47 protein-coding genes and 1 other annotated feature are annotated in these 52,821 nt (G+C 37.5%); of the genes, 13 read left to right on the top strand and 34 right to left on the bottom strand.

What is annotated here, in order from left to right; translation table 11 throughout:
* Positions 1–568: 568 nt before the first annotated feature.
* The 3 genes from tyrS to FC81_RS00480 all read right to left on the bottom strand — a co-directional run bounded on the left by tyrS (position 569) and on the right by FC81_RS00480 (position 4,175).
* Positions 569–1,822 (bottom strand): tyrosine--tRNA ligase, encoded by a 1,254-nt coding sequence (gene tyrS / locus FC81_RS00490; protein ID WP_157054660.1) that lies wholly within the window; start codon positions 1,820–1,822, stop codon positions 569–571.
* A gap of 53 nt (positions 1,823–1,875) precedes the next feature.
* Positions 1,876–2,066: a binding site (T-box leader), on the bottom strand.
* A gap of 32 nt (positions 2,067–2,098) precedes the next feature.
* Positions 2,099–2,557, bottom strand: a complete 459-nt coding sequence (locus tag FC81_RS00485) for a Fur family transcriptional regulator (RefSeq protein WP_057741870.1) — start codon at positions 2,555–2,557, stop codon at positions 2,099–2,101.
* Between the two features lie 439 nt (positions 2,558–2,996).
* Positions 2,997–4,175 (bottom strand): acetate/propionate family kinase, encoded by a 1,179-nt coding sequence (locus FC81_RS00480; protein WP_057741888.1) that lies wholly within the window; start codon positions 4,173–4,175, stop codon positions 2,997–2,999.
* Between the two features lie 597 nt (positions 4,176–4,772).
* Here FC81_RS00480 and apf point away from each other — a divergent pair.
* The gene (apf, locus tag FC81_RS00470; RefSeq protein ID WP_057741865.1) at positions 4,773–5,531 is read left to right on the top strand and encodes an aggregation-promoting factor; all 759 of its coding nucleotides are present in this window, start codon (positions 4,773–4,775) and stop codon (positions 5,529–5,531) included.
* Between the two features lie 84 nt (positions 5,532–5,615).
* Here apf and FC81_RS00465 read toward each other — a convergent pair whose 3' ends face one another.
* The 4 genes from FC81_RS00465 to FC81_RS00450 all read right to left on the bottom strand — a co-directional run bounded on the left by FC81_RS00465 (position 5,616) and on the right by FC81_RS00450 (position 11,654).
* Complete coding sequence (locus FC81_RS00465; RefSeq protein WP_235804603.1) at positions 5,616–6,392, bottom strand: C39 family peptidase; 777 nt, start codon at positions 6,390–6,392, stop codon at positions 5,616–5,618.
* A 238-nt stretch (positions 6,393–6,630) separates the two neighbouring features.
* The gene (locus tag FC81_RS00460; RefSeq protein WP_057741862.1) at positions 6,631–7,905 is read right to left on the bottom strand and encodes a dicarboxylate/amino acid:cation symporter; all 1,275 of its coding nucleotides are present in this window, start codon (positions 7,903–7,905) and stop codon (positions 6,631–6,633) included.
* A 242-nt stretch (positions 7,906–8,147) separates the two neighbouring features.
* Positions 8,148–9,929 (bottom strand): ABC transporter ATP-binding protein, encoded by a 1,782-nt coding sequence (locus FC81_RS00455; protein WP_057741860.1) that lies wholly within the window; start codon positions 9,927–9,929, stop codon positions 8,148–8,150.
* 3 nt (positions 9,930–9,932) lie between these two features.
* Positions 9,933–11,654 carry an ABC transporter ATP-binding protein gene (locus FC81_RS00450; RefSeq protein WP_057741857.1) on the bottom strand — a complete coding sequence of 574 codons (1,722 nt, stop codon included), beginning with the start codon at positions 11,652–11,654 and terminating at the stop codon, positions 9,933–9,935.
* Positions 11,655–12,112: 458 nt separating this feature from the next.
* Between FC81_RS00450 and FC81_RS00445 the strand changes: the two genes are divergently transcribed.
* Both FC81_RS00445 and FC81_RS00440 read left to right on the top strand, forming a co-directional pair.
* Positions 12,113–13,420, top strand: coding sequence for a GntP family permease (locus tag FC81_RS00445; RefSeq protein ID WP_057741854.1), 1,308 nt, complete (start codon positions 12,113–12,115; stop codon positions 13,418–13,420).
* A 22-nt stretch (positions 13,421–13,442) separates the two neighbouring features.
* Complete coding sequence (locus tag FC81_RS00440) at positions 13,443–14,585, top strand: glycerate kinase family protein (RefSeq protein WP_057741852.1); 1,143 nt, start codon at positions 13,443–13,445, stop codon at positions 14,583–14,585.
* Between the two features lie 96 nt (positions 14,586–14,681).
* Here FC81_RS00440 and FC81_RS00435 read toward each other — a convergent pair whose 3' ends face one another.
* Positions 14,682–14,981, bottom strand: a complete 300-nt coding sequence (locus FC81_RS00435) for a thiamine-binding protein (RefSeq protein ID WP_057741848.1) — start codon at positions 14,979–14,981, stop codon at positions 14,682–14,684.
* A gap of 86 nt (positions 14,982–15,067) precedes the next feature.
* Positions 15,068–16,345, bottom strand: a complete 1,278-nt coding sequence (locus FC81_RS00430; protein WP_057741845.1) for an O-acetylhomoserine aminocarboxypropyltransferase/cysteine synthase family protein — start codon at positions 16,343–16,345, stop codon at positions 15,068–15,070.
* Between the two features lie 651 nt (positions 16,346–16,996).
* Between FC81_RS00430 and FC81_RS00425 the strand changes: the two genes are divergently transcribed.
* A complete protein-coding gene (locus tag FC81_RS00425) occupies positions 16,997–17,836 on the top strand; it encodes a YitT family protein (protein WP_057741841.1) in 840 nt (279 codons plus the stop codon).
* 18 nt (positions 17,837–17,854) lie between these two features.
* Here the strand turns inward: FC81_RS00425 and FC81_RS00420 are convergent, their stop codons facing one another.
* From FC81_RS00420 to larA, 16 genes are all read right to left on the bottom strand, one after another.
* The gene (locus FC81_RS00420) at positions 17,855–18,679 is read right to left on the bottom strand and encodes a Cof-type HAD-IIB family hydrolase (protein WP_057741838.1); all 825 of its coding nucleotides are present in this window, start codon (positions 18,677–18,679) and stop codon (positions 17,855–17,857) included.
* 105 nt (positions 18,680–18,784) lie between these two features.
* A complete protein-coding gene (locus tag FC81_RS00415) occupies positions 18,785–19,615 on the bottom strand; it encodes a PTS system mannose/fructose/sorbose family transporter subunit IID (protein WP_187327396.1) in 831 nt (276 codons plus the stop codon).
* 12 nt (positions 19,616–19,627) lie between these two features.
* Complete coding sequence (locus FC81_RS00410) at positions 19,628–20,458, bottom strand: PTS mannose/fructose/sorbose transporter subunit IIC (RefSeq protein ID WP_476703290.1); 831 nt, start codon at positions 20,456–20,458, stop codon at positions 19,628–19,630.
* Between the two features lie 15 nt (positions 20,459–20,473).
* A complete protein-coding gene (locus FC81_RS00405; RefSeq protein WP_057741833.1) occupies positions 20,474–20,959 on the bottom strand; it encodes a PTS sugar transporter subunit IIB in 486 nt (161 codons plus the stop codon).
* Positions 20,956–21,396, bottom strand: coding sequence for a PTS sugar transporter subunit IIA (locus FC81_RS00400; protein ID WP_057741830.1), 441 nt, complete (start codon positions 21,394–21,396; stop codon positions 20,956–20,958). Before FC81_RS00400 ends, FC81_RS00405 begins: the two co-directional genes overlap by 4 nt.
* Before the next feature lie 185 nt (positions 21,397–21,581).
* Entirely contained in the window at positions 21,582–24,398 is a 2,817-nt protein-coding gene (locus FC81_RS00395; RefSeq protein WP_057741828.1) for a sigma-54-dependent transcriptional regulator, read from the bottom strand.
* A 23-nt stretch (positions 24,399–24,421) separates the two neighbouring features.
* On the bottom strand, positions 24,422–24,820 hold the full coding sequence (locus FC81_RS00390) for a hypothetical protein (protein WP_057741825.1): 399 nt from the start codon (positions 24,818–24,820) through the stop codon (positions 24,422–24,424).
* A 248-nt stretch (positions 24,821–25,068) separates the two neighbouring features.
* The gene (locus FC81_RS10830) at positions 25,069–25,182 is read right to left on the bottom strand and encodes a putative metal homeostasis protein (protein WP_157054653.1); all 114 of its coding nucleotides are present in this window, start codon (positions 25,180–25,182) and stop codon (positions 25,069–25,071) included.
* A gap of 14 nt (positions 25,183–25,196) precedes the next feature.
* On the bottom strand, positions 25,197–25,466 hold the full coding sequence (gene rpsN, locus FC81_RS00385) for a 30S ribosomal protein S14 (protein ID WP_057741824.1): 270 nt from the start codon (positions 25,464–25,466) through the stop codon (positions 25,197–25,199).
* The gene (gene rpmG, locus FC81_RS00380; protein ID WP_057741821.1) at positions 25,466–25,615 is read right to left on the bottom strand and encodes a 50S ribosomal protein L33; all 150 of its coding nucleotides are present in this window, start codon (positions 25,613–25,615) and stop codon (positions 25,466–25,468) included. The genes rpsN and rpmG overlap by 1 nt, the downstream gene beginning before the upstream one ends.
* 13 nt (positions 25,616–25,628) lie before the next feature.
* A complete protein-coding gene (rpmF, locus tag FC81_RS00375; RefSeq protein ID WP_057741819.1) occupies positions 25,629–25,793 on the bottom strand; it encodes a 50S ribosomal protein L32 in 165 nt (54 codons plus the stop codon).
* 207 nt (positions 25,794–26,000) lie between these two features.
* Positions 26,001–26,720, bottom strand: a complete 720-nt coding sequence (locus tag FC81_RS00370; RefSeq protein WP_057741817.1) for an MIP/aquaporin family protein — start codon at positions 26,718–26,720, stop codon at positions 26,001–26,003.
* A 6-nt stretch (positions 26,721–26,726) separates the two neighbouring features.
* Entirely contained in the window at positions 26,727–27,563 is an 837-nt protein-coding gene (gene larE, locus FC81_RS00365) for an ATP-dependent sacrificial sulfur transferase LarE (RefSeq protein WP_057741814.1), read from the bottom strand.
* A gap of 4 nt (positions 27,564–27,567) precedes the next feature.
* Positions 27,568–28,875, bottom strand: a complete 1,308-nt coding sequence (gene larC / locus FC81_RS00360) for a nickel pincer cofactor biosynthesis protein LarC (protein ID WP_057741812.1) — start codon at positions 28,873–28,875, stop codon at positions 27,568–27,570.
* Positions 28,872–29,633 carry a nickel pincer cofactor biosynthesis protein LarB gene (gene larB, locus FC81_RS00355; RefSeq protein WP_057741809.1) on the bottom strand — a complete coding sequence of 254 codons (762 nt, stop codon included), beginning with the start codon at positions 29,631–29,633 and terminating at the stop codon, positions 28,872–28,874. Before larB ends, larC begins: the two co-directional genes overlap by 4 nt.
* 1 nt (position 29,634) lies before the next feature.
* Positions 29,635–30,915: a nickel-dependent lactate racemase gene (gene larA, locus FC81_RS00350; RefSeq protein ID WP_057741806.1), complete on the bottom strand. Its 1,281-nt coding sequence runs from the start codon at positions 30,913–30,915 to the stop codon at positions 29,635–29,637.
* 250 nt (positions 30,916–31,165) lie between these two features.
* On the opposite strand from larA, the gene FC81_RS00345 reads away from it, so the two are divergent.
* Complete coding sequence (locus FC81_RS00345) at positions 31,166–31,816, top strand: Crp/Fnr family transcriptional regulator (protein ID WP_057741880.1); 651 nt, start codon at positions 31,166–31,168, stop codon at positions 31,814–31,816.
* Between the two features lie 94 nt (positions 31,817–31,910).
* On the opposite strand, the gene FC81_RS00340 is transcribed toward FC81_RS00345, so the two are convergent.
* Together FC81_RS00340 and FC81_RS00335 are read right to left on the bottom strand one after the other, a co-directional pair.
* Positions 31,911–32,639, bottom strand: a complete 729-nt coding sequence (locus tag FC81_RS00340) for a DUF4811 domain-containing protein (RefSeq protein WP_057741804.1) — start codon at positions 32,637–32,639, stop codon at positions 31,911–31,913.
* Entirely contained in the window at positions 32,639–34,120 is a 1,482-nt protein-coding gene (locus FC81_RS00335; RefSeq protein WP_057741801.1) for an MDR family MFS transporter, read from the bottom strand. Before FC81_RS00335 ends, FC81_RS00340 begins: the two co-directional genes overlap by 1 nt.
* A 144-nt stretch (positions 34,121–34,264) precedes the next feature.
* Between FC81_RS00335 and FC81_RS00330 the strand changes: the two genes are divergently transcribed.
* Positions 34,265–34,714 (top strand): MerR family transcriptional regulator, encoded by a 450-nt coding sequence (locus tag FC81_RS00330; RefSeq protein ID WP_057741798.1) that lies wholly within the window; start codon positions 34,265–34,267, stop codon positions 34,712–34,714.
* Between the two features lie 346 nt (positions 34,715–35,060).
* Here the strand turns inward: FC81_RS00330 and FC81_RS00325 are convergent, their stop codons facing one another.
* From FC81_RS00325 to queF, 4 genes are all read right to left on the bottom strand, one after another.
* Positions 35,061–36,533, bottom strand: coding sequence for an amidase (locus FC81_RS00325; protein ID WP_057741794.1), 1,473 nt, complete (start codon positions 36,531–36,533; stop codon positions 35,061–35,063).
* Positions 36,534–36,790: 257 nt separating this feature from the next.
* A complete protein-coding gene (locus FC81_RS00320; RefSeq protein ID WP_057741791.1) occupies positions 36,791–37,282 on the bottom strand; it encodes a QueT transporter family protein in 492 nt (163 codons plus the stop codon).
* 3 nt (positions 37,283–37,285) lie between these two features.
* Entirely contained in the window at positions 37,286–38,011 is a 726-nt protein-coding gene (queC, locus tag FC81_RS00315) for a 7-cyano-7-deazaguanine synthase QueC (RefSeq protein ID WP_057741788.1), read from the bottom strand.
* Between the two features lie 11 nt (positions 38,012–38,022).
* Positions 38,023–38,547, bottom strand: coding sequence for a preQ(1) synthase (gene queF, locus FC81_RS00310; protein ID WP_057741785.1), 525 nt, complete (start codon positions 38,545–38,547; stop codon positions 38,023–38,025).
* 282 nt (positions 38,548–38,829) lie between these two features.
* Here queF and FC81_RS00305 point away from each other — a divergent pair, with 282 nt between their 5' ends.
* Complete coding sequence (locus FC81_RS00305; protein ID WP_057741782.1) at positions 38,830–41,436, top strand: cation-translocating P-type ATPase; 2,607 nt, start codon at positions 38,830–38,832, stop codon at positions 41,434–41,436.
* Between the two features lie 126 nt (positions 41,437–41,562).
* On the opposite strand, the gene FC81_RS00300 is transcribed toward FC81_RS00305, so the two are convergent.
* On the bottom strand, positions 41,563–42,441 hold the full coding sequence (locus FC81_RS00300; RefSeq protein WP_057741779.1) for a LysR family transcriptional regulator: 879 nt from the start codon (positions 42,439–42,441) through the stop codon (positions 41,563–41,565).
* A gap of 111 nt (positions 42,442–42,552) precedes the next feature.
* On the opposite strand from FC81_RS00300, the gene FC81_RS00295 reads away from it, so the two are divergent.
* The 4 genes from FC81_RS00295 to dhaM all read left to right on the top strand — a co-directional run bounded on the left by FC81_RS00295 (position 42,553) and on the right by dhaM (position 45,825).
* Positions 42,553–43,581 (top strand): YeiH family protein, encoded by a 1,029-nt coding sequence (locus tag FC81_RS00295; RefSeq protein WP_420806337.1) that lies wholly within the window; start codon positions 42,553–42,555, stop codon positions 43,579–43,581.
* Between the two features lie 290 nt (positions 43,582–43,871).
* Positions 43,872–44,867 carry a dihydroxyacetone kinase subunit DhaK gene (dhaK, locus tag FC81_RS00290; protein ID WP_057741875.1) on the top strand — a complete coding sequence of 332 codons (996 nt, stop codon included), beginning with the start codon at positions 43,872–43,874 and terminating at the stop codon, positions 44,865–44,867.
* 14 nt (positions 44,868–44,881) lie between these two features.
* Positions 44,882–45,457, top strand: a complete 576-nt coding sequence (gene dhaL, locus FC81_RS00285) for a dihydroxyacetone kinase subunit DhaL (protein WP_057741776.1) — start codon at positions 44,882–44,884, stop codon at positions 45,455–45,457.
* The gene (gene dhaM / locus FC81_RS00280) at positions 45,454–45,825 is read left to right on the top strand and encodes a dihydroxyacetone kinase phosphoryl donor subunit DhaM (RefSeq protein ID WP_057741774.1); all 372 of its coding nucleotides are present in this window, start codon (positions 45,454–45,456) and stop codon (positions 45,823–45,825) included. Before dhaL ends, dhaM begins: the two co-directional genes overlap by 4 nt.
* A 279-nt stretch (positions 45,826–46,104) precedes the next feature.
* Here the strand turns inward: dhaM and FC81_RS00275 are convergent, their stop codons facing one another.
* Positions 46,105–50,586, bottom strand: a complete 4,482-nt coding sequence (locus FC81_RS00275; protein ID WP_057741771.1) for a glycoside hydrolase family 70 protein — start codon at positions 50,584–50,586, stop codon at positions 46,105–46,107.
* Between the two features lie 253 nt (positions 50,587–50,839).
* Between FC81_RS00275 and FC81_RS00270 the strand changes: the two genes are divergently transcribed.
* Together FC81_RS00270 and FC81_RS00265 are read left to right on the top strand one after the other, a co-directional pair.
* Positions 50,840–51,286 (top strand): DUF3290 domain-containing protein, encoded by a 447-nt coding sequence (locus FC81_RS00270; RefSeq protein ID WP_057741768.1) that lies wholly within the window; start codon positions 50,840–50,842, stop codon positions 51,284–51,286.
* An 8-nt stretch (positions 51,287–51,294) separates the two neighbouring features.
* Positions 51,295–51,933, top strand: a complete 639-nt coding sequence (locus tag FC81_RS00265) for a DUF421 domain-containing protein (RefSeq protein WP_057741765.1) — start codon at positions 51,295–51,297, stop codon at positions 51,931–51,933.
* Between the two features lie 13 nt (positions 51,934–51,946).
* Here the strand turns inward: FC81_RS00265 and FC81_RS00260 are convergent, their stop codons facing one another.
* Positions 51,947–52,717 carry a homoserine O-acetyltransferase/O-succinyltransferase family protein gene (locus FC81_RS00260; protein ID WP_057741762.1) on the bottom strand — a complete coding sequence of 257 codons (771 nt, stop codon included), beginning with the start codon at positions 52,715–52,717 and terminating at the stop codon, positions 51,947–51,949.
* Between the last annotated feature and the right edge of the window lie 104 nt (positions 52,718–52,821).

Here is a 52,821-nt window from a genome sequence, read left to right as displayed (position 1 = left end):
CCTACACATTTGATTTGTCGAAACTTTGTTCAGTTTTCAAAGATCTACTTGAATATTTCTTACACCATTTATGATATGGCTTTATTAGTGTAACACCAATCTCAAATGCTGTCAATACGTTTTTTTGCTTGTTGTTTAAGCAAATCAACAACATAAGTTACTATACGCCCGTCTTTAGTAAACGTCAAGCCTAGTTTGGGTATAAGATTAGGTTACTTTAGTTCAAATTATTCTATCCGCCTTAAAAAGTCGGACGATTACATTACGTTCAAAAGCAAAAATCTGTTTTTTTATAACTATTACGTGAATAGCAACTTTAAATATAATTTTTGTTCGGAAAACTAGTTTAAAAAATGTTTTCAAAAAAGATTTAAAAAATAAGAAAAGATACATTTTTTACCAAAGTACTGCTAATCATAGTAAACATTTCTTAGCCAATCGGCTAACTCCACTATACACCTTCATCACTGTCTAAATAGTTAAAAAAATGCTAGAGCAAATTTCTTTGCTCCAGCATTCCTAATTAATCAGATATTCTTATCTCATAATACTCGTAACATTTAAAAAGTTAGTAAGTAACTTTAGCCAAAAAGTAACGCTTTTTCCCTCTACGGATAATTACAAACTTCCCATCAAACGCTTTTGTTGGGTCAATTTCAAATTTCAAATCACGAATGCGCTCACCATTAATGTAAATAGCACCATTTGTGACATCTTCACGTGCCTGACGTTTAGACTTTTCAATTTCTGTATTAACTAACAATTCAATAATATTCACCGGAGCTGCTGTCACTTCAACCGTTGGCATGTCTTTGAAACCTTGTTCAATTTCCAAAGTACTAAGATCTTTAACTTCACCAGAAAAGAGTGCTTTTGAGATACGTTCAGCTTGTATAACTGCTTCTTTACCATGCACAAAAGTGGTTACTTCTTCCGCTAAACGACGTTGTGCCTCTCTTTTTTCCGGCTGTGTTTTAAGTTTTTCGGCTAGTTCTTCAATTTCGTTACGCTTTAAAAATGTAAAGTACTTCAAATATTTGACAACATCACGATCGTCCTGATTTAACCAGAATTGATAGAATTCATATGGTGTCGTTTTCTCAGGATCAAGCCATACTGCTCCACCTTCTGTTTTCCCGAACTTAGTTCCATCAGCCTTGAGCATCAAGGGAATTGTCAGTGCAAAAACTTTAGCATCATTTCCTTCGATCTTATGAATCATATCGATTCCGGCTGTGATGTTTCCCCATTGGTCACCACCACCAACCTGTAGTTGCACATCATTGTGTTTATATAAATGATAAAAATCAATTGATTGCAATATTTGGTAGGTAAACTCGGTAAATGAAATTCCGACTTCAAGTCGACTAGCAACCACTTCTTTATTGAGCATTGTATTCATATTAAATAACTTACCGTAGTTTCGTAGAAAACTTAATAAATCGATTTTTGACAACCAATCATAGTTATTTACAATCGTAATATTATCCTTACCAAATAAATGCTTCATCTGTTCTGTCAGACGTTGTTCATTATGATGGACACGCTCCATTGATTGTAAAACTCGTTCTGCCTTCTTACCAGATGGATCCCCAATTGAACCAGTGCCTCCTCCAATAAGGATATGAGCGCGATGACCTGCCATTTGAAATCTCTTAAGCATAACAAAAGGAATTAAATGACCAATGTGCATACTATCTCCAGTAGGATCAACCCCACAGTAAAGTCCAATCGATTTTTCTTCTGTTAATTTCTTTAATCCTTTTTCATCAGACGTCTGGTTAATTGCACCACGCCATTTTAACTCATCAATAATATTCATTATCATATACCTCCTATTTTTATCCATTAAAAAAGTCCCTAATACTTGAAAGTATTAGGGACGAATAATTAATTCCGCGTTACCACCCATATTGCCATAAAATAGCCAGCTCATTCATCGATATTGTGATGACCCAATTTCAGCTCCCCAGTGTAATTCGTTAATTAATATGCCTTGGTTCGCAGCCCCACCAAGTCTCTTAAGTATTGATTAATTAACTACTCTTCTGCTTCATTGCTGTTAATGCTAGCAGTTTAACTTATTCCTCCTTAAAAGTCAATAGGACTTATTATCTGCCAACTTCTTTTGACATTCAGGACATAAGCCATAAACTTCATATTGGCTATTAAAAACTTGAAATCCCGTTTCAAGCTGTGCATCTTCTTCATTCTTTTTATACTTATCATTATAAACATCTACAATCTTGTTACAGTTGACACAGATCACATGGTAGTGAGGTGTTTCAAAGTAATCATAGCGCATATGTCCACCACTGTCTGCAGCAATTTCAATGATTAAATTATTATCAATCAATAATTGTAATGTATTATAGACCGTTGCTAGACTAACACTAAAACCGTTACCTCGCACATAATTAAAAATCATCTCAATTGACGGATGGTCATGTGACGTCATTAGATATGATAGTATCACTTGTCTTTGAGGTGTATTTTTTATTTTATATTCCTTTAGTTTATCTGTAGCAGCTAATAATGTTTTCTGCTCTTGTGCCATCACTTGCAATCCCTCCATACATCTCATGCGTAATTGATAACTATTCTCGAAAAGTATTATACTCTAAAAAAATCGAAACTGTCTATAATAAAATCTCAATTTCATTTAAATGTAATAAATTCCAAAAAATATCATATAATAATTTTTAAAATCTACATGATCTGAGAAATTACTAGTGTCTTATTCTCTGTCTATTATCTAAGTTGGCTTAATAACATCGCCTTCAATATATTACTTTTCAAAAATAGCTACTATATCATATCTCACCTTGAAGTAGTTTCTACTATAATATATACCCGATCCTTAAAACGTTCTAACCACGCTCCTGATACTGTACCTTAATTTAACCATTGATAACTTTAGCTGCTAGTTTTATTTCTAGTATTCTATAAAAAAAGTATCAGTGGCAAAATTTGCCCTGATACTTATATAGCTTCGCTTATTCCAAAATTTCTTTGATTTGTCTAACCATTGCTAACTCCTCATTGGTTGGAATTAACATAATTTCAGTTTTTGAACTTTGGCTTGAAATAACTCCTTCGTTGCCTTCTTGGTTTAGCTTGGGATCTATTTCAAAACCCAGCACTTTTAATCTGGCAATTATCTCGGCTCGTAACTTAACGTTATTCTCACCAATTCCCCCAGCAAAGACTAAGGCATCTAAGCCACCAAGTTCTGCGAAATAGCTACCGACATACTTCACTATCCTATTAATAAAAATATCAACAGTTAATTTTATTCGAGGATCGTCTTTGTGTTCAGCGTAATCACGCATATCAGGTGAGATACCAGAAAGTCCCAGTAACCCTGATTCTGTATTAAGCATCTTTAATATTTGTTCGAGACTTAAATCAAGTTTCTTCATTAAATAGGGAATAATTGATGGATCAACATCGCCAGCCCTTGTTCCCATCGTCAAACCTGTTAATGGTGTAAAACCCATTGATGTATCAAAGGCCTTACCATCTTTTTCAGCAGCTACTGAGGCCCCACTACCCAAATGCAAGGTAATCATTTTAAGTGAAGATAATGGCCGTTCCAAGAGTACAGCAGCACGCTTGGAAAGAAAATCATGGCTTATCCCATGCTCACCATATCGTCTAACACCAAATTTTTTCGTATATTCATATGGAATACTGTAGATAGCATTCATTTCAGGTAGGGCTGTAAAAAATTGGCTGTCAAAAACAGCATACTGCGGTATTGTTGGCAACACCTTCTGCATGATCTCAATGTATTCAATCTCCGTTGGATTATGCAGCGGAGCAAAATCATTCAGCCCTTTTAACTCCTTCATTTTATCCTCAGTAAGCTTTACCGCATGCTTGAAGACTTGTCCACCTGCAACCACTCGGTGTCCAATACCCATTATCTCAGATAACTGTGCAATGATCCCGAGTGCTTTTAATTTTTCAAGAATCATTGAGGCTGCACGCTCGTAGGAAAGGTTATCAACATTTTCCGAGTACTTCTTCGTACCATATGCAACTTCAAAAATTGAACCTGGCATGTTAATTCGCTCAACAAGCCCCTTAGCAATCACTTCTTCATTAGTAGACTCAAACAACTTCCACTTCACAGAAGAACTTCCTGCGTTCACCAACAGTATTTTACCCAATTGACGCACCTCCACTTTCTTACGTCTTAAATTATATAATAATTCATCCTTTGTTTCAGCTGTCCTTTGTAAAAAGATTTTGCCGTTTTCTCTGTGAAACTTGACTTGCAAGATACTGATCCCTAGTTTCTGTCTATTATTCAATGACTTAAGTTCTAAATTAAATTATTTTTCTCGAAAAACACACATTTATTATTTCAAAATACCCCATTTTTTGTCATATTCACTCAAATTCAAGCTTAAAATGACGTTGTCAAACTTTTTTTTGAAGTTTTTTTGCTTTTTTTTGAAAAAAAAAAATACTTTTTATTCTTTAAAGCCTCTTTTTGTCATATTAAACCTCAAAATTAAAAAAGGAGGTTTTCGTTATTAAACCAATGATTGCATACATCAATATTCAGGCAGATACCATTTTAATATTACAGAATATTACAAATATGAAAAAATATTACGAAATATTCAGAAATAGTAATTTGACTGCTACTTTGTTGTTATATTTAGCAGTTATACTAATCACTGTTGAATCGATCAAACGTGGTCGAAAGAAATTGTGGTGAATGCCACATTGCCAAAAATCACAGGAGTGAATATATAAATATGGATATCAAGAAAATTTTATTGTCAGCTGCAACTATCACAGGAATTTTAACAGCTGGCACCATCGCTGCAAACGCTGATACAGTTACTGTCAAAGCTGGGGATACAGTTTCTCATATCGCATCAGAAAATAACACAACAGTATCTTCTATCGAAAAGGCAAACGGCTTATCAGATATCAACCTGATCTTTGTTGGTCAACAACTTGAGGTTGGTGGTAGTACAAACAATGCTGCTCAGACTACTACTACAGAAACACCACAAGCACCTGCTGCTAACGCTGCTCAACCTGCACAAAACACACAGGCTCAAGCTCAGGCACCTGTTGCTACTCAACAACAACCTGCACAAGCTCAGGCTAAAACAGCACCTGCTGTAAATAACACACAAACAACTCAAAATACACAGCAACAAAAACCTGCTGTTAATGCTCAACCTGCACAAAGCACACAGACTCAGGCTAAGGCACCTGTTGCAACTCAGCAACAACCTGCACAACAACAAACTACAAATACGACAACAACTTCTAATGGTTCTTCAGAAGAAGCTGCTAAAAACTGGATCGCTAACCGTGAATCAAGTGGTAGCTACACAGCTACAAACGGTCAATACTACGGTAAGTACCAATTATCAAGATCATACTTGAACGGTGACTACTCAGCTGCTAACCAAGAACGTGTTGCTAACCAGTACGTACAACAACGTTATGGTTCATGGGCAAACGCTCAAAAACATTCACAGCAAACAGGCTGGTACTAAGATAAAGTCCTATTAAATATAACAATCAAAAAACTCCAAGCCGGATAACACTGGCTTGGAGTTTTTTGATTGCTATATTATCATCTATTTTTCTTTATTAATATAAACGGCTTGCTTTCCCATTTGCTTATAAGCTGCTTCAAAGTCGTCCCAGTTAACTGCTTGGTTTTTATGTCCATAAGGATTATTGATATAGATCACGTTATTCTTCCGATCAAAACCAGTGATAACAACACTGTGCTCTGAAAAAGTTATTTTTATCTCTCCTTGTGGTGTATCCCACGCTTGAAAGTCATCAACAGGTGCGAAAGTTGCTGTGGTAATCGTCCACACTGGATGCCCTTCACCCACTTTTTGAATAACATCGTTAAACGTCTGTCCGCTTAAATCAACTGCTTTAGTAGTATACTTTTTAGTAAGCGCCATAATCGGTCCATGATAAACACCTAATCCTGGATTAGCACCAGTAACATCACCTACAAAACCTTTATGTGGATTACCATGTTGTCCATTTCCATAATCCATTGGAACTGTTTTGATTTTATCACCTAATTCATTCTTAGTGACATTGATATCGTAATAGTTCAGCAGCATCGCTAAAGATGTCACTTCACAACCGTTATACAGCGTCGGATCATCTAATTGGTTGATTAACGGAACATCTAATTTAGTGTAATTAACTTTTTTTTCTTTCTTTTCTTTCTTCAATATTGTCTCATCTATAAAGATTTCAACTTTATTTACAAAAGGCAACTTATCTAGATTACCGGTAATTGTTAGTCCACCAACATACACCCCCGTCCCCAATAGTATAATAATTACTAAGACCGGGCCCAGCATTCCTCTCTGGTGCTTTCTCAACTTATTTCTCCTTTCTTTTAAGAGCTACCATCTTATCTCTTCTCATAAAATCTACCCTACTATTTTATATTGACAAGTAACATCTTAGCACAAAAAACAAGTTTAGCCAGCCTATAAGTTCGGCCAGCTAATAGAAGTAGATCAAGTCTAAAATGGTCACCGATAAAACAGTTGTTTATCAGCGACCATTATACTTAAATAAATACTATCTGCACAAATTTACTAATCAATTTGCTGTTTATTTCTTCAAAGAAGCAAGGTATGCTTGACTCTTCACTTCATCAAATTCTTTTTCTGATTTACCGATAATAACGGCTGCAAGTGAATTACCTGCAACATTAACAACAGTCCTTCCCATATCCACTAGACGGTCAATCCCCGCAATAAACGTTAATCCTTGTACAGGAACACCTATTGAGGACACTGTCGCCAGCAAAACAACAAATGAAGCTCCTGGCACACCCGCCATTCCCTTAGATGTAATCATTAGCACCACAGCTAATGTGATTTGTTGTCCAATAGAAAGATGAATGCCATATGCTTGTGCCAAGAAAAGTGCTGCTAACGACTGGTAAATGGCTGAACCATCTAAATTAAAAGTATATCCTGTTGGAACTACGAAAGAAACGATTCCTTGATTAACCCCAAATTGCCCCATCTTATCAATGATCTTTGGTAAAACAGCCTCTGAACTGGCCGTCGAAAAGGCCAAGACCATTTCATCTTTTATAACATGCAGTAAATGCCAAATATTCAGTTTAAATAACTTGGCAGCTAACCCCATCACGACTATTATAAAGATTGCCATTGTGATGTAAGCTAGTAAAATAAAATAACTTAAGGGGGCTAAAGCCTTGATCCCCATTTGGGCAACTGTAGCCCCAATTAACGCACAAACTCCTATTGGAGCTGTTTTCATAACCCAATTAGTTACCTTGAACATTACCTCTGAGACTGCACGGAAGAAATCGAGAATAATTGTACCCTTTTCACCAATTGCAGCTGTCCCAAGTCCAAAGAAAACTGCAAAGAAAATAATCGGTAGCATGTCACCTGTACTTAAAGCCTTAAAAATATTTGTCGGAATTATCCCCATAAAAATAGACCAGATACCACTATGTTTGGCTGACTTAGCTGTTTCAATATACTGACTTATATTCTGACTATGTAACTGGTGAACATTAATATAATCCCCAGGATGGAAGACATTACCGACAATTAAGCCCAAAATAATTGCCATAGTAGTCATTACTTCAAAGTAGATTAGTGTTTTCCCGCCAACTCGACCTAATTTACCAATATCACCCATATTCGCAATTCCTACTATTAAGCACGAAACAACGATAGGTAAAACGATCATTTGAATCAAGCTAATAAACATCGTTCCTATATTTTGCATGGCCATCGTTGCTGCCTCGTTACCATAAAAAATAACTCCCAGTATAATCCCTGAAACTAATCCTATTAAAATCTGCCAACCAAGGTTTAGACGCCAAATTCTATAATGCTTCATTTTTCTCCTCATCATCCTCTAATTTAAATAACAAATAATGGAACCTCTTAACTCTTTAATAATACACTAATTGTCAGTGCTATATTAAAGATAATCTTAGCAAAAAATAAGCATTTATAAAATACCTAAAAATAAAAATTAGCTATTTAAACTAAAATAAACATTATTTCAGTAAAAAAAACGGCTTTCTCAGTCATAAGTAGACTGATTGCCGCTTTTTTATTATCCTTTGCATTTCTTTATTACTCAAAAACCATTTGGTTTGTATAGAGCTCATAATAAAAACCTTTTTCGACCAGTAATTGCTCATGCCGGCCTCTCTCAATAATTTTACCATCTTTGAGAACAATTATTTCATCTGCTTTGATAATCGTTTTTAAACGGTGAGCAATTACAAAACTAGTTCGGCCTGCAATAACATTATCCATCGCTTTTTGAATTTTTTCCTCCGTAACCATATCAACATTTGATGTTGCTTCATCTAAGATTAGGAACGGTGGATTAGTTAAAATCGTTCTTGCAATACTAATTAATTGTTTTTGACCTGTTGAAAATAATGCATCAGCATTACTGATTTTTGTACTATACCCATTTGGTAATGATTTAATAAAATCATGAATATGTGCCTGCTGTGCCGCTGCCACCATCTCCGCATCAGTTGCGGTAGGCTTTCCGAACTTAATATTATCAGCGATAGTTCCTGTAAACAAGATTGAATCTTGTAGTACAATCCCAACGTTCTTTCGCAATGACTTAAGCTGAAGTTGGTTTATATCAGTACCATCAAACAGAATCTGCCCTTCAGTTACATCGTAGAAACGATTCAGTAAGTTCATAACGGTAGTCTTACCCGAGCCAGTTGGCCCAACTAATGCAATCATTTTTCCTTTATCAACTTGAATGTCTATCCCGTGCAGGATCTCACGGTTCTGATCATACCCAAAGCGGATCTTCTTTAACTGAACACCTGCTTGAACATTCTCTAGCTTCTCCCCAGTATCATGGTCTTGCTCCTCTGGTCGTGCGTGAACTTGTGTTAGTCGTTTGGCTCCTGTAAGCGCTAGCTGCAGCATCGAAAACATCGAGGTTACCTGCGTTATAGGCTGAAAATATTGTTGTGAATATTGAACGAACATCACGATCAGTCCAAGTCCGACAGCTTTTTCCATATTATCATTTACGACCATCCATGAACCAAAAGCAATTACAATCGCTAGATTCAATAACGATAAACCCTGCATAAGTGGGAATAACATTCCAGAGTATAATTGACCTTTAAAAGTTGCTTTACGAACTTTTTCATTGCGTTCATTAAAGCCAGCTAGGGATTCTTTTTGTAACCCATTGGTAATAATAATTTTTTCACCATTAATTTGTTCATTAATATAGCCATTTAATTTGCCGATTTCTTCTTGTTGTATCTCAACGTTGTACCGAGCACGTTTAACAATAATCCAGGCCAATAGAATTGCCACCGGTGTTGATATAACCGTTGCAACTGCCATTTTTACATTCAATGAAAACATTATCCAAATCGTCCCAAGATAGAGAGCCGATTGGGATACCAATTCAAAGATTGCCTGATTCATTGCAGTTGAGATATTATCTAAATCAGAAGTAAACAAGGATAAAATCTTTCCATCCTGATGTTGATCAAAATAGCGGATAGTCATCCTTTGTAATTTGCTAAAGAGACCAATCCGCATCCCATTAGTCGACAAAGCATTGATTCGTGAAGTCCACAGACTTGAAATTAACATAGTCGCTACATTCATCCCATAAAAGAATAACAGCGCCCATAATGCATTGTAAAACTGCTGTAAAGATGCTTGTTTATGTGTTGTTGGATCAAAATATGCAGTCAGGTACCGGCTTAAATCTGTAATTGCCTTTCCCATATAAGTAGGCGCCTTAACTTGAAACCAAGTAGAGATAATAGTTAGCCCCACCACCAAAAGCAGTCCTTTCCAGTACGGTTTTAAGTTTACGACAAAATAATTTAGAGCCTTTTTTGTATCTACCATCCTCTATTCACCCCACTCCTTTGAAACCTGTGCATCATATATTTCTTTATAAATAGGCGAAATCTGTAACAGTTCTTTATGTTTACCCGCTGCTACTAATTTTCCCTTATCTAGAACTAAGATCTTATCCGCTTGAATAACTGAGGCAATCTTTTCAGCAATTATGAAGACCGTTGTTTCTTTTAAATCTCTCTCCAAAGCTTCCTGAACTTTCTTTTCGGATTTTGCATCTAAAGCCGAGGTTGAATCATCTAAAATTAAAATTTGCGGTTTTCCAATCAGTCCTCGGGCAATTGATAAACGTTGTTTTTGTCCGCCAGATAGGTTGGCTGACCTTTCCTCAACCTTATGCTCGAACCCATCTTCATAGTTATCAATAAACTCTGCCGCTTGGGAAACTTCAGCAGCCCAACGCAGATCTTCTTCTATGGCATCACTTTTTCCTTGACGCAAATTCTCGGCGATCGTGCCTGAAAAGAGAATTGCTTTCTGTAAAACATAACTAACTGTCTTCCGCAAAGAAGCTTCATTAACTTCCTTAAGCATTTTTCCACCTACATAAATGGTACCTGCAGTTGGATCATATAAACGGGGGATAAGCTGTGCCATCGTGGTCTTACCAGACCCTGTCGCCCCAACGATCCCAACCGTTTCACCTGGTTTAACGCTAAAACTAATATTACTTAAAGATTCTGTTGCCGAATTGGGATAGCTAAACGACACATCTTGGAAAACCACACTGCCAGCTAACTTTTCTTCTGGACCATCCTTATGATAAATCACATCTGGTTTTGTCTCTAAGACCTCTTTAATTCGGCCTAAAGAGATCAATCCTCTTGATGACATCATCATTGTCATTGCCCCGATTATAATTGCGAACATCAACTGCATCAAATATGAAGTAAAAGATGCAATAGCTGCAAGATCATTGGGATGATCTGTTATTCCTATTCCCACAAAATAAAGTGCCACGAGTATCATTAGATTTGAAATCAAGGTAAAGGCTGGGATCATTAACGAAAAAAGATAACCGATACTAAGTTGGAGTCCTTTGATATTATTGGAAGAGACAGTAAACTTATTTATTTCGTTTTCCTCTTGATTAAAGGACTTTACGACCCTGATCCCCTGCATTGATTCTTGGGCAATGGTATTAAGATTATCCATCCATCTCTGGAATCTTGCAAAAAAGCGCCCCATTTTTGAAAAAACAAGACTTGAGAGACTCACAATAAGAACTATCATCAAAACTTCGATCCACCACAGTCGCGGAATCGTCATAATTCCAAGAACAAACGCCCCAATAAATAAAATTGGAATTCTGAAAAGTTGCATAAAAATAGTCATTAGTAAGTTCAGCACCTGATTGATATCATTTATCAGCCTAACCGTCAAGCTGCCAAAAGAGAATTTCTCAATGTTTCCAAAAGAAAAAGTTTGGATCTTACTATAAACTGCCGCACGTAGATCAGTAGTTACTGATTGAGCTATTTTAGCCGAGAAATACGTACTAGCTATTCCAGCTAGAATTCCTACTACGGCTAGTAGAATCAATTGAATACCGTAATTCTGAACTGCCGTAGTATTATCTGCAATAATCGCCTTCATAATATTCTGTAGCAGCTTTGGCTGCCAGAGTGAACTTAAAGCAAGAATGATCACTGCGGAAATAGCACCAATTATGGAACGATAATTATTTTTAAAATATGGTTTTAATATTTTCATTGTCCTACAGCTTTCTAAAGCGTCTTTAATTGTATGTATTAAACTTAGATTTACACACACGCCTTTTGACTTCACACTATAATCTTATTCCAATTGAGTTATGCATACCCTTGCAGAGTCCTAACCCGACTAAAATTTATTGAGTTAGGAACCTAAATAGATATTTAGCATACATTCTATCTTATAGAACTTATGTTGTTTATTCAATCAATTTGGCATTCCAAAAATATAATACTTTCCTGTTGATCCTCTAATACTTAACTTAAAAAAGTATAATTTATCACACCAACTAGACTTATCTAAGCTAAAAAATAATAAGCTAATTAGTTTATTCAAATTAAATTATCCCTTTTTACTGTTTTAAGCTGAAAAAAGATTGTAATTTAAAATACAATCCTCTAGAATACTATTTATGTGTTTTATAATTTTTTCACAATTAAAAAGGAGGATTTTTTACCATGGATTTATCATTAGTTATTTCATGGTGGGCAGCTTTAGCTGGACTAGCAATCGCTATTATACTTATCCTTAGACGGCTTAATCCTGTCTACTCACTTATCTTAGGAGCAATCATCGGTTCCCTTTTGGGCGGGGCTAACCTTGTCCAAACACTAGACATCTTGATAAAAGGATCGCAAAGTGTGATGGGGACTGTCCTACGTGTACTAGCCGCAGGAATGCTTGCCGGCGTTATGATGGAATCAGGAGCTGCTGATACTTTAGCACGAACGATCGTTAACAAAATGGGGGACCGTTTTGCTATCCTATCACTCGCTTTAGCAACAATGGTTATCACTGCCGTCGGTGTTTTTATTCCCGTCGCTGTTTTGATTGTTGCTCCTATCGCACTAGAAGTTGGCAAAAAAATGCATCTTTCAAAACTAGCTCTACTGGTAGCCTTATCTGGCGGTGGAAAAGCTGGTAATATTATCTCGCCTAACCCTAATACGATTGCAGCTGCAAAAGGCTTTAATCTTGAATTAAGTCAAGTTATGCTTGCTGATTTTATTCCAGCTCTCTTTGCTTTATGTACAACTGTCATTATTGCCAGTCTGCTTAAAAATAAGGGAACAGCTATTCTTGATGCTGACCTTGCTAACTTAACTTCCCCTGCTACAAGTAAAAAGTATCCATCGTTAAGATCGGCACTCGTAACACCAGTCTTAGCCATTGTTTTACTGCTCTTGAATCCGCTTGGTTCAATCTTCCATATCACTTTCTTAACTAAGTTAAATCTTGATGCGATGTACGTTCTACCTATAGCAGCTATCGCTGGTGCTCTAGCTATGGGGCAAGGGAAGCAAATCAGGAATTTCGCCAAATCTGGGATTGATCGGATGACCGATGTCGTCTTAATCTTAATTGGAGCAGGCACGATTGGCGCAACAATCACATCTTCAGACCTTCCAGCTAAAATTATTTCATTAATTAATATGAGCCATATTTCTGGCGTCTTATTAGCTCCAATTGCTGGTATCTTAATGGCTGCTGCCTCAGCCTCGACTTCTACTGGAGTTATACTTGCTACCGGTTCTTTTTCTAAGGCCATTCTTGGTTTTGGAGTATCTCCATTAGCTGCAGCTACGATGATCCACACTGGTGGGATCGTTATTGATCAGTTACCACACGGAAATTACTTTCACGTTACAGCTAATGCAATGCATATGAACATCAAGGAACGTTCACGAGCTATCCTCTACGAGGCATTAGTTGGTGCAACTGCAATGATTGTAGCAACTGTTATGTATGGCTTTTTGGGACTTTAAAATAAAAGTAGGAGGTTTACTAATGAAATTTGTAATTGCACCTGACTCATTTAAGGGAAGCATGACTGCCAAAGAAGTTGCTGACGCGATCGCTAGTGGCTTAACTAAAGTTTTCCCCACAGCTGACTACGAGCTAGTACCCATGGCTGACGGTGGTGAAGGAACTGTCCAGTCTCTCGTGGATGCCACTGCCGGTCAACTGCTCACGAAAGAAGTAGTTGGTCCCCTAGCAACTAAAGTGACTGCTAAATATGGACTCTTAGGCGATGGAAAAACAGCTGTTATTGAGATGGCAGAAGCCAGTGGTATTAGTTATATTAATACACAAACACAGAATCCTTTAAAAGCTACTACATATGGAACAGGCGAACTAATTATTGATGCCCTTGATCATGGAGCTTCTAAAATTATTCTGGGTATTGGCGGTAGTGCCACTAACGACGGTGGTGCTGGAATGGCTCAGGCTATCGGAGTAAAACTATTAGATAACCACAAGCATGAACTAGCTTTTGGTGGCGGTGAACTCGGTAAGCTGTGCTCACTCGATCTTACTGGGATAGACGAGCGCCTTACTCAAACAGAGCTTCTTATTGCTTCAGATGTGGTTAACCCACTCGTTGGTCCTGACGGTGCTTCAGCTGTTTTTGGTCCGCAAAAAGGAGCAACGCCAGCTATGGTCAAGCTTCTAGATGCCAATTTAACCCATTATGCCGCCCTTATAAAAAAGGAGCTTAATAAAGAGCTCGCTTCTTTTCCTGGAGCCGGTGCAGCTGGTGGGCTGGGTGCAGGACTCTTAGCCTTTACTAACTCAACGATGGCAAAAGGAATTGACATCGTTGTTGAATATAGTTCTTTAAAAGAAAAGGCACGACAAGCTGATTTCGTTTTTACTGGTGAGGGTGGTATCGACTTTCAAACTAAATTTGGAAAAACCCCCTATGGTGTCGCACTCGCAACTAAAGAAGTTGCTCCACACGCACCGGTTATCGCACTAGCTGGTAACGTTGGCGAAAGAATTGATGACCTATATCATAAAGACGCTATCGATGCTATCTTTGCCACTGTTGGAGGTGCTAAATCTTTAAAACAAGCCTTTGCTGATGGACAAAAGGATATTGCCCAAACTGCTGAAAACATCGCTCGTTTAATCGCTGCTATACACTAAAAAACTAAATAATCTAATAAGGGTTATGCTACAGGACGAAGTGGATCTCGTTTTGCAGTATAACCCTTATTACTATGACGAAAGAAGCTTAAAATATTACTTCCGATATTTGTGTAACTTTTCAGCGGTTGTCAGCAAGTGCTTTTGAGGTGAATAACTAAGCTTGATATAATTACTAATCATATCTGCTCCAGCTGCTACACATGCTTTCTGAATAGCTGGGATCAGTGCTACCAATTCATCTAGGTTTCCCTCAATCGTTGTCTCAAAAGGACCAACTTCATACGCTAAACCACTTGCACTTATCTCTGCAATTGCCGCATCTACGATCTTTAACAACTTAGCTGTATTTAATTCTTGCGGTAAAACTTGAATTGCCATTGCTGCATTGCTCATAAAACTGAACCTCCTACTAAAGATTTTCTACCTTGTTGTCTTTTACGTAATACTAATCCTCTCATTTTGGAAAGGAAGATGCCAATTTATATTTGATCTAAAGCCTGTTTTAAATCTGTAATCAAATCAGCTGCATTTTCAATACCGACGGATATTCTAATTAAATCAGGTGTAATTCCCGTTTCTTTGAGCTCTTTTTCATTTAATTGTGCATGCGTCGTTGATGCCGGATGAATAATCAAAGACTTTGCATCACCCACATTAGCCAACAGTGAAAATAAATTCAAATGTTCAATCAGATTCTTACCAGCTTCTTCACCCCCAACTAAGCCAAGAGTGAAGATCGAACCAACCCCGTTTGGAAAATCACGCTTGGCTAGTTCATAGTAAGGACTATCCTCTAGTTCTGGATATTTAATCCACGAAACTTTTGGATGCTTTTTTAAAAATTTAATAATTTTTCTTGTATTATCTACATGACGTTCAACTCTCAACGAAAGAGTCTCAAGCCCTTGCAGAAGCAAAAATGAATTAAATGGGCTAATTGCAGCTCCCGTATCTCGAAGCTGTTCTGCACGAACCTTAGTCGTAAAGGCTCCTCCTTCCAAGTCAGAAAATACTAGCCCGTTATACTGTGCATTAGCGGTCGTAAAATCTGGATAGCGACCGCTTTTCTTATAATCAAACTTTCCATTCTCAACAATCACACCGCCCATCGTCGTTCCATGCCCACCAATAAACTTTGTAGCAGATTCAATGACAACATCTGCACCATGTTCTAAAGGACGATAAAGGTATGGTGAAGCAAATGTATTATCAACTAAAACCAATAAGCCATTATTATGTGCTATTTTAGCAATTTCATCAATGTCTATCAAATTAATATCAGGGTTACCGATTGTTTCCAAGTAAATTGCTTTAGTACGCTCATTCACTGCTGCTGCGAAGTTAACAGGCTCATCCGGATGAACAAAATGAGTTTTAATCCCTAACTTAGGTAACGTCACATTGAACAAATTAAATGTTCCACCGTATAAAGTACTAGCAGCTATAATTTCATCACCTTGTCCGGCTATATTAGTTATCGCCGCAGTAACTGCTGCTGCACCAGTTGCAAGAGTTACCCCGGCTGTTCCATTTTCTAATGCTGCAACACGCTCATCAACAACAGCTGTTGTTGGGTTAGTCAACCGGCTGTATATGTTACCAGGTTCTTTAAGCCCGAAACGAGCAGCGGCTTGCTTTGCATCTTTAAAAACATAAGAAGTCGTTTGATATATTGGCACTGCTCTGGCACCAGTTTCATCAATTTTTTGTCCCGCATGTACCTGTAAAGTTTCAAAATTCAATCTTGTTTTGCTCATAAAAAAACTCCTCCTTAGTGATCAACTAACTAAATAAATCAATAAACTTAGACATTAAGATAAAAAGAGCATATGACCTAAGTCAATAACGTTCGGGTATTAGCTAAAAACTACGAACCTTTTTTTATTTCATCATAGATGATTAGAAATCAGACACTCCGGTTTGATTTATGGAGCACATTTGTTCTAAATCAGTAAACTGCCAAATCAAAATTTGTATTTTGATTTAAATTAAAAAACGTTCCCACAATAGTAACTATTGCAGGGACGTTTTAACCGTGGTACCACCCAAATTCACTAAGCCATACGGCTTAGACTCTTCGACACAAATAATGTCTAGGACTGTATCGTGTCCCCACGAATCATTAGCTTACACTGCCGATTACGACTCCGAGTTCATCTTCAACATATTTTACCTGCCCACTTTCACCCAACTGAGCTCTCTTTAAGGAAAAAGACATCTACTCTTCTCATCAACATCTAATTTATTGTTTATCATAAACTAACATTATTAAATAAAAGAGTCAACCACTTTTACTTAAAAATTTATTTTAACTTCTTCTTAGACAAGCTTATGACAATCATTTATTTCTAGAATAGAGCTCAAATGTTTGCTATGATAATTATAATAACAATAGAAAGGAGCTGCTAATGAAAAAAAAATTAATTCATAAAACATATATCAGAACATTAATTTTAATTGCTTCGCTCGAAATGGTAGTCATTTCTGTTAACTTTTTCTATGCCCCCATTAATATCGCTGCAGGCGGCGCAACTGGGATCGCAATCTTACTTGATGCAGCTTTTGGATTTAATCGTGCATTATCAGTTTTGATTATTAATATCATTATGATTATTTTTGCAACGATTTTCCTCGACCGTCAAATCGTTCGCAACATTACTCTTGGAAGCTTTCTTCTGCCTATCTTAATGTACATCACACCTAGTTTTAAAATTGTTTCTGACCCCTTGCTGGCAGTTATTCTTGGTGGCGCAACTTTCGCAGTTGGCATTGCAACGTTGTATCGGATAGGTGCATCCAGCGGCGGTACCACTGTTCCTCCTATGATTTTAAAAAAGCATCTCCATCTCAATGCACCTTTATCACTGTTAGCAATTGATCTGCTAGTCACTTTTTTCAATATTTTTGTTGCCGGACTTAATGCTTTTTTTCTTGCTGCTTTTTCACTAGTTATCACTTCACTCGTAATGCGCTACATTGAAGCCGGTTTGGACCATAAATATCAAATTCAGATTATGAGCCAGACAAAACTAACTGAAATTCAGCAAATGGTTTTACAAGAAGATCATAGCCTAACAATTTTTGACGTTCATGGTGGTTATAGTGCTAACAACAAAGAAATCTTGATGGTTGTTGTCGACAATCAGAGTTATGGTCCGCTTATTAGACGCATTCACGTAATTGACCCAGATGCTTTCATCATTACCTCAAATGTAGTTAACGTCCACGGTGGCCGTTTTGGTATTTAACAACTGAAATTCTTCACATTATAAAACATAATACTTCAATGCTTTTGCAACCCCGTCCTCATCATTAGTAGCTGTTATAAACTTTGCAGCCTGCTTAACTTCTGTGGAAGCGTTCCCCATTGCAACACCCGTACCGGCAAATTTTAGCATTGGAACATCATTAAATTGATCTCCAATCGTCAAAATTTCTTGTGGCATTAGATGATAGTATTCTGCTAATTTTTTGACAGCCATTTTCTTTGAAACTTTAGCAGCAACAATTTCTAAGTAGTTCTCCTTAGATTGATAAAAAGAAATACCTGCTACAGCTACTTTCTCTAAATAAGTAAATAAAGTTTGAACATCTTCTTTTTCACCTATCAAAAGTAACTTATGTGTTTCAGTTTCTGAACCGCTATATAGATTTGAAAAGTCAGTCTTAACTGGAAGCAGTTTAGTAATACTGCTTTCAGTCGCAATCCATTTATCCTCTCTTTCAACAAACCAATTATTTTCAGAATAAATATTAATAGCTATTGCTGGGAATTTTTTCTTTACGGTATCAATCAACTTAACTACTACCTCGTTATTCATTGGATAGCTTCTCAGGCACTGAATAGACGTCATATTTTTCATATTTAAAATAAAAGCTCCATTATAACTTATCAAGGGATTAGAATGCACTCCTAACTCTTTGGCAAGCGGAAAAATGCCTTGCGGTGCACGTGCTGATGCTAGGATAAAAGGAATTCTTTTAGTACTGAGTAACTTAACTGTCTTCTTTAAATACGGTGTAAGTATATTGGTAGAAGTTAACAGTGTCCCATCAATATCACTGACGACTAGCTTTATTTTATTTGGCATAATTTTTCCTCCACAACTGTTATTTTTAACTAATACTAAAAAGCTGATAGTATTGTTGCATTCTCTTGCAAACACTACTACCAGCTTTATAATATCAATTATAGCTTAACCTAAGAATCCCAACCACTTACCTAAGATCCCTAAACCAAAGATTGCGAAAATTATTAACAATGGATTAACACCCTTTTTCAGTAACCATGATACAAAAAGTGTTAAGATCAGTGCTAACATCCCTGGCATAACTGAATCTAAAATATCTTGAACAGTTTGTGTCTTACCATTGATCTTTGTCGCTACGATTGGAATATTAATTGTTGTCCATTTTGATACAAGAGCACCCATAACGAAGAGCCCCACGATCGAAGCACCTTCTGTTAGTTTCTTAATTCGACCGCCAGCCATATCTTGAATTATTTCACTACCTTTGGTATATCCGTAGCGTAGAAAATACCATTTACACGTCAGCCGAATTGCATTGATCAATACAAAGAACAGTAATGGTCCAATAATACTGCCCGTCATTGCAATCCCCGCTCCTAAAGCAGCCAGAACCGGACGTGAAGTTCCCCAAAATAATGGGTCACCAACACCAGCTAATGGTCCCATCAACCCAATCTTCATTGCAGCAATAGCTGTTTCATCGACTTTACCTGTATTAGCCTTCTCTTCTTCCATCGCGGCGGTTACACCGAAAATTGGTGCTGTCAGCCATGGGTGAGTATTAAACCATTCCATATGGCGCGCCAGAGCCTCATTGCGTTCTTTACCCGGTTTATAGAACCGCTTTATTGCTGGGATCATTACAAAACAGAATCCCATATTTTGTGCACGTTCAAAGTTAAAGGAACCCAGTAAGAATAATGAACGGAAAAACATACTGTTAAGATCCTTATTAGTTAAGGTAACCTTATTTTGCCCCATTTGTGTTGTTTGCATTTTCAAATCCTCCTAATCATCCAAATCATCATCTAAGTCATCATCTGCGTTACTTCCATTAGTAGAACCATTATTAGCTGCCACAGCTTGGGAACCATTATTATTACGGTTACGGCTATATTCAAGTTGAAGGTATAATAATGCAAAGATCAAACCTAAGCCCCCAAAACCAACAAGATTAAATTTAGTAAAGGCTGCAAATAAGAATCCAAGATAGAAGAATGGTTTTAATTCGGGAACATCCATCATATTGATAACCATCGCATACCCAACGACAACGATAATTCCTCCCCCAATTTGTAAACCACCAGTGATAACTGTTGGGATCGATTTAAGAACACTTTCAACTGCAGCAGTACTAAGCGCTAAAACAATTCCCGTTGGAATCATAACACGCAAAGCTTGCAACCCTAAAGCAATGACATGCATCCATTCAATGGCACGGTAATTTCCTTTTTGAGCAAAATCATCACCCTTGTGGACAAAGAACACAACAATTGTTCTAACAAAAATCGTTAATGCTTGACCAGCTGCAGCTAATGGAACGGCAATTGCAATTCCTTCACCGATACTAGTATGCGTATTAATTACTAATAAAGTTGAAATAACAGAAGCTAAAGCTGTATCAGGAGCCATTGCCAGTCCAACATTCATCCAGCCCAATGCCATCATTTCAAGTGTTCCGCCTAAAATAATACCTGTTTTAACATCACCTAGAATAAGACCTATTAATGTACATGCAATCAAAGGACGGTGTGTCTGTGCCTCATCAAGGACAGATCCCATACCTGCAACCCCCGCCACAAGTAGTATTAAAATAATTTGTATGATATTCACAATAATTCCTCCTTCTACGCCTTATAGTTTTTGTTTTAAGAGCTTAGCAAAATCCTGACTAGAGTCACCCGGCAATTGCCGCAATTCTAATTTAACTCCCATCGTACTCAGCTTTTCGAAAGCTTTAACATCTTCTGGTGTGACACTTACAGATTCAGTAATCTGTTTTTTGCTAGGATCAAAGCGCATCCCTCCAACATTGACTGTCTTGATCTCTACCCCATTTTCAATCGCTTCAACGATTTCAGCCGGATTACCGAAAAGAAGCATTGCAGTTGTCCCTGCATATTTTGGGTTTTTAAAAACCCGTCCCATTTTTTCAGGCGTAACTGCGTTTGCACGGACATTAGAAGGAGCAACTGATAAGACTAAGGTCTTACGCATAGGATCTTCAGCTACTTCATCACTAACAACAATGATTCTTTCAGCTGGAAGTAATTTGATCCACTTAGTCAACACCTGTCCATGGATATATCTGTCATCGATTCGAGCTACTGTAATTTTCATAATAAATCATCCTCCTCATTATCTTCTTTACCTGCTAGTTTCTTTGTCTGTTCAGAGAATACCTTGAAACTCTCAAGATTAGTTTCTTTTAAGTGTTCAATAATTTCATCCAATGAACTGACCTGTGCCATTCCTAAAGCTTCTAGAACCATGGGTAAATTAACACCTGTTACGATATCGATATTTTTATTCCCATAGGCTAGTTGAATTGCTGCATTATACGGGCTTCCTCCAAAAAGATCTACTAAAAATAAAAACTGACTTCCCGCAGGATACTTCTTCAGTACCTCTCCATAATGCTTCTTTATATCCTCCAATCCTTCTCCTTTAGTAAAGGGAACTGCCACAACATCTTCATTTTCACCAAAAATCATCTTAACTGCACTCATGATCCCCGTTGAGATTTCCCCGTGGCCTGAGATAATAATTTTTACCATAATCGATCCTCCTCCAAAAAGACTTTTACACTTTATCTATAGCAAGATACATGCCAAGTTTTAAAGCCCTTCCAAAAAGCCCTATCGTACCTTATTTGTAAATCAAAGAGCTTAAACCTGTTTCTACTAAGTAGAACAGGTTTAAGCTCTTTTTAATACAAGTATTCTAATTTTGATACAGGTTCTTAATAATTTAAAACAGTTTCAGCAATAAAATAAAGTTCATCCTGAGGTAGCTTAATTTTCAATGATTTAATGCTACTGTCTAATGTTTCTTTGACGAGTGGTAACACGTCTTGCAATGTCGCACTCGGTACTTCCGTATACTTGATCGTATTACCTCTTAAAACACGTTCTAATGCAAAGGCTGTATGAACAATACATTTTATTTGCCGACTATTAGAAAAATCTTCCTCTAGTTTAGTCTGCAATTTATCTATCCAGTTAACTAGCATCTGACAAACGAGAAATGGATTAAGATAAACTAAGTGTGTTCGTAAAACATCCTCACACATATTTGAAACAACGATATTTGTATCATTTATAGTTTCTGGAAACTTAACATCTGGATCCATCAATGCTACTAATTGCTTTTCCCCATTGCCAGCAATTAAATCTTCGAGTGAGATGTAGGGAATCGCTGTACTTGGCTGTTTTGTACCGACTGCTGCAATTATTTCATACTCCTCAGCAATTTTAGGGATTACTGTTGCCATCTTTAAAGCTGAAATCGTAAAAATCTTAATTTGTTCCGTCGTTGTTTTAGAAATAATTTCACTAATAATCTGTTCTAATTTTTTGGCGGTTCCACTTCCAGTCATACAGATTGAAATAATAGCCCTTTTCTGACCAGTTTTATTTGGTGTTATCTGTCCAATCATTTGAAGCATATCTTGTTTAAGTGAAACGTAAATCGTTCCAAGATCCATATCTAAATAATTAACTTTTCGCAGTGCATCAAGTACAAGTGACGTTGTAACATTGGGGAGTGTTCTAAGTTTGACACCAGTCATTTTAGTCAGCTTGTGGCTAAACATAGCTAGTGATCCCATATCCACCAATAAAAGAACCCCTTTACCTTGATCAAGCTTTTTGGTCAATTTAGCAAGCCCATCTAATATCTCCGTTGGTGATACAGTCAATGGCATATCTAAAGCTGCAATATTAGTCTCACCCAATAGTTCCGTTGCTACTTTCACCATTGAGGAAGCCGTCGAGTTGCCATGTGCAGCTACCAAAATACCAACTTTCTTCCCCTCTGCCATTGACTTAATTGAATTTAACAGCATAGTCAGATAAAGGACTTCCATATCCGGCATTTCAACTGCAAAAGTCTTACTAATTTCTTTCTGAAATATTTGGGCTACCTGATACTCTTGTTCATGTGTATTCTTGATTTTGTTAACTTCGTTTTTCATCAATAGATCTGTTTTATTTCCCCGCTTAAAAAAAGCATCGATATGCATGCTGAAATAATAAACAAAACGCCGATCAAAATGGCAGTTTAACTTTTTTTCCGCGATTTCTTTTAAATGTTCTACAAATTGTGGAATACGACTGTCTACAAACTTAGTCAAATTATCATCACTAACATTTTGTTTAAAGAAATTTTTGATATGCAGGTGCATATCGACCATAATATATTGTTGAATATCGCTTTCTGGTACTCCCTCAGAGGATAGAACCTTTACCTTATTCTCAATTAACTCATAAATATTTTCTTCCTCATCTGGTTGCAGCGTTTTGTCGACATAAAAAAGTGTATTTGAATCTAAATATTCCGAAATATCAGCTTTTCTCCGTGACTTGGCAGAGTTTGAGAGCCAAATCTGACGTAATCCATCAGGAAGATCTCGCAGTTGGACACTAACTTCATCTTTAGAATCAATATTATTTAAAAAAGCTTGGGCACAAGTTAATTGGACCTGTGATTTTAGTTGACCCACATTTCCATAATTAACTTCAGTTAGTAAAGCAATAAAAACATCGATCTTAACATTTAAGTTCTTCTTAATCCGCTCAGCTTCTCTTTGAAAAAGGAATTTAGCCAGTTCAACCCGTTCACTTAATGGACGTTCCTCAAGTACTGGGATCGAGATCGTCATTGGAATTCTGCGTAAGAAAGTGTTTAACATGGCTGAATCAGGGTCTTCCGTTGTTGCACAGATAATCAAGACATTCGCACGGCGTCGTTTTTGATTTTCGCCCAGTCTATTGAAAGTCCCATTATCAATAAAGTAAAAAAGCATCTCTTGTCCTTCAGGTGGCAACCGATGGACTTCATCAAGTAGCAAAACACCATCATCTGCCTGTTCCACTAAGCCTTTCTCATCTTCGGTCGCTCCGGTATATGCTCCCTTAGCGTGCCCAAAAAGTGTCGACATCAGTAATTGCGGATTATTATAATAGTCAGCACAATTAAACGAGATCAATGGGGCATCTTCTTTAAGAATTTTTTTATAGCGCGCGTACTCATATATTTTATTAGCAAAATATGTTTTTCCCGCACCCGTTTGACCTAAGAGCATCATATGCAATCCATGTGGCGGATACATAATAGCTGCTTCAGCCTGTGAGGTCGCCTTTCTTAAACTCCCGTTGTAGCCAATCATATGAATTAATGGGTTTCCAGTTGCGTGTTTAGGTTGCTGTATATTATGCGTATCTTTAGATTGCTTTTCAGCTTGGATTGAACTTGAATCAACTGTTTGTGACTTCAACAGCTGTTTTAAATCTGTCGTTTCAAAATAAGTAAAATGATGAATAGCAAGTTTCTCTCGAACGATTTCTATTGGAAGATAGTGGACGGGGAAAGTTTTAACTTTTAAAACCTTCCCCGCTCTTACCAGCCGATTTAATTCTAATGAAACGTTAGAACGTGTCAAACTAAGTGTCCGAGCTAATTCTGTTGCTGAACTTCCTTGTTGTTCTAATAGTTTTTCTTTATTGGCATTCCACCATATACTTAACAGACAGTTATAGACCTTCTCGATCCGTTTCACTTTAGTTCCTCCCTTTTATTTAACTATTTAACCATCTCCAACTTATTGCGGATCCTTTTGAGGTTCTTAATATGCCATGGAGTACGGTTTAGTTTTGGTAAATTCATTTTTAAAACAAGCTCATTTCCATCCTTCATCTTCTCATTAGTTTTAATGATTAATTGTGTCGATAATAGCTTATCCTTTAGATATATCTCTCGCAGTTGCTGCTTATTTAGTGAAAATCCCTTAGAAAAAGTATCAAAATTACTCTGATACTGTGCTGCAAAGAAAAAGTCAGAGCTTACATAAATACAGTTCATCTTAGGTGCTGATTTAACTGTACTGATTGAGAGTAAAACATTTCTTTCGTCATACGGAATTCCTGGAACCTCGCTTAACATATATGCTTTAAACTTATCCTGATTAATAAAAAATGGCATTATTTCTTCCTCCTCTGCGACCTTAAGCAGGTTTTAACTGTAACTGCTTCAACATTATACTAATATGTACTTTATCACAATCAGATGCTTTATTAAAAATAAGCTTACATAACTATCTATTTATCACTAAACAAAAAAGACAGGCATCGAATACTGATATTTAAAATTACCCTTTAGTAATCTTAAACCCAGCATTCTTGCCTGTAGTCTTATCTTAAAATTCATTTTTATCTGCATTAAGACTTAATTTATTTAGTTTTCTTTTTAAATTCTTTGATAACTTTTAATGCCCGCTTACGCGTCTTGATGTTAGGACTCTTCAAACGACGGTAGGCACTACTTAGATCCATTCCCTTAGCCATTAACTTTTCCTCCATTACCAGCTTGCTTTACGAACACCTGGGATCTGCCCTTTATGAGCTAATTCACGGAAACGCATTCTCGACATCCCAAATTTACGCATATATGCATGGGGACGACCATCAAACTTATCGCGGTTATGCATCCGTGTTGGTGAAGCATTCCGTGGAAGTTGGCTTAAAGCTGCATAATCATGATTTTTCTTTAAAAGCAATCTTTCCTCTTGATACTTCAGAACGGTTTGCTCAATTTTTTCTGCTTTTGCAATTTTTGATTTTTTGGCCATTATTTTACCTCGGTGAATAATATTTTTTTCTTTAATTTAGGTGAATACTTAAGTAGCTTCAATTTTTCTGGTGTATTACGAGTATTTTTTGAAGTTAGATATAAGCGTTCTCCTGTTTTTGAGTTACCCAAAATAATATTTTTACGCATAATCTTTGCTCCTCTAGTTTACTTTCTTACCTTTGTACATTCCCTTAGCGGAAACACGATGCCCCACAACATATTCACCTAATTCTGGGTTCCAATATACTGCAGGTCCTTTAATCTTATGTTGTGAACGACGTTTATTTTTACGGCTTTTAGATGTTTTTCTTGCTGGTACTGCCACTGTATTCCCTCCATAAATAGTATTAGTTACTATTTAAATGATAAAACTTTTCCAGCCAAATGTAAAGAGTAATTAATACTATTTAAAATAATTCTGAAAAAAGCTGAGCCAAATAATTCCTTGGCTCAGCTTCTTAAGAGTTAACCATCCCTTTTATTATCTTAAATCGCTATCTAACACTACCAGGTCTTCTCTTAATCAAGATACTTAAAATAATGCTTTATGAATGACAGTTGCAACGATCGCCCCTACAATTGGTGCAACAACTGGAACCCAGCTATATGCAAATTGTGAACTGCCTTTATACTTAAACGGCAAAACAGCATGCAATAATCGTGGTCCAAGGTCACGAGCAGGGTTCAAGGCTGGGCCTGTAGGTCCACCAAAAGAAACAACCAAACACATAACTAAGAAACCTAATCCAATAAAGTCAGCCCGTGAGTCAACTTTATCAGCCGTAATACTTAAAGCACCAAAAACTAGTAGGAAAGTCCCAATAAATTCGTTAACGAAACCATTAAACTTGCTGCCAACAGCATCGATTGTCGAAAAAGTTCCCAAAATAGCTTCGGGGTTAGTTGTTTTATCATAATATGGTTTATAAGCAACAACAATCATTAATTGGCCTAAGATAGCACCTAAAAGTTGTGCAACCAGGTAAGGTATTACATTACTCCATGGAAAACTACCCGTCACTGCAAGTGCAATTGTAAAGGCTGGATTGATTTGCGCACCTGAAACTGTCGCAAACATCAGTGCTGGGATCATTACCCCAATACCATATCCAAAACCAATTAAAACCCAACCACCATGAAAACCCTTAGTTCCTTTTAATTCCACATTGGCAACTGATCCGTTACCTAGTGCAACCATTATAGCTGTTCCAAAGAATTCCGCAAAACAGCGTGTTAATAGTGAATAATCCATTGTTACTTACCCCACCAATACTTTCTTTTTAATATTTTCTGAGAGAACATTGTTCATTCTTCCACTCTCAAAACCACTTAAATCAAGTGTTACAAATTCGTAACCTAAATGCATAAGTTGAGCATTGATTTCTTTTTTAGCAGCCATAAAGTCTGCAAAAGATTCTTCTGGTACTTCAACACGTGCGACTGTTCCATGAACTCTAACACGTACAGTTGAAAAGCCCATTCCACGTAAGTAAGCTTCAGCTTGCATAACTTTTGCAAGTTTTTCACTAGTTAATTTTGTGTAATATGGGAAACGTGAAGATACGGAACATGAAGCAACTTTATTCCAGTTGTTTAAGCCTAATTTTTTAGCGATCATCCGGACATCTGTTTTATAAATATCAGCAACTTGTAATACGGAAACAGCCTTAGCTTCATCTCTAGCTCTTAAGCCTGGACGGAAGTCACTATTATCATCCATGATCATTCCATCTAAAACAGCATCTGCTTGGAAATCTGCTGCTAACTTATTCAAGGCAGCGTAAAAAATCTTTTTCATAAAGTACCATGAATCAGGAGTGTTGTTGCTAATACTTTCATTAGCTAAATAATCTAATTCGACACCTTTAACATTAACCTTAAGTTCTTGGGCTAAAGAAACTGCCTTGTTATATTCTTCATCTGAGAAAAGCTCTGAATTTGCTACGACTGCTAAAACATTATCCTTACCTAAAACATCGACTGCTTCTTTCAAAACAACAGTTGAATCGATTCCACCAGAGAAACCTACAATCACTTTGTTATACCCAGCTAAAATACTTTGTAATTTTTCTTCTTTTTCAATTAATGTTTTCATCGTGTTATTCTCCTTCATTTTTATTGTTTTCAATTTCTTGCAAAACAGCATATTTTATTTTCTCAAGGTTTTCTTTAGTACCTTGAACACAGTGTCTAAGGTCATCATTTTCAAGTGAAAATTTTGTTATCCCATGATAACTGAGTTTCTTAACCCTAACTTCACCGTACGCCGTCTTCGCTATTTCGATCCTTCGTTCCATAATCTCACGCTGCATCAATTGCAATCGCAAACCGATAGCAGGTGTGTTTTCAAAGATAAACTTAACGAATAATTCTTTTTTCTGAGGTGAAACCAGCAAACTCAGCTTATAAGCCGGGCGACCCTTTTTCATCACAATCGGTTCAGCCCACGCATCCTTAGCCCCTACTTCGAGTGACTGCTTAATGACAGCGGCTAACTGCTGCCCCGTTGTGTCATCTAAGTTAGTTTCTAATAACAAGACTTGATCATTTGTCGTAGTAATATCTTGATGACTGAGTTTAGAATTATATAGGCTCGCTCGCAATGCGTTTAAACTTCCTGTTTCACGCTTTCCAAACCCGTAACCCGTTTTTTCCAGAACACCATCCATCGCAGTCACGTTGAATTCATCACCCAAGCATTTTACGATGGCCATCCCTGTAGGCGTAATTAACTCCGTATGGACATCAAAACGTTTTTGAATAGGGATCGCTGTCCGCAACTGCATCTCCATAACAGCTGGCACTGGTACTGGTACGATTCCGTGTGCAATTTTAATTGTTCCAACACCATCGGCAAGGTTATTAATAATAATCTTGTCGATCTGCAGCATCTCAACTGCAAGTGCCGCACCAACAATGTCAACAATCGAATCTAAAGCTCCTACCTCATGAAAATGAACATCAGCTATTTTTTTACCATGAACCTTTGCTTCAGCCAGTGCAATTTGCTCAAACATATCAATTGCTCTTTCTTTAGTACTCGTTTTTAAAGTACTTTCCAAAATTAATTGTTTGATCATCATAAAGTTGCGGCCATGCTGATGACCATGTGGCTGATGATGCGTATGTTCGTGTGTACCATGGCTATGTTCATGCTTATGAACTTGATCGTGTTCATCTTCAATAAACCCTTGATCTTTTGGTGCATTTCCAGCCAGAATAACATCAAAATCTGTTCCTGTAATACTTGAACGAGCAGTTCGATCAACGGTAACGTGATAACCGGTTACTCCCAGCTTAGATAAGTTTTTTTCAAACTCCCCCTGATCTAGGCCAAGATCAAACATTGCACCTAAAAACATATCACCACTAATCCCGGAAAAAGCATCTAACACTAACGTTTTCATTCATGCGCCTCACTTATCAAACGATTAATCATACTGGCGTTATAAGCTGCACCAAAACCATTATCAATATTCACAACACTGATACCTGAGGAACAGCTATTAAGCATTGTCAGCAAGGGAGTCATCCCACCTAAATTACTACCGTATCCAATACTTGTTGGAACAGCAATTACGGGATGATCCACTAAGCCGCCAACAACACTTGTCAACGCACCTTCCATTCCAGCAATCACAATTACAACATTAGCCTGTCTAATAATCTCCAACTTGGCAAATAAACGGTGAATCCCTGCAACACCTACATCATAGATACGGGTCACATGATTACCAAAAATCTCAGCCGTCACAGCTGCTTCCTCAGCTACTTTCATATCTGACGTTCCAGCTGTAACAATCGCGATATTCCCAACTTCTTCCACTTTTTTAGCACGTGCAATAAGTGTTTCAGAAGTTGCATCATAGTCTAAGAAAGGAAGTGTTTTTAAAATAGCCGCTGCTTTCTTAGAATCGACTCTCGTCGCCAAGATCGATTTTTGTCGTTCTTTCATTGCTGTCACAATTCCAATAATTTGTTCAGCCGTTTTGCCTGCCCCATAAATAACTTCTGGATAACCAGTCCTTCTGGTACGTGTCGTATCAATCTTGGCATAATCAAGTTCTTCAAAACTCTCATTACCAAATTTTTGAATAGCATCTGCCGGTGTCAATGCAGCATTAGCAACATCCTGCAAAACTTTCAATAACTGATCTTGTTCCATCTTACTTATCCATTACAACTACACCAAGGCCATCTGGTATAACCGTTACCTTAGCGTCTTTGCCTTCACGCTCAAAGGCCATTTCTAGTGCTTCATCAATTGTTTTGGCTAATTTCATATGCATATTTGTTACTAGTTTAGGATCAACTAAGTCCGAAACCATGATTACATAATGATTCGTCAAAATTCTAGCTAAAATCTGAGAAGTCCATTGATCTGGCACAGTTTCGAGGCGTGGTGTATTCACTGCTGTGTCTAAAAACTCTTTTGGATCTTCAACATCAGCTAAGTTATGATAAAACCCTTCTCCACCATGTCCATCACGGCAACCAGCAACCATTATTATGGTGCCATTTTGTTTATTTGTAGCCTCTGCTGCCGTCATTCCTTTAACTGCCTGATAAATATTTTGATCCAATGGGAATCCACCATTAGTTGAAATTGCAATATCACTCTTGATCGCTTTTACACCTGCAAGTTCTCCCACAAAATCGGTCCCTTTTTTATGGGCCTTTTCTAGATCACCTGCAAATGAACCTATGATGTGTTTATTTTCATCCAAAACAACATTTATAATAAATTTCAAACCCGCTGTTTTAGCTGCGTACACCATATCTTTGTGTATTAAATTATGGTGTAAGTTACCTGTTCTAGAATGTGGATCATTGATAAATTCACCTGAATGATTTGCCATAATTGTTTTATAAGAAGAAATACCTGGTAAAACAGACTTACGTCCGCCAGAGAAACCAGCAAAAAAGTGTGATTCAATAAAGCCTTCAGAGATAAGTAAGTCTGCTTCTTCTGCTACCTTGTTGATGATTAAATCACCACCAGAAGGAAGTTTGCCGATCTTAACCATATCTTCGTCTTTTTGTGACATATGCATAACAATTTCTTCATTGTTAACTATTTCTTCACCGTATTTAGACACTAGTTCCTCATGTGTTGACGGGCGATGGAAACCTGTTGCGATAAGGATCCTAACCCGTGCCTCAGGTGCTGCTTGGTGCAAGCGACGTAAGAGGATCGGCGTGATAATATGTGATGGTACCGGTCGTGTGTGATCTGAACTAATAAGCACGATATTTTTCTTACCTTTAGCTAGTTCTTCGAGCGAGGGGCTACCAATCGGATTATCTAATGATTTTTCAACAAGCTCATTTTCTGAAAGCTCTGCCTTATATGTTGCTGCCTTTGAAACGAGGGATCCAGCAAAATTCTTATCTGCAATTTTAGCTGTAATATGTCCTCGATCATATGGAAGATTAAATTCTACCACAATGTTTCATCCTCTTTCATTTAATTTTTATTAACAACAGCTATACTAGACTTTCATTTTCAGGTTTTCATTGACAATCATTCATACTAAAGTTAATAATTAATAGTATGTATTCTAAGGTATTATCATTTGTCAACGCAAAAAGGCGCTGATAGAGGAGTATATAACTACAGGATGATCCTATTAATATTCAAGCAGAAAGTGAGGCTATTTTTTGCCAAACAAAGATATCAATTACTTAGTAAGCTTTATGAAAGATAAACAGATTTCAACAATCTCCAAAAGTTATCATACCTACCTAACTTTTCATGGTTTGAAAGCTGCTAGTGTTTTCATTCTGAAAGAAGGGATCATTAAAACATCTGTTATCTTACAAGATGGTCGTGAATTCAATATTTCTTACATTAATCAACCCGATGTTATTTCACTACTGCATGATGAAGCTCTTCAATATGATGAGCAGCCTTTTAATGTCCGGATTGAATCTGAAGAAGCAACTTTTTACCAGATTAACCGCGTTAAATTTTGGAAATATGTTAATTCAAATTTACGACTGCAAAATTATGTTAAACAGTACTATCGCCATCGTCTTTCTGAGAACTCTTCACGTTTGCAGCGCTTGACAATGAATGGCAAATTGGGGGCTTTGGCCAGCTTTTTACGCGATATGGCCTTTAAGTTTGGTAAACCTTTAGCTGGTAGCTCCAAAATTATGATAGATTTTAACGTTACTAATGAAGATATAGCTGGTTTTTGTGGAATTGCTAACCATACTAGTGTTAGTCGGATGATGCGCAAGCTGAAAGAAGAAAAAGTGATTGAATTCGGTAATAGTTCAACTAATAATCGCCGGATCATTATTAGTAATGTTCAAAAGCTAGACGATTATATTGCATACTAAAAAAAATACTTAGAATTTTAGTCTCTGCCTTTATGGCAACTAAAGTTCCAAGTATTTTTTATTTTAGTAATAATTAGATGCTTTTTTGCTGCGCCTACTTCAACTCAGTAATTAGCTCACGCATCGCTTTTTCCTGATACTCTGCTGCAAACTGTTGACTTAGTTTCTTTTGTTGCTGTGTATTAGTCATCAAAGTCGGATCTTTTGCAATTGCTGCTTGCATCTTACCTTTGACATAAATAGTAGCTTGTTCCTTAAGCTCAGCTTGTCTCTTTTGATCAGACATTTGCTTTTTTAATTCTTTAGCTTGCTTAACTGTCAGTACAAACCATGTCTTAGGGACATAAAAACGATTAGTCCTTTTTACCAGCTGATTATTATTTCCCGCAATTCCAAACCAGAATTTAAAGGCAGCTGATTTATAACGCCAACGAACCTCAGTCCTCTTCAAATACGCTTTTTTATTTGTAGTACGCGTCAATTTATTGTTAGTATACTCATCCGCTTTGGTATGGCTAGTCTTTTTGGCATGTGCTTTCTTAGCATAGATATAAACATTCTCTTTCCCAGCTGTTCCAATTGGCTGGAATAGCAACATCTGCGTTTTTCCAGTTGGATCAGTTGAATAAACCCGCTGCGTTGTAGCTGTTGTCACCTTATACATTCCAAAGTGACCGTGATAATTACTTACAACACCCCATACTGATCCTAATAAAATGATCCCTGCAATGAGAGTACAAATTAATCTAGGCATTATTTTTTCAATGTAAATAAAGCTGATAAAAGTAGCTATTGCTCCAAAAATCAATGTCACAACAATCATTAAGCTTGCCCCCCTTTATCATTCTTTAAACTTTGGTTCATTGTTTTATTTTTATTACTTAAAAAGAATGCCAGGCCGAAACCAACAACACTGAAGCCTACTGCAATCCAAAAAGCTGCATGGTAACCGGTCATTGTCGCATTGATTGCTTTGACTTTATATTCAAGTGGAACTGAATGCAGCAAATGCTTAGCTGGCATCTGTCCCTTAGTTGTGTTAGCTAACACTGAAACCAGGATCGCTGTTCCAATTGAACTTGCTATTTGACGAACTGTATTATTAACAGCCGTTCCGTGTGAGATTAATTGAATTGATAATGCATTCATCCCTGCTGTTGTTGCTGGCATCATTACCATCGCGATCCCAAACATTCTCAGTGCATACAGTAAAATAATATAAAGTACCGGTGTTTGTTTCGTAATCATAATAAACGGCAGTGTCCCCACTGTTAGTAAAAACAACCCTAAAATAGCCAACCTGCGTGCCCCGATCCGGTCAAAGGTTTTCCCGGTAATTGGACTCATAATCGCCATCATAAGCGCTCCTGGTAAGAGCATCAGGCCTGAATGAAAGGCTGTCATACCATGAATCATCTGCAAATACATTGGGATGATCATCTCAACTCCCACCATTGCAACCATTACAACTGAACTTAAAATAGTTGCGATCGTAAATTCTGCAGATGAGAAGACTCGCAGTTCCAAAAATGGCTTGTCGAGCTTTAATTGCCGCCAAATAAATAACACGATAACAATCGTTCCTATTGTCAAAGTCGAAAGGACGATCGTTGAGGTCCAGCCATTATCACCCACTGATGAAAAGCCATATAAAAGCGAACCGAAACCAACTGTTGAAAGAGTTAGTGATAACCAATCCAGAGCAGATTTGGTCGTCTTCAAAACTGGTTTCATATAGAAGAACGAGAGAAAAATTACAATTGCGACAATAGGGATAATCATTCCAAATAAATCCCGCCAGTGCCACGTATCAATCACAAAACCAGATAATGTTGGCCCAATTGCTGGCGCCACTCCAATAACAACTCCGGCCATTCCCATTGCGACACCACGTTTATTGGCAGGAAAAACTGATAGCATGATATTTTGCAAAAGCGGCATTGAGATTCCCACACCTAGAGCCTGGATCAACCGACCAACTAGTAAAAAGGAGAACGTTGGTGCTGTCCATGCAATAATAGTTCCAACTTCAAAAATACTCATTGCTACAATGTATAGCCATTTTGTATTAAACCGTGTTGATAGCCAAGCTGAAACAGGTATCATAACACCATTAACCATTAAAAAACCGGTTGTTAACCATTGAACCGTTGATGTCGAAACATCAAAAGCCTTCATCAAGGTCGGTAACGCAGTTGCTAAAATAGTTTGATTAAGTACAGTACAAAAAGTACCAATTAGCAAAATAGCAACCAGCAAAAAGAGATTGTAGCTTCTATCTTTATCATCTTTAACTTTAGACATTTTATTCCTTCTTTCACTACAAATATTCAATTATTAAAAGTGCACTTTGGATTATAACTTTTTACAACACTTATGTAAAGTGGGTTTACAATATTATTATTTTTATTTACAATAGTCTTAAAGATCAATCCAAAGGAGGTTCTTATGGATAAACCAACCAGGCCCACGGAGGCAATCAATTTTTATGACTTTATGCGTAAAGTATTTGAACAAAGCAATCTTTACCTTGGCTTTACTGAATTAGCATCCATCACTGATGTTCCACAAAATAAACTACGTTATTGGAGCCAAAAAGGTTATATTCGAACTTGCGATAGTAACAAAAAAAATCACTTTAAATTCGATGCCGTTTTTCAAATATACACAATTAAGTTTTTTCAGAACAAAGGTTTTACGTTAGCTGCTGCAGCTCAAAAGGCGGCTTATTATTCACAAACATTTAGAGAAATTAAAGCCGCCACCCATTTACGTTTGCAGAAGATTGAAAAAACACCAGAGTGTACTATTATCGATTTAGGTCAATTTGATCCTGATCCTAGTAAGCGGCTTATCCTGCGCGTTGAAGGTGATCAATCACGTTTTGAATTGAATTAGCTACTATACAATAGTTTCTAACATTAAACCGGGGCAAGATCAAAAGGTGTTCTTTTGAACCTGCTCCGGTATTTTTGAAGATATATCACCCAGTATGTCCAAACCTTTTTTTGCTGCCCACATACTTTTCTCCCTAAAAATTTAACTTAACTATCTTTTTTTCAGACTACAAAACTGCTAAGGCACAAAGCAGTTCCAAAATAACATTGAATCGCTACTAAAGTAGAACTGACTAAACAAAAAAAGCCTGAGTTACCAGAAGTGGTTACCCAAACTTTATTAAAAACTTTGACTATACTTGCATAAGTTTAAGATCCATGATAGCTTATACAATTTAAGTTCTATTCTAGTGCTGCTTAGAATCAAATAGCATTTTAAATTGCTGCTGTTTTTCAAATAAATGACCTAACTGCAATAATGTACTCTCATCACCCTTACGTCCAATAAATTGAATGCCTAAAGGTAACCCAGTTGCAGAAACATATGTTGGTAAACTAATAGCTGGCTGTCCCGTCATATTTGCTTGTTGTGTAAATGGAGTCAACGCCAAACTTTTTGCAAAAAAAGTATAGATTAAGTCTAAACGTTCAGTCTTTTTTAAATCAGTTACGTGGCGCATCTGCTGTATAGTTGCTTTATCAATTAATTCAGCGTCTATTCGTGGAGCCGTATAGGCTGTTGTTGGTGTAAGGTATGCATCGTATCGTTCAAACATCCTATCCATCACTGCACTTGCCTGATCCCAATGACTCAATGTTTTACTATAGTCTGTTGCACTTAATAATAAACCAGCTTGATAGATGACCCAAGTTGTCAGTTCCATGTCATCTATTGTTACCGATCGCCCTAGTTGATGTTCAAGCTCTTCAAACATCCTTGCAGTCTCACCTGAATTAACAATATAATAATCACGCATTAACTCTGACCCACTTAAAGGGTTGGTAATTTCCTCGGTTTGAATATTCCGTTCATTTAAAAAAGCAACTGCTTCTAAAACTGCCTGACGTGCATCAGCGCTAACAGTTGTTCCTACTGGTGATTCAATGCTGTAAGCAATTTTCATGTTTCGCTTCAATGGTAGTTTACTTTTCTGGCTGAAGCTAGGCTTGATTAGTGGTGTTTGAAACGGCGCAGCTGGTTGGACGACTTGCAAAACATCCAATAAAGCTGCCGTATCTCGAATCGATGTTGTTAGGCCAAAATTAATAGCCGCTCCTTGCCAGCCACGCCATGCCGTTGGACCAACTGGTACACGTCCTCTTGTTGGTTTTAAACCGATTAAGCCTGAAAAAGAAGCTGGAATTCTTATTGAGCCACCCCCATCATTACCAGTAGCAAGCGGTACAATCCCCGCTGCTACTGAGCTTGCAGCTCCCCCTGATGAACCCCCCGGAGAATATTGTAGATTCCAAGGATTGTGTGCAGGTCCATATAATTCCGGATCTGTGATATTCTTAAACCCAAATTCAGGAATGTTCGTTTGACCAATAACAATAAAACCGGCTTGCTCAAGACATTTAACAAAATTATCAGTCTGGTGCGCGTAATTATTTTGCAACAGCCGGGCTCCGCTGGTATCTAGCTCCCCAGCAAGACTTTGCCCCAAGCCCTTTAAAAGTAGTGGAATCCCTGCAAAGGGCTGGCCTGTATCAATAAAATGTTCCGCTTCATCTAAAGCGTGTTTATCACGCCGTGTAATCACGGCATTCAACTCACCATTCAATTGATCCAATTTCTGATAACTCTGTTTAAATAGTTCAATTCGGTCAATTTTCTTATCACGGATTGCTTCAGATAATCCAAGTGCATCTAAGTGCATCATATTCCCTCCTTTGGCTAAAATAACATATTACTAATAATCAGTTTAATTTTAACCTGCGCCAAGGCTTTTGTACAAAACAAAAGTTTTTTACTATTTCTTAAACTAATAAGATCAAGAAAAACTACGACTTATGAAATCCCCCTAAAGTTAAGTTTTCCACTTGACTTTAGGGGGATTTCATAGCTATCTAGATTCTCTTTTACTTTTATTTAAAATGCACTACTTATGATAAACTTTTTGAACCACACCAATTATTAATCAACCAAATGTTGTATTTTAATTTTGGTATTCATTATTCTAAATAAAATATAACCGATAATTTGAGCGGCAGCTTGTCCAGCTATTAAGTAGCCATAAGTAATTAAAAATGGTACTTTAGCAACGTAATGTAGTTCCAGTGCGACAAACACCATTCCAAAGGAAACACATAGTCCAATAACCAATGCCCGAAGGTTAAGATTCTTTATTCGCCGATTAATCAAAATAGCCAATGCTAACCCCAGGCCAGTAACCCCCCAACCAACTAGAACGTCTAACAACCCCAATGGGCTGAATAGGATATTAGCAATCGTTACTCCCAAAACCATTCCCCAAAAGTATTTTTTATTATAAGCAACTAACTGATAAAGCGCAGTAGCTATTCTAATCTGAATAGCCCCAAAAGAAAAACTGGCAAACATCATTGTTAGTAGAATGTAAATAGCTGCTAAAATAGCGTTAATCGTCAATAACCTAATGTTTTTCATCTCTTATTCCTCATTCTCATATCTTTCATTATCCCAATCAGGCTCTTGTTCATACTTGATTGGATCTTTTAAGCCGTTTTCTTTAAAAGCATTAATTCGATCACGACACGTTCCACACTTACCACACGCATCTTCTCGTCCTTCATAACATGAACGTGTTAGTTCAAAAGGAACCTTCAGTTGGCGTCCAAGTTTTACAACCCCTGCCTTATTGAGTTTTATCAAGGGAGCAATCACCTTAATCTTGCCTGCTGTTCCTGTACTAATTGCGGTGTTCATAGCACTATAAAAAGCTGGTGAACAGTCGGGATATGCATTACCTGCTGCATCATCTGCATGTGCTCCGTAAACTACTTCTTCCAAGTGGCTGCTATACGCGAGCGCTGCTGCTTGCGATAACATCAGTCCGTTACGGAACGGGACGTAGGTATCAACAACCTGCTCACCTTGCTCCTCTATAATCTCAGCGTAGCTTTTTTCCGCAATGGCTCCATTCCCTTTAAGCAGTGTTGAATCTGAACCCGTAAATATTTTGTGATCAACTGCTGCTTCAATTAATTTAACGTCAAAGAACTGTGCTACTCGTCGTGCGTTGATAATTTCTGCATCATGTTTTTGACCATAGGTAAACGCTAAGGCCAATACTTGCTTAGTACCATACTGTTTGACAGCAAGTGCCAAACAAGTTGCCGAATCCATACCACCAGACAATAAGACAACCTGTCCCATCTTTATTCCCCCTAACGTATTGAACGACCATAACTTTGAACATTTCCTAAAAACTGTAATTTCCGTTGAAATGCCAGTTGCTGTAGCTCTGCTGTTTTAAAAGTCGGATTAACCCGATTCACGAAAGGATAAATGGAGATTCCGCCACGCGGCGTAAATAAGCCCAAAACCTCAATGTATTTTGGATTCATTAATTTATACAGATCATCAAGAATAATATTCATGCAGTCTTCATGAAAATCGCCATGATTTCTAAAACTGAAAAGATAAAGTTTGAGACTTTTACTCTCAACCATTTTTTCAGTTGGAATATATGAAATAAAAACGTTCGCGAAGTCTGGTTGCCCCGTCTTGGGACATAAGCTTGTAAATTCGTAGCCATCAAAGGTGACTAAGTAGTCGTTTTGGGGATGCTTATTGATGAATGTTTCGAGGACTGACGGATCGTAATCAGTAGCGTACTTTGTCTCAGTACTACCTAATTCTGTTACACCCGTAAGTTCATTTGCAGTACGTGAGTGATGTTTGTTTTCCATGTGTTGTTCTCCTTTTGTTTTTTTATGGAGGTTTTAAAGGATCTGCCATACTCCATGACGTTGATTAAACTCAACTTTATCAATAGTACACTAAAAAGCATCCCCAGCATAGTCAAAACTTAACTAGAAGGAATGTGCTTTTACTATTTGAATCCTTGCCTTCCATCGATAAAACCAAAAATTTAAATAAATAAGTGACTTTTGTTACACTAAGATTAGATGATTAGTTCCGCAACCGTATTTCAAAAGTCATTTTATTTAAAAAATGAAAGGAGTAGCTATATGGTGACTGACAAGCTCAACCAAGCGCGTTCCCTCGAACAAGGACTAAGTTCATCCGAAGTCGCAGCAAGTCGTGCAAAGTGTGGTAGCAATATTTTGCAGGAGGCTAAAAAAGATAGTCTTTGGAAAAAATTACTTGTCCAACTAACTGAAATAACCTCTCTGATATTATTATTTGCGGTGGTGTTATCAGCCTACATGGCCATTGCCTTTGATGGAGGATGGACAAAACCAATTGTTATTGGCTCAATCGTTATTTTGAACGTTTTAATTGGTCTATATCAAGAATACAGTGCAGAAAAATCACTGGCTGCACTCAAAGATATGAGTGAACCTACGACACGTGTTATCCGAGACGGTAACAGTCAACGAATCGCTATCTCAGAAGTTGTCAACGGTGATATTATTGCTTTGAATGCCGGTGACCAAGTTCCAGCAGATGGCTTACTCAAAAAAGTCAATGGTTTAACAATTGATGAAGCACTTTTGACAGGTGAAAGTGAACCTGTTGAAAAATCAATTATCCCCCCACAAGAAGCACCTGATTCTATTGGTGATCAAGTAAATAAAGCTTTTTCAGGAACGTTAGTGACTCAAGGCTCCGGCATCATGGTTGTTTCTGCTATCGGGATGAAGACTGAAATTGGTAAAATCGCTGATCTACTCAATACAACTAAAAGGCAAAAAACTATTTTACAACAGCGGCTTGCTCGGCTATCACTTGTCATGACATTCATCGCCCTTATCAGTGGTCTCTTTATTTTTCTTCTTGGCATTTGGCATGAATTAGGGAGCTTAATAGATAATTTAATGATTGGTGTTTCTCTAGCCGTAGCTGCCGTTCCTGAAACACTCCCCGTTATTGTGACGATCAGCCTTTCCGTAGGTGTTCAAAAGATGGCTCGCCGCCATGCAATTGTTCGACGTTTAAATTCAGTTGAAACGATCGGCAGTGTTGATGTTATCGCCTCAGATAAGACTGGTACCTTGACCCAAAACAAAATGACTATTACACGTTTATGGGCCTTTAATGAAAAGCCTGAAATGATTGATGCGCAGCAGCCATTAAGTCAGGCCGCAACCGACTTAATGCGTCTTTTCGGTCTTGATACCAATGCAGTCATTACTGAAGACCACAGTGAAGGCGATGCTACTGAACTTGCTATTGTCCGACTGCTGCAACAGCATGACCTTTCTCGCGTAGCTTTCGAAAAAGACGCACCTCGAATTGGCGAGCGACCATTTTCTTCTGAAAAGAAGACTATGGCCACACTCCACCGATTAAATAATAATCGTTTCCTTTTAATTGTTAAGGGTGCTTTAGATAAGCTTCCACTTGCACTTTCAGATACCGACAAACAAAAATTAACTGCTATCCATGATGAGTTTGCTAATGATGCACTACGCGTTTTAGGTGTAGCCTACCGTGAATTTGATAGTAAACCGCAAACTTCGATTGAGGAATTAGAACATGACCTAACCTTTGCCGGAATTATTGGTTTAATTGATCCACCACGTCCTGAGGCGATACAAGCTATTAAAAAAGCTAAACGAGCTGGAATCAAAACTATTATGATTACTGGTGATCATAAAAAAACCGCACAGGCGATCGCTTCACAAATCGGTATTTACAAGGAAGGTGATCTCGCTATTAGCGGTCCAGAGCTTGCTCAATGGAATGATGAGGCTCTTATTAAGAATATTACTAAAACCAGTGTTTTCGCACGTGTTTCTCCTGAAGATAAGATTCGCATCGTTAAGGCTTGGCAGCAAAAAGATAAAGTTGTCGCTATGACCGGTGATGGCGTCAATGACGCGCCTGCACTTAAAGCTGCCGACGTTGGAATCGCTATGGGTATTACAGGAACAGAAGTTGCAAAGGGTGCTGCTGATCTAATCCTTACTGATGACAACTTTGCAACCATCATTGCTGCTGTTTCCTCTGGACGAACAATCTATCAAAATGTTTTAAAAGCAGTTGAATTTTTAGTTAGTGTTAACTTTGCCCAGATTTTCCTAATGGTCGGCAGTGTCCTTTTTGGTTGGGGTACTCCCTTAATCGCTGAACAACTACTGCTGATAAATGTCCTAGCAGATGGAATTCCAGGTTTTTATCTTTCACGTGAACCAGGTGAAGCGCGGACAATGCAGCGCTCGCCTATCCCAAGTAAACAAAGTATTTTCAGTGACGGAGTTGGCTCACGGCTCTTTATTCGTTCAGCTATCTATACCGTATTGACATTAGCTATTTATGCTCTTGGACGTTTTATCCTAACTGATAATAATTCAGCTGTTGGTACGACAATGCTGTTCTTGACCTTGGCTTTAGGTTCAATGATTGATATCTATCCTATCAAAACACGTGAATCTTTATCATGGACTTCACTCAAAGCAAATTCCGCGTTAAACATCGCCCTACTCGTTGCGACTGCTATCGTTGTTTTAGCAGCACTATTGCCACCGCTACAAAACTCGTTTGGCTTAGTAACGCTAACAGGATCTCAATGGCTCATCAGTCTTCTTGCAGTATTTATCCCAACTATCTTGTTAGAGATCAATAAAAAAATACATTCGCGTATTGAAGCAACTGTCGTGCCTCCCAAATAGGTAGCTAACTTTTATTCTATATAAAATAAAACAGCCAGAATCTGGGTTAAAACTTAACTCCTATCCCAATTTTCTAACTGTTTTTAGATAAACGTATTTTCTAATTAGTTAATTAAAACTAACTAGCTAATTCAAGATATCTAGCCACTTAGCATAGTCTTTCTTAAAATAACTATCTTTGGCGTACACCAAATAGAGATCATGTGTCGTTTGACCATTTTCCATCATCGGTAATTCTAATAACTGTCCTTTTCGCAACTGTTCTTTAACTAAGGAACGATAAAGAAAGCTGACTCCCACGCCTTCTAACAATAGTTGTCTGATCAATAAAGGCTCCGAGATAACGATTAAATGCTCAAAATCATCTAAACTAACATTCTCAGCCCGTGCTAAGCTAGCTAAAATCTCACGCGAGCCCGATCCATCCTCTCGAACTAACAATGTCTCTTTAGCAAGATCACTCCATGTCAGTGACTTACGTTGAACCAGCGGATGTTTGCATGAAGCAACTGCTACAAAAGGTTCCGCTCTAATTACCTGATAATCAAATTTTTGTTTATCAAAGTTGCCCTCAACTAGTGCAAATTGACTACTCCCTGTTTTAACTGCTGCTAACGCCTGCTTAGTGTTCCCAACATGGCAGCTGATCTTCCGAAATGCATCTTGAACTGCAATTTCTTTTATCAACCGTGGAGCCAAAATTTCACTTAGTGACCGTGTAGTACTAAAATTAATTTCTTGAAACTTGTTTGGAGTTTGAATTCGTTCTAACACTTGATTCGCCTGAACCCTTGTTCTTTGTAAAAAATTTGCCAATTCCTCTCCTGCTGGAGTGATTTTCAATTTTGGTCGGTGATAGTATACCAATTTTAAGCCCAGTTTTTCTTCCAATCGTTGAATTTGTTGTGTGACAGCTGGCTGTGAAACATACAGTTGTTCTGCCGTTTTGGTATAGGAACGAGTTTGAGTCAGTACTAAAAAAGTCATGTATAATTGGTCTAGCAAACTTTATCCTCCTTTTATATAATTAAAGCTTATGATTTAATAATAAACTATTATTTTAGCTTATTCAAAAAATCAGCTATACTCTAATTATCACTTTAAGGAGGTTTCACATTGTCAACTATTAATAAACTAAAACGACCCGCTTTTTGGATCTCATTTTTTGTAACATTGATCTGTGCGGTTGCCGGATCATTTTTAGCTCAATTTCCTTATCTTTCACTTGTTGGTGCCCTGGTATTATCTATGATTTTAGGGATTGGATTGCAATTAAATACATCATTATTATACAAAGCCAACGCTGAATCTGGTTTTATTTCAAATAAATTCTTACGTTTAGGTATTATTCTTCTAGGCTTTAAGTTAAACCTAATTCAATTAGCCCAAGCTGGGATCAAATCGATTCTGTTAGCGATTTGCATCGTAACTGGTATGATTTTCTTCACTTATTGGGTATCCCGTAAAATGGGAGTTGAACGTGACCTTGCCATTCTGACAGCCACTGGTTCTGGAATTTGTGGAGCAGCAGCTGTAATGGGGATCTCACCTCAAATAAAAGTCACTAAAGAAAAAGAAGCTCAGCAACGTGAAAACGAAGTTTTAGCTGTTGCAACCGTAGCTATCCTTGGAACGGTTTTCACCCTTGTTGAAATTATCTTAAAACCACTTTTCCATATGAGTGCCGTTCAATTCGGGGTATTCACTGGTGGTTCTTTGCACGAAATAGCCCATGCTGTCGCAGCTGGTAGTGCCGCAGGGCCTGTTGGTCTTGATAACGCAATTATTACAAAACTTTCCCGTGTTCTTCTTTTAGCTCCTGTTGCTTTGATAGTCGGAATTTGGCACCAAGCCGTTGCCCCAGCTGCCCATGGTACATCTCGCGCTAAGCTGCCTATCCCGTGGTTTATGGTAGGATTTCTTATAACAAGTTTAATCGGCTCATTCTTGCCTATCCCAGCTAGCGTCCTAGCCTTATTAGTTAAAATCGCCTATATTGTACTTGGGATGGCTATGGCTGCTTTAGGAATGAATGTTAACTTTGATACGATTATCCATCGTGGTCGTAACGCTTTTACTGCAGCCTTTATCTGTTCATGTGTACTTATGCTCGCTGTGTTAGCAGCTAGCAAATTATTCTTCTAACCTATCATTACAACCAGTTTAAGATGGTAATATTATTTGCTCCCTAGTTCAATAGTTACCCAACTATATAGCACATCTTGGTAAAAACATAGCTATATATAAATCTGACTTAAGCTTAAATTCTTAAGTCAGATTTTTTTATTTTATTACATGTAGATAAATAGTAATCACATCCTTGTCTACAAACTGTACTTAAAAACTAGTTACTTATTAGTACATTTCCTTATTGTTTTACAATGTAATCGTATTCAGATAAAATGAGCCTAGTAGGAGAAAGGAACGTGAAAATAGTGAAGAAGATTATCAATGAACCGCAAAATGTCGTTTCAGAAATGGTTGACGGCTTAGTTAGATCCTATCCCCAATATCTCGAAAAAATTCCCGATACTGAAGCAATGATTAGAAGTGATAGCGCCTCAATGAAAGGTAAAGTCGGTATCGTAAGTGGTGGCGGTAGCGGGCATGAGCCCTCACATGCAGGCTTTATCGGGAAAGGCATGCTAACTGCTGCAGTTGCTGGACAAGTCTTCACTTCTCCAACCCCAGATCAAATATATGCCGCTATTAAAGCTGCTGACCAAGGAAGGGGTGTCTTCCTCGTCATAAAAAACTATTCAGGTGATGTCATGAATTTTGATATGGCTAAAGACCTAGCTGAACTTGATGACATTAAAGTTAAATCCATTATTGTTAACGATGATATTGCTGTTGAGGACAGCCTTTACACGCAGGGGCGTCGTGGAGTTGCCGGTACTGTTTTGATGCATAAAATCGTCGGTGCAGCTGCTGATCAGGGAGCTAGTCTAGCTGAGATTGAGACGTTGGCTGAAAAAGCTCTACCGCATATCAGCACAATTGCTGTCGCCCTCTCAGCCGCCACTGTTCCTGAAGTTGGCAAGCCTGGGTTTACCTTAGCAGATGATGAGATTGAATATGGCGTCGGTATTCATAGTGAACCCGGTTATCGACGGGAAAAAATCAAGACTTCCCAAAAACTTGTTACCGAATTACTAGACAAACTTGATCAAAACCAACCATTGCAAGCTGACCATCAGTATGCTGTGCTAGTAAATGGCATGGGAGCTACACCTCTAATGGAACAATACATCTTTAGCCATGACTTACTAGACCAACTTGCAGCCAAGAATATTAAACCGGTTTTCATGAAAGTTGGCAATTACATGACTTCAATCGAAATGGCTGGGATTTCACTGACGCTTTTTGACTTAGTAGATAGTGAGTGGTTAAAATATCTCACTTATCCAGTTGAAACGGTTGCTTGGTAAGGGGGGAAAAACGAATGTTAACAGTTGAAAATACACAAAAATGGCTAAATAATTTCTATCAGAAAATTGAAGAACATAAAGATTATCTCAGTGAATTAGATACACCGATTGGTGATGGTGATCATGGTAACAATATGATGCGTGGGATGGTCGGTGTTAAAGAAAGTATGGCGCGACTTCAAAACCCTGATTTACAGGCACTGTTTAAAGCAATCGCAATGGGCCTGATCAGCAAGGTTGGTGGAGCTTCGGGTCCTCTTTATGGGACCGCTTTTTTAGAAATGGCTAAAAAATGCACTGAGACGCAAGCAGCCGCTGACCTCATTCTAGTTGGACTAGCTGGGATCAAAAAACGAGGTGGCGCAACCGAAGGTGATAAAACCATGGTTGATGTCTGGTCGCCAGTCGCACATAGCAGTCAACTAACTACAGAAGTTATTGCTGCTGCAGTCGCTGCAACTAAAGATATGCAAGCCAAAAAAGGGCGTGCTTCATATCTTGGGGAACGCTCAATTGGGCACCTTGATCCTGGAGCCGTCTCAAGTGGTTACCTCTTTACTGCTCTTATAGAAACGGAGGGGATTTTATGAAAAAATTAGGTATCATACTTATCTCACACGTTTCAGAAATTGCAGATGGTCTTCCAAAGTTATTAACCCAAGTTGCCCAAGATGTTTCCTTTACGAGTGCTGGCGGAACAGATACTAATGATGTTGGAACAAGTATGGAAAAAATCTTAACTGCTATCAACAATAATGATGCAGCTGAATTACTAGCCTTCTATGATATCGGCAGTGCTAAGATGAATCTCGAGTTAGCCATTGAAATGACAGATAAGCAAGTTCACCTTTACGATACAGCTTTAGTCGAAGGAGCTTATACGGCCGCGACACTCATCCAAGCTGATGTTCCCTTAGCTGATATTGAAAAACAGCTAGCTCCACTTAAGATAAAGTAGCACATACAATATAAGTCAGTTGAACTTAAGTACTAGCTTGAGCTTTAACATTTAGTTTCGGCTTATTGAATAAGAATGACGTTTATAAGAAATCATCAAAAAGCTAGAGACAATAGTTAATTTTGTTCTAAATCTCCAAGCGTATTAGTAAAGAACATGTGTACTTTACAATAATAATTTACAAAAAGAGTCAGGCTAAAAATTTGACCTGACTCTTTTCATATCACTAGATATTATTAACTATTATTTTAAGATAGTTCATTCTCCATGCTAAGAAAGCTATTTTAAAGCACCGGTTCTTAGATCAAAATTATACCAACGATTATTGATCTTCTGTCTACCATAAACCATTCGTCCTGCGGCATCATAGTAAACTCTTTTATGTTGGTCTCTAATGTACTGGAACCCGGTTTGCATTGCACCAGTATTCTTGTCGAATAAGTACCAGTGACCATTTACTTGTTGCTGACCATACTGCATCTGACCTGCATTGTTATAGTAAGCTGTTTTATGCTGATCTTTAATGTATTGGAAACCAGTTTGCATTGCACCAGTGTTCTTATCGAATAAATACCAGTGACCGTTCACCCGTTGCTGACCATACTGCATCTGACCAGCATTATTGTAATATGCTGTCTTATTCTGGTCCTTGATGTATTGGAAACCAGTTTTCTGTGCCCCAGTTGCACTATCAAATAAGTACCAATGCCCATTAAGTCTTTGTTGCCCATACTGCATTTGACCAGCATTATTATAATAGACTGTCTTGTTTTGGTCTTTAATACGTTGGAAACCAGTCTGCATTGCACCAGTATTTTTATCAAACAAATACCATGAACCATTTACTTGTTGCTGATTATATTGCATTTGACCAGCATTATTATAGTAAACCGTTTTGTGCTGATCTTTAATGTATTGGAAGCCAGTCTGCATTGCACCAGTATTTTTATCAAACAAATACCACGAATCAGCTATTCTTTGTTGCCCGTACTGCATTTGACCAGCATTATTGTAATAAGCTGTTTTACCCTGATCAACTAAATATTGAAAACCAGTTTGTTTTTTACCAGTTATAGAGTCTAGCAGATACCATTTGTTATGGTCATGTTTTTCAATAAAGAAACGACTTTGCGATTTATCTCCAGCCGCATACTGCTGCTGATCTTTTTCTGCAACTAAAACTTGCGGTAAGAATGTTTCACCTTTGCTCCCAACAAAGAAGTACTGGTTGTTATCGTTACTCTTCAAAACATAGCCGGTACCGCGTCCAAGAATGTTGGTTCCATTTAGGTACTTAGCCGACCAGCTTTTTAGTTTAGTCTTAGCATCAATTGTTTTTCCTGTTGAAGCCTGGATTTCAGTAAATAATTCAGGATATTTCTGCTGCATTAACGCTAAGAATTCACCACCATACTTCTTCTGGTAGTCGCCCCCACCAATCGTGTTTGCAACATATAAAATATCTTTGATCCCCGAATCATTATAGGGATTGCCATGATCGTCAGTTCGTGTCACAGTTACTGTTTCTTGACCTGACAATGAATATAATTGGTCAGGCACCCAATCCGCGATGGCTTGAATTCCGGCTTGATGCAAAGCTTTGATTGCCGATCTCAAATCATCGACTGTCCCATATTTTGTTGGTGTATTAAAACCAAGGTCATAACGGTCTGTAAAAGCATAACCATTATCAATAGTCGAATCTAAAAATGTTCCATCACCGCTCGAACGGTATTGCGGAGCTAACTCAAAGCTAGTTATCCCTAAACTCTTAAAAAGATCTGCATTTTTAGCAATTACAACATTTGCATTATCAGTACGTACTTGTGGATAAGCAACAAAGTTTGAAAATCCTTCAAAAACAACATTAGAGTCCAAAGCTGCATTTGAATGAAAGACTTTACCATCTGTAGATGATGTTGTACTGGCTTCACTTCTTGCATCCTGATTTTCAGCTGCACCTACTGGGACCCAGATAGCTAAATAACCTGAAACTTCTGGATTAGCAACACCCTGAATACTTGTGTTAAGCTCGGTTTTACCATTGATAAATAAGTTTTGATTTGTGAAAATCAAATCTCCATTATTATCAGTAAACGCAATTGGTGCATCATCATTTGTATAGTTTTCAATTCCAGTACTTCCCGTTAATGCAACAGCTCGATATTCTTGATTTTTATGCGCTGCACCCATATGAAGAATTACTTTTTCACCATCGCCCAGTTTAAGAGTTGGATTATTTGCAACAATAACCCCAATTCCTTGTGTTCTTGTTTCTGCATTTCCTTGGGCAGAAGCATTTAATGCTCCCTTTCCAAAGCGGACACTTGTCAAAATATCATGTTGATCGACCGCCATTGTCTGACCACCCGCAACATACTTAATACGTGTCTTTAATAAGTTGGCTATGGTATTATAATAAATTGTTTTTTGTGATAAATACTGACCACCTTCATGGTACATATCGCCATAATAAATTCGTGGCACTGTATCTTTGTTTGTCAGTAACATTGCATAGGCACTTGGGATATTGTATTTATTATAAGTCTTAACCGTTGAATTCTGATCTGCATAAAATTTTTGTAAGCCTGCTTCTAGATCCGCCCAAGTAAATTTCCCATATTCACCGCCAGTAGCATCTTTAATCGCTTGTCTTATCTGATCTTGTGAATTAGAATCATGTGCTCGAACAAAACTATAATTAGGAATGGCTGTGTTTTCGGTATCATCAGTACTCCGGTTAACTAAGCACCACTGAATAAAGCGTGCCATCTTATCATTTTTCCCAGGAGTATTAGTCAACGAATAATTGAGCTGTGCAGCTATATATTCATCCATCGTTAATTGTGATGCACCCTTTTGACTAACATACCAAGGATCGTTAAGTCCCCAATCTTCCAAAATAGAAAGATGCTTGTTAGCTGTGGCATCATTCTTATTAACTCCATAGGCTGCATTGAAATAATCTGCTGCTATCTTCAAAAGATCTGCATCAACGTTATCTACCGCGTCAACACGGATACCGTCAAAGTTTGCTTGGTCATCATTAGCGGTAATTGACCCAAAGTTGGTTAAATAGTATAACCAGTTCAACTGTTCCGCTTGAACAACAGGATTTGAATTATCAATATCATTAGCCAATAGGAACTCAGCATCTTTACCGCTCTTCCCTAATAGAAAACCAGGGGTAACACCTAGCTGGCGGTAATCAGAGTTAGCCCAAGGCGTTAATTTGCTATTCTGGTAAGCTAAAAAACCTCCTTGTAATTGAAGCCCATTATACTTAACATACTCTGAAGACTTATTCCAAACTGCTTCTTCTTTAACAAAATTTGACATTATGTTTCGCAGCCAATTGGTGTTCCCTGCAACCGTGATTGCATGTTCCATTGCTGTTTGTGCCTGCTCGACCGCATCATTTAGCATCAATGAACTATCTTTTTCTGTGAACTGATGGTCTGTTTTGATCAGGCCCTTTGTTTTCATATAATTTAAGTAATTAGCTTGAAAACTCTTGCTAGGCCACCATGCCATCAAAAGTGGACGAAAATCACTGGGCTTTGTTGTTACCCAACTTTGACCATTTTGCAAAATATATTTAGGTCGATACCACGAATCAGCATTAAGGTATCCATTTACATTTTCAAAACTATTTTTATCATATGAAGCTGCTATATTATGCGCAGCATACTCACCCACTGCTTTAACAGAGGCCGGTGCTTGCATTTCCTTTTTAGGCAGCTCCTTACCTATACCACTTTGAGAATCAAAATAATACAGTTTACCATTGATCGTTTCTGTTACGTCTTTTAACAGATGTCCATCTTGTGCAAAATTATAAATAGTTCCATTGATTTGTTTAACACCAACAGCATGTTGACCAGACCCAGTAAGATAATACTTTTCACCAGCTTGATTCGTAAAGAAACCAGTCATAACCTCTGTTCCATCAGCAGTATATGCTTTTACTGTTCCATTATTATCAATAGTGTACGCGGTCGCATTACCACTGTCTTTAGCGAAATAATATGTTTTACCTTTGACCGAAACATATTCACCTTTGATTTGCGCACCAGTTGTTGGATTAAAGTACTGGATATTGCCATCAACTTTTTTCAATCCTTTAAGTAGATTCCCCTGTTGATCCCGATATGTCCAAGTGTCACTATTATTCGTGTAATGTCCACCTTGGTTGTTTATAGAGGTATCATCAATATCTACTGGCTGTTCCTGCTTTGCTGAGGTAACAGATTGAGCCGCACTCGAACTATCACTTTGATCTCTTGCAGTTTCTACCGAGCTACTGTTAGAAGTATTCTTCACACTTGATGAACTACTTGATGAACTACTTGATGAACTTGAGCTGTTGTTCTTGGTAGGGACAGTGTATGTATTATTCTTTGCAACTTGTGAGCTAGATGATTGTTTCGTTTCAGACTTAGTCTGTTGAGTATTGTTTTGTCCAGTAGTATCTGTCACTGTGTTGTTAGTCACAGCTGTTTTGTCTGCTGTTTTGTCTGCTGTTTTGTCTGCTGTTTTGTCTGCTGTTACCGTTTGCCGTGCCGCGGTACTTTGATCATCTTTACTAGTTTCACTACTTTTCTGATTTGCTGTTGTTGCATCAGTTACGGTAGGACTTGCTGCTTCAACATGATCAATTGTTCCTGCGATCCCTAAGCTGATCGAAGTTACTGCCAGCGTCGCGAAGACCCAATTTTTCCCTTTTTTATACATTTTATAATGTATTTTTCTGTCACTCACCACAAAACACTCCTTTAATTCTCAATATTCTTTTCAAAACAACATCCACTTAACTTTGACTTTTCATTTTTCAAAAAAATAATATATTTTTCACTACTTACATCGTTCATATTCTAACATATCTCTGGAAGCTATCAAACATTTTTTAGATATAACTTATTCAGAACTACTTTTATTTTCAACCTTTTTCATGAATAAAAAAATGTACTATAATGAAAATGGTTAGTGTAACTATCTTAATATTGGAGGATCTATGACTTTTTTTGGCATAACCTATATTGAAAAACAGCTTCAACTAAATGATTTTATCAAATATGGTATAACTTTCGGCTTACTTCTTACGCTACTGATTGTCAGTGTTTTGTATTGGCGACACCGTATTCAAACTAAGTATCGAGATCTGAGTATCATTATTTTACTACTTCTATTATTCATGTTGGGATTACAGTACTCAGATTATGTCCAGAGTGAAAGCCGCCACTCTCAGTCTTCCCAGATGATTACTTTCATTGAGAATCTTGCGGCAGATAAACAGCTAGCGCCTTCAGCTATCTCAGTAAATTCAACTCAATTAACCGATGGCGTTATTGTAAGAATCAAACATTCGTACTACCGGGTTAATCTTAGCCTTGACCAATCAAATTACACATTGACTAAAACACATCTGTTAGATGAAAAAATATCAATACAACATAATTAGGAGGAGTAATGGAATTATACAGTCCAATCATCATTAAATTCACCTTGGGTATCTTATGCTTGATTTTACAGATTAATCTACTTGGGAAAGGAAACCTTGCACCAATTACTGCGATGGATCAAGTCCAAAATTATGTTCTTGGTGGGATCATCGGTGGTGTTATCTATAATAATGATATTACTATTTTACAATTCATCATGGTTCTTCTAATCTGGACACTACTTGTCTTAAGTTTGAAATTTCTTAAAGAACACAACCGTTATATCAAAAATATTATTGACGGTCGGCCTAAAGTTCTCATCAAAAATGGTCAAGTTGATGTTAATCAGTGCTTACGTTGCGGTGTCTCCGCCAGTGAATTAATGTTTCGCTTAAGAGCACACGGTATTTATGAAGTAAGTAAAGTCAAGAGCGGCTTGCTTGAACAAAACGGCCAGCTTGTTGTAATTGAGTATGGCGATGAGAATATCCGTTATCCGATTATCGTGGATGGTCAACCCAATATTGATGTACTTGAGTTAATTGATAAAAATGTCGACTGGTTACGCGCAGAAATACAGAAAAAAGGCTTTAAAGACATTAATGACATTTACTTAGGAGAATATCTTGCCAGCCGCTTACACCTGACACCATATAAAAAAAATTAGTTTTTCTACTTTATCATAATGTCCCCAGCCAGTTTTGAAAAAGCTGCTGACTATAACCAGACCATGTATTTATTACCTTATTACCGCAACCAGTATAATAATTTACTGGTTGTTTTATTTTTCGCTTCTTACTAAGATCGCGTTGGTACTCTTGATCCAAGGTTTGCGTTTCATATTCTGGATGACCAGTTATAAAAGTGAATTGTCGGTCTTTCGTTTCAATAATAGTTGGACCCGCAATGGATGAATTAGCAATTATATTAAACTTTTCAGGTTTTAGGTCTTTAGCTTCATTTGTCGAGTATCTTGAAAAGGGCATGCAGATATTATCATCCATTCCTTGCAATAAGACATGTTGCGTAGTATACGTTGTTAATTCATAGATGCCAAATAGCTTCTCCTTACAAACTCTCTTAGGAACTTTAGCGATACAATACATACCTGCCTGTGCCGCCCAACAAAGTAATAATGCCTTTTTACAATGTTTCTTAGTCCACTCAATTAACTGCTTAAACTCCACCCAATAATCAACCTCTGTAAAAGGAATATGTTCAATCGGTGCACCTGTAACAATTAGGCCATCATAATAATCAAACTTAATTTCTTTGAAACTACGATAACGTTCTTTAACACTTTGAGGCTGTATTGATTTAAAATGATGTGTTCCGAGATAGATATATGTTTTTTCAAGGTTTTCATTATTATTTTTGAAAACATAGTTCAATTGTTTCTCTGTCTCTAATTTATTTGGCATTAAATTTAAAATCAGTAATTTCTGTTTCATTCTTAAATCCCCCTTAACAAAAATAGATTTTATACTAAAAAAGTCCCTTCTGTGCCAATGGACACAGAAGGGACGAATGGAATTCGCGTTACCACCCCAAATTT

The organism is Liquorilactobacillus capillatus DSM 19910, from assembly GCF_001434915.1.
In the GTDB taxonomy this organism is placed as follows: domain Bacteria; phylum Bacillota; class Bacilli; order Lactobacillales; family Lactobacillaceae; genus Liquorilactobacillus; species Liquorilactobacillus capillatus.
This window is presented reverse-complemented; position numbering and strand designations above follow the sequence as displayed.

Excerpts from the sequence above, each read along its gene's own strand:
- tyrS (WP_157054660.1), bottom strand. The coding sequence starts at position 1,822 with ATGAATATTATTGATGAGTTAAAATGGCGTGGTGCAATTAACCAGACG.
- FC81_RS00485 (WP_057741870.1), bottom strand. The coding sequence starts at position 2,557 with ATGGCACAAGAGCAGAAAACATTATTAGCTGCTACAGATAAACTAAAG.
- apf (WP_057741865.1), top strand. The coding sequence starts at position 4,773 with ATGGATATCAAGAAAATTTTATTGTCAGCTGCAACTATCACAGGAATT.
- FC81_RS00460 (WP_057741862.1), bottom strand. The coding sequence starts at position 7,905 with ATGAAGCATTATAGAATTTGGCGTCTAAACCTTGGTTGGCAGATTTTA.
- FC81_RS00455 (WP_057741860.1), bottom strand. The coding sequence starts at position 9,929 with ATGGTAGATACAAAAAAGGCTCTAAATTATTTTGTCGTAAACTTAAAA.
- FC81_RS00450 (WP_057741857.1), bottom strand. The coding sequence starts at position 11,654 with ATGAAAATATTAAAACCATATTTTAAAAATAATTATCGTTCCATAATT.
- FC81_RS00445 (WP_057741854.1), top strand. The coding sequence starts at position 12,113 with ATGGATTTATCATTAGTTATTTCATGGTGGGCAGCTTTAGCTGGACTA.
- FC81_RS00440 (WP_057741852.1), top strand. The coding sequence starts at position 13,443 with ATGAAATTTGTAATTGCACCTGACTCATTTAAGGGAAGCATGACTGCC.
- FC81_RS00435 (WP_057741848.1), bottom strand. The coding sequence starts at position 14,981 with ATGAGCAATGCAGCAATGGCAATTCAAGTTTTACCGCAAGAATTAAAT.
- FC81_RS00430 (WP_057741845.1), bottom strand. The coding sequence starts at position 16,345 with ATGAGCAAAACAAGATTGAATTTTGAAACTTTACAGGTACATGCGGGA.
- FC81_RS00425 (WP_057741841.1), top strand. The coding sequence starts at position 16,997 with ATGAAAAAAAAATTAATTCATAAAACATATATCAGAACATTAATTTTA.
- FC81_RS00420 (WP_057741838.1), bottom strand. The coding sequence starts at position 18,679 with ATGCCAAATAAAATAAAGCTAGTCGTCAGTGATATTGATGGGACACTG.
- FC81_RS00415 (WP_187327396.1), bottom strand. The coding sequence starts at position 19,615 with ATGCAAACAACACAAATGGGGCAAAATAAGGTTACCTTAACTAATAAG.
- FC81_RS00405 (WP_057741833.1), bottom strand. The coding sequence starts at position 20,959 with ATGAAAATTACAGTAGCTCGAATCGATGACAGATATATCCATGGACAG.
- FC81_RS00400 (WP_057741830.1), bottom strand. The coding sequence starts at position 21,396 with ATGGTAAAAATTATTATCTCAGGCCACGGGGAAATCTCAACGGGGATC.
- FC81_RS00390 (WP_057741825.1), bottom strand. The coding sequence starts at position 24,820 with ATGCCATTTTTTATTAATCAGGATAAGTTTAAAGCATATATGTTAAGC.
- FC81_RS10830 (WP_157054653.1), bottom strand. The coding sequence starts at position 25,182 with ATGGCTAAGGGAATGGATCTAAGTAGTGCCTACCGTCGTTTGAAGAGT.
- rpsN (WP_057741824.1), bottom strand. The coding sequence starts at position 25,466 with ATGGCCAAAAAATCAAAAATTGCAAAAGCAGAAAAAATTGAGCAAACC.
- rpmG (WP_057741821.1), bottom strand. The coding sequence starts at position 25,615 with ATGCGTAAAAATATTATTTTGGGTAACTCAAAAACAGGAGAACGCTTA.
- FC81_RS00370 (WP_057741817.1), bottom strand. The coding sequence starts at position 26,720 with ATGGATTATTCACTATTAACACGCTGTTTTGCGGAATTCTTTGGAACA.
- larE (WP_057741814.1), bottom strand. The coding sequence starts at position 27,563 with ATGAAAACATTAATTGAAAAAGAAGAAAAATTACAAAGTATTTTAGCT.
- larC (WP_057741812.1), bottom strand. The coding sequence starts at position 28,875 with ATGAAAACGTTAGTGTTAGATGCTTTTTCCGGGATTAGTGGTGATATG.
- larB (WP_057741809.1), bottom strand. The coding sequence starts at position 29,633 with ATGGAACAAGATCAGTTATTGAAAGTTTTGCAGGATGTTGCTAATGCT.
- FC81_RS00345 (WP_057741880.1), top strand. The coding sequence starts at position 31,166 with ATGAAAGATAAACAGATTTCAACAATCTCCAAAAGTTATCATACCTAC.
- FC81_RS00340 (WP_057741804.1), bottom strand. The coding sequence starts at position 32,639 with ATGATTGTTGTGACATTGATTTTTGGAGCAATAGCTACTTTTATCAGC.
- FC81_RS00335 (WP_057741801.1), bottom strand. The coding sequence starts at position 34,120 with ATGTCTAAAGTTAAAGATGATAAAGATAGAAGCTACAATCTCTTTTTG.
- FC81_RS00330 (WP_057741798.1), top strand. The coding sequence starts at position 34,265 with ATGGATAAACCAACCAGGCCCACGGAGGCAATCAATTTTTATGACTTT.
- FC81_RS00325 (WP_057741794.1), bottom strand. The coding sequence starts at position 36,533 with ATGCACTTAGATGCACTTGGATTATCTGAAGCAATCCGTGATAAGAAA.
- FC81_RS00320 (WP_057741791.1), bottom strand. The coding sequence starts at position 37,282 with ATGAAAAACATTAGGTTATTGACGATTAACGCTATTTTAGCAGCTATT.
- queC (WP_057741788.1), bottom strand. The coding sequence starts at position 38,011 with ATGGGACAGGTTGTCTTATTGTCTGGTGGTATGGATTCGGCAACTTGT.
- queF (WP_057741785.1), bottom strand. The coding sequence starts at position 38,547 with ATGGAAAACAAACATCACTCACGTACTGCAAATGAACTTACGGGTGTA.
- FC81_RS00305 (WP_057741782.1), top strand. The coding sequence starts at position 38,830 with ATGGTGACTGACAAGCTCAACCAAGCGCGTTCCCTCGAACAAGGACTA.
- dhaL (WP_057741776.1), top strand. The coding sequence starts at position 44,882 with ATGTTAACAGTTGAAAATACACAAAAATGGCTAAATAATTTCTATCAG.
- dhaM (WP_057741774.1), top strand. The coding sequence starts at position 45,454 with ATGAAAAAATTAGGTATCATACTTATCTCACACGTTTCAGAAATTGCA.
- FC81_RS00270 (WP_057741768.1), top strand. The coding sequence starts at position 50,840 with ATGACTTTTTTTGGCATAACCTATATTGAAAAACAGCTTCAACTAAAT.
- FC81_RS00265 (WP_057741765.1), top strand. The coding sequence starts at position 51,295 with ATGGAATTATACAGTCCAATCATCATTAAATTCACCTTGGGTATCTTA.
- FC81_RS00260 (WP_057741762.1), bottom strand. The coding sequence starts at position 52,717 with ATGAAACAGAAATTACTGATTTTAAATTTAATGCCAAATAAATTAGAG.